The organism is Candidatus Pelagibacter sp. PS_44 (assembly GCF_059417735.1).
Genome location: NZ_CM182063.1, coordinates 741,287 through 798,957, shown reverse-complemented (window position 1 = coordinate 798,957; position 57,671 = coordinate 741,287). Strand labels below are relative to the sequence as shown.

Below are 57,671 nucleotides of genomic sequence, written 5' to 3'. Positions count from 1 at the left end.
TTTTATTAGCATCATTTGGGTGAACTAATAATAAGTCTTCAGAAACTATATTGATGTTACTTGTACGTCTTGTCATCGTCGCAGCATTGTAATGTTGTAGAACTCTACTAGTTGTTAAAATTAATGGATATTCTTTTTTATTAGTTTCAATTTCTGTAGACTCTTTCCAGTCAAAATTTTTAAGACGTCCTTTTCCAAGTTTGAAAGTTTCTTGGTGTAAAATTTGAGTGTCTGTTCCATCTTCTTGAACTGGCCACTGTAATCCCATTTTGCCAAGTCTTTCTCTTGTTACACCTTTAAAGAAAGGAACGACACCAGCTATTTCTGCTAGAACTTGATCAGCGTCGTATTCAGGTTGGTCAAAGCCTAATTTTTGCATCATGTCTGTTACAATTGTTCCATCAGTTTTAGTACCAGGTAATGGAGGAACGGCTCGATTAACTCTTTGAATTCTTCTTTCGGTATTAGTAAAGGTTCCATTTTTTTCTAAGAAAGTTGTTCCAGGTAATACTACTGTTGCAAGTTTTGCAGTCTCACTCATAAAAATTTCTTGAACTACTAATAATTCTAATGAGTTCATTGCCTGAACCACATGTGCACTATTTGGATCTGTTTGAACAATGTCTTCTCCAATAATCCAGACCGCTTTAACTTCTTTATTAATAGCCCCATCAAACATTTCTGGAATTTTTAATCCTGCTTTGGTTGGGTGAACTACTCCATATTTTTCAGTGTAGAAATTTTGAACTTTTTCATCAGCTACTTCAAAGTAACCAGCTCCTTGATGAGGTTGACAACCCATGTCAGCTGCACCTTGGACATTATTTTGTCCTCTTAATGGGTTAACTCCAACACCTTTTCTACCAATATTTCCAGTAATCATTGCAAGATCAGCAATTAACATCACTGTCTTAGATCCTTGTTCTTGTTCAGTAACTCCTAAACCGTGGAATTCCATAGAGTTTTTAGCTGTCGCATAAGCAATTGCTGCTTCTTTAACTAACTGTTTATCAACACCAGCAACTTTCGCTAGATGATCCATATCTTGTCTTTCAATTTCTTTAATGAAATTTGCAAAACCTTCAGTTCTATCTCTAACAAAATCTTTATCATGAAGGTTTGCTTTTAATATAAAATGTAACATCATATTTAAAACAGCCACATTTGTTCCTGGTCTAAGTTTAATATGATAATCAGCAAGTTTTGCTAATTCAGTAGTAATAGGATCTAAAACTATTAGTTTTTTTCCTTTCATTACTTGTTGTTTAATTTTTGCTCCAGTAACTGGGTGAGCATTTGTAGGATTTGCTCCTATAACCATAAATAAATCTGCGTGATAAATATCTTCTGTAGAATTAGTTGCAGCACCAGTTCCAAAAGTTTGTTGCATTCCCCAAGCTGTTGGTGAATGACAAATTCTTGCACAACAATCAATATTATTAGTTCCAATTGCAGCTCTAATCATTTTTTGAAATACATAATTTTCTTCATTAGTACATCTTGCAGAAGAAATTCCAGCTACAGCATCAGGACCACTTTCTTTTGTAATTCTATTTAATTCTTTTTTAATAAAGTCATATGCTTCATCCCATGAAGCTTCTTCAAATTTTCCATTTCTTTTAATTAAAGGAGTTTTTAACCTATCTGGATGATCGTAAAATCCAAATGCATATCTTCCTTTAATACAAGTGTGACCTGCGTTAACTTCAGATTCTTTAGGGGTAGAAATTGCAACAACTTTATTATCTTTAATTGATGCTTCTAAATTACATCCAACGCCACAGTAAGAACAAGTAGTTCTAACTTTTTCATCTACAGCAACAGATTTTGATTGGAAAACATCAGAGATAGCATCTGTTGGACAAGTGTGCGCACAAGCACCACAAGATACACAAGACGAATCTCCAAACAAAGCATCGTTATCAGTTGTAATTTTAGATTCAAATCCTCTGCCACTCATTGTTAAAACAAAAGATCCTTGAATTTCGTCACAAGCACGAACACATCTTCCACAATTAATACAATTGTCTAAATTCATTCTCATATAATCGTGAGATGTATCTTTAGTAATACCCTTGTGTTGCTTTGGACTGTTATATCTATGATCTGATATACCTAAGTCATTTGCAACATCTTGAAGTTCGCAATTATTATTTACTTCACAAGTTCCACATTCCATTGGGTGATCAGTTAAAACTAGTTCGACAATATTTTTTCTAAGGCTTGTTAACGCTTCATTAGAAGTAAAGATATGTTGATTTTCAACTACTGGCGTATGACAAGAGGCTACAATTTTAGTTGGACCATCTTTTTCTAACGCAACTTCAACCGAACAAACACGACAAGCACCATATGGAGCTAAATTAGGATCATCGCATAAAGTAGGAACTTTTTTTTCACCAAAGTAGCTTTTAACAAATTTTAAAATAGAAGTGTGATTTGCACTTATTTCATGCGGTTTTCCATCTATATAGGCTATTTTTCTTTTTTCAGAGCTCATTAATTATCCTTAACTATATCATTTTTCATTTCATCACCAAAGTATTTAAGAATATTCATTATTGGGGTAGGAATTGCTCCACAAAGTGCACACAAACAACCTTTTTGCATAGTTACTAGTAATTCATTGAGTAATTTAAGGGGTATTTTAGCGGTACCACTTTTAGCTTGGTCAAACATTTCTTTTCCTCGGTAAGAACCAAGTCTGCCGGGGAAACATTTTCCACAAGATTCTTCTGCTGAAAATTCAAATAAATGATGAATATACTCAACCATTGGAAAATCCTTTGGAATACTAACAACACTAGCATGTCCAAGCATAAAACCTTTTGCTGTAAACTCTTGAAAATCTAAATTTAAATTATCAATCTCACCTAAAGGGATCACACCACCTAAAGGTCCACCAATTTGAAAGGCCTTAACAGGTTTTGTATAACCACCTCCAATTTCATTAAATATTTTACTCATTGGTGTTCCCATATCAATTTCATAAACACCGGGGTTGTTAAAAAAACTATCAAGGCAAACAAGTTTTGTTCCAGCAGATTTTTTATTACCTATTGAAGAAAATTTTTCAGGTCCATTTATTAAAATACCAGCTGCAGCGGCTAATGTTTCAACATTGTTAACTACTGTTGGTTTTTTATATAAACCCTCTGTTACTGGAAAAGGAGGTCGAACATCTACTTCTGCTCTTCTACCTTCAATTGAAGCAATGAGTGCAGTTTCTTCACCACAAATATATGCACCTTGACCAATACAAATACCAAGATCAAATGAAAAATCTGTTCCTAATATATTTTCACCTAATAAATTTAATTTTTTTAATTCGTTAATACATCCATTGATCGCCTCAATAGATTTTGGATACTCGCCTCTTATATATAAAACTCCTTCATCACTACCAATAACCATTCCACAAATGACCATTCCAAAAATAACTTTTAAAGGTTGATCTTCTAATAAATATCTATCTGAGAATGCACCTGAGTCACCTTCGTCAGCATTACAAATGACATATTTTTTATCACCCTTTGCTTTGCTGCAAAAATCCCATTTCATACCTGTTGGAAATCCTGCTCCACCTCTGCCAGTTAAATTAGAATCCAAAAGAGATTTAATTATTTCTTTTTTGTCAGTTTTTAAAAAGTTATTTAACTGATCTTTAAATTGACCAAATGAAGAAATTTTTTCATCCATTAAGAAGCTTGTCGTTGCATAACTTTTTGAAAAAAATTTCTCTTGTTTAATCTCTTCCCCATTTAAAATTTGATCTATTTTTTCAATGTCATTACCAGCGTAGTTTTCACCATCATAATGAAAAGCTTTATTTTCATAACAATGTCCTAAACAAAACATTTCGCCAACTTTATCATCACCCAACTTTTCTTTAAGTGTTTTCTTTAATTGATCTTGAGTGCCAGCACACATACAAGCACTACCATTGCATACAAATGCCTTCTTTTCTCTGTGGGAAGGTCTTAAAAATTCATAAAAACTCTCAGCACCATGAAGAGTTGAAACACCTAAATTGTGTTGTTTTGCTATATCTTTTATATCTTTAGGATTGTCGCTTAAAAGGTTTTCAGAAAGTTGCTTAAATAAATTATTTTTTAAACCAATTCTACCTGATAAATTACTAATATTCTTTGACACAATTTCCTTTTTTTAAGTTAGCCCACAATAACTTTTTTGGTATTGGTGTAAATATTAAAACTATCACTTTTTACGAAACCAATCAGAGTTATGTTAAATTTATTAGCTAAATCGATTGCAAGACTTGTTGGCGCACCCACCCCAATCATTATACCAATATCATTCATTAAAACCTTCTGAACTAGCTCAAAATTAAGTCTCCCAGAGCAAGTGATGAATTGATCTAAGGGATTTATTTGGCCAGCGAGAAGGGTGCTGCCGATAAGTTTGTCCAAGGCATTATGACGACCCACATCTTCCTTAAGGTCGATTAATTCTCCACTAGCATTAAATAATCCACTCGCATGTATTCCACCAGTTTTACTAAATTCTGACTGATTTTTTCTTAATATTGAGGGCGATTGAATAATTATCTCTTTACTTATCTTTGGCAAATTTAGATCTGTTTTATTTGATTTAATAATTTCTAATGCATCTAAAGAAGATTTTCCACAAACCCCACATGATGAATTTGTTATAAAATCTCTTTTTATTTTTGTGATATCAATATTTTTTGAGTTATTCACAGTTGCTAAAATTTTATTTTGAATATTATATTGCCCAACTTTTTCACCATAACTCTCAATTGAATCAACATCTTTAATATTGGTGATTATTTGTTCATTAAATAAAAAACCTCGAACTAGATCTTCATCATTTCCAGGTGTTCGCATAGTGATTGATAAAATTTTAGTAATCCAATTATTTTTATCTTTATATTTTATAGAAATTTCTAAAGGTTCTTCTACTGAAACTAAATCATCAATATTTTCAAATTTGTTAAGATTATATTTCAAAACTTTATATTTAGAGCTCATAAATTATTTTAAAGGATAATTTTTTTTTAGAATAAATTTATTAATAATAATTGCTAATAATAAAATTATAATACAGCCTAAGATTATTGGATTAATTAAATATTCATAAGAAGCGCTGCCAATTATAATCATGATAGGATTACCACCTGCTGGAGGATGGACAACATTTAGTAATATCATTAAAAAAACTCCAAAACCAACTGCGAGTGAAATATTGATATAAATAGGTAACGAAATAAAGTTTACAAAAAATACCCCAACAGCTGCAGTTAACAGATGACCAAAAAAAACATTTTTGGGTTGAGCAAAAGGACTTTCTGGAAAGCCAAATAATAAAACCATTGAGGAACCAAATGATCCAGCTAGAAAATATCCCAATGTACTTTTATAAGTAAGTAACGTTAATACCCCAATTGTTAGTGTAGAAAAGAAACCAGCAATTATTGCTTTTTGTAAAAGAGGTTTGGTAATTTTTATCATTAAGAATTTAAAGCCTTTAAAACTGTTTTTAGGGGTAGCAACAAACATTCTTTTCTTGCTAAGTTTTTTTTATCTAAGATTTCTTTAAAATCTCTCCATTCTTTGCTTAATAAAGCTTTAGTACCCTCAAATAAATTGCCACTTAATGAGATAAAAGATTTTATGTCATCGATTTTCTTGTTCTTAATTAGTCTAGAGAGCAAGCTAACGGATGCTTGGCAGTAAACACAAGATTTACATTGATAACCCATATCTATCACAATATCATTTTTGACAATTAAACTGATTTCCATTTCATCTCCACATAAGGGGTTCTTATTTTTAGATTTATGAGTGTAATTACTAACTGCCTTATTATTTTCAGTATGTGCAGCAATTTCTAAAATTCTAAGGTCCATTATATTTCTTTAATTAAAGCTTTAATGTTTTATATTTTGTAAATGGATCATAGCAAGATTTTAGGCACAGTTCTAGCTGGAGGGAAATCGGTAAGGTTGGGCATGGATAAATCCCAAGTAAAATTGGCCGATAAGTTATTAATTGATTATATCCTCTCTGAAATCATTGAAGAATTTAAAGAAATTCTAATTGTCGCAAACAATTCAATAGATTTTCAAAAATCTAATAAGATTTCGGTTATTGAAGATTTTAAAAAAGATTTAGGTCCATTGGGAGGAGTTTTTACTGCAATGAAGTGGATTAAAGATAATAATAAAGATTATCAGTGGGTTTCAACTTTCCCAACAGATTCTCCATTCTTTAAAAATAAGATATTAAAAAGCTTTTTTAATGAAATTCACCCTGAAGAAAGTAAATTATTTTTTATCAAATCTAATAATACTAGGCATAATATATTTGGGTTATGGTCTTTAGAATTGATGAATATGTTAGAGGAAGATTTAAATAAAGGAGAACGTAAAGTAGAGGTTTGGGCAAATAGCGTTGGTGTTAAAGTAATTAATATGGACTTTGGAAAAGATGATCCTTTTTTTAATATTAATACAAAAGAAGATTTAGAAAAAGCTAAAGCAAAGATAGGCAATGATTAGTTATCAAAACTCAAGAAACATTTTAAAAAGAGGAATCATCAAAATAAAAGATGAAAAGATAAAAAGTATAAACTCTTTAAATAGAATATTATCAGAAAATATTTATTCTCCCATTCATTATCCAGCAGGCAACAATGCAGCGTTTGATGGTTTTGCAATTAATGCAAAAGAAACAAATAATATAAAAAAAGGCATTAAGCAAAAATTCAAAATTATTGGCTCTATTGCAGCAGGAAACAAACCTTTTAAGAAAAAGATTCATAAATATGAAACAGTAGAAATTATGACAGGAGGAATTATCCCAAAAGGTTTTAACTCAATCATTCCAATTGAGCAAATTATTTTTTACCCAAGCAATAGTAATAGAAAATATATTTTAGTTAATCAAAAAATAAAAAAATATAACCATGTTAGATTTCAAGGATCAGATTATAAAAAAAAAGAATTAGTGTTAAAGAAAAATAACATCATTAAACCTAATCATTTACTAGCATTTAAGACACTAGGTATTAAAAATATTACTGTAAAAAAGAAAATTAATATTGCATTTTTTTCAACTGGAAATGAAATATCAAATAAAGACAATGTTCCTTTTTGGCAAGTGAGAAATTCTAATGGTCCTTATTTAAATAATTTAAATAACAACTTTCTATTTAATTTTAAAAATGCTGGAATTTTAAGAGATAATCATCAAAAAATTTTTAAATCTAAAATAAATCAAATGTTGAAATCAGATACAGATGTTATGATTACTTCAGGAGCGGTGTCAGCAGGCAAATTTGATTTTATACCAAGTGTTATAAATTCATTTAAACTATCTAATTACTTTAAAAATGTCGCTATTAGACCAGGTAAACCGGTATTGTTTGCAAAAATTAAAGGTAAAGAAAAGGTAATTTTTGGGTTACCTGGAAATCCAATTTCATCTGCAGCTTGTTTTAGATTTTTTGTTTATCCCTTTATTGAATATATTTTAAAGCTCGATGCAGAAAAACCATTAAAGGCAATTTTGAAAAATAGCTTTGACAAAAAGAAGAATTTTACCAGATTTGTAAAAAGTAAATTAAGCACAACCAAAAATGGAAAAATTGAAGTTGAGGTACTTCAGGGCCAAGAATCTTTTAGAATAAAATCATTTGTTAAGTCAAATAGCTGGTCTTTAATGCCAGCAGGTAAATCTAGATTTAAAAAAGGCGATATTATTGATTGTTTTTTTATTAACACCCCTAATCAAAATATAAGTTAGTTGAAAGCTATTTTGTTGTAGTCCTAATTAATACCTATTAAATAATCTGAACATGGATGAATTAAAAAATGAAAAAATAGCCATACCTGTTGTCTTATTGGCTGGGCTTATTTGGTCTTTTGGACCTTTAGTTGTCAGATACATGGATCAACCCAATCTAGTTCCATGGCAATATATCTTTACAAGAGGATTAACTATTTTTTTAGTCTTAAATCTTTATCTTTTTTTTGAAGAGGGCAAAGATTTTTATAAAAATTATTTCAAAATTGGTATTTCAGGAGTTGTAGGTGGCACAGGACTTGGTATTGCAATGATTACCTTTATCTATTCAATCACGAATACAAGTGCTGCAGTAACTTTACTTTGTTTAGCGGCAATGCCATTTTTTACAGCTTTATTGGGTTTTTTATTCTTAAAAGAGAAAATTTCTTTAAATGTTTGGATAGCAATTATAATTGCAACTATCGGCATTATAATTATTGCATTTGGAAACACTGAACCAAGTTCTTTGCTGGGGCTTATTTTTGGTATGACTTCTTCTATAGGCTTTTCAGTTTTCTCAGTAAGTCTTAGATGGAAAAAAGAAACACCAAAATTTACAACTGTAGCTTTTTCAGGTTTTTTCTGTTTTACCGTTGCAACAATCGTAATCCTAAGTAATGACATGCAATTTTTATCTTCAAGCTATAATGGTGCTTTGTTTTCTTTGCATGGAACTTTAGTTTGTATGGGATTAATTTTATATTCAATAGGCTCTAAAGCTATACCAGCAGCAGAACTTACCTTACTATCGTTAACTGAAGTTATAGGTGGAATTTTTTGGGTTTGGATACCAATTTTAGGTATTAATGAGATACCATCAACCAATACTATAATAGGTGGCTTCTTTCTTTTTATGTCTATCATCTATTATAGTTTAACAATTAAATCCAACCGAAGATTTATAGCTTTAAATTAGAAACTTTAGATGGAAAGACCAGATTTTTTTACATTACACAATGGTGATAAAGTAAAACTACCATTCACTGATAAGGAGTATCAAAATAGAGTTAATGGATTAAGAGAAGCAATGAGTAAAAATAATCTTGATATGATTATTTTAACCTCAATGCATAATATTGCTTATTACACAGGGTTTATTTATTGTTCATTTGGCAGACCTTATGGCTGCATTGTAACAGAAAATAAAATCTCAACTATTTCTGCCAATATTGATGCTAGTCAACCTTGGAGAAGGTCTCACTGTGATAATGTAATTTATACTGACTGGAAAAGAGATAATTTTCTAAAAGCAATAGTTTCTATAATTGGTAGAGACGAACCGCCAAAAAGTATTGGTATAGAAAATGATCATGTAACTATTGATATTAGAGAAAAACTTAACTCTATTTTTACTTTTTCAACTTTTAGTGATGTTTCACAAGACTTAATGAAGCTTAGAATGATTAAATCCAAAGAAGAAATTGAAGTGATTAAAAATGGAGCAAGAATTGCTGATCTTGGAGGAGAAGAAATTGTTAAACATATTAAAGTTGGAGAAAGTGAACTTGAAATAGCAATTGCAGGCCGAGATAGAATGGAGCGAGAAATTGCCAAAACATATCCAGATGCTGAATACATGGATACTTGGGTTTGGTTTCAGTCTGGCTTAAATACTGACGGAGCACACAATCCAAAAACTAATCGAAAATTAAAATCAGGTGATATTTTATCTTTAAATACTTTCCCAATGATTTCAGGTTATTACACAGCACTTGAGAGAACTTTATTTGTAAATGAAATAGACGATGCATCATTGAAAGCCTGGGAAGCTAATATAAAAGTACACAAAAGAGGTTTAGAGTTAATCAAACCAGGAGTTAAATGTTCTGACATCTGTCATGAATTAAATGAATTATTTGCAGAATTAGGTTATCTACAATACCGAACATTTGGCTACGGACATTCTTTTGGAGTTTTATCTCATTTCTATGGAAGAGAGGCAGGACTAGAACTTAGAGAAGATATTGATACGGTATTAGAAGAAAATATGGTGGTTTCAATGGAACCAATGATCATGATACCAGAAGGTAATCCTGGTGTAGGAGGATACAGAGAACACGATATTTTAGTTATAGGAAAAGATAGTGCTGAAAATATTACTAAGTTTCCTTTTGGACCAGAACATAATATTATTAAATCCTAAATTATGAGTGATAAGACTATAGTTAGCAGTTGGAACGAATGGGATCCTTTAAAACATGTAATTGTTGGTAAGGCTGATGGCACTTGTATTCCAGCACCAGAACCTGCATTAGATGCAAAGGTTCCAGAAGACAGTGATATGCGAGGTCAGTTTGGACCAAGAACTAAAGATACAGTCGATAAAGCCAATCAATTATTAGATGATTTTTCGAGCATGCTTGAAAAAAGAGGAATTAAAGTTGATAGACCAGACCCAATAGATTTTAATCAAAAAATTTCAACACCAGATTGGCAAGCAGAAACAATGTTTGGCTGTATGCCTCCACGAGACGTTTTGTTAACTGTAGGCAGTGAAATTTTAGAGGCGACAATGAGTTATCGATGCAGATGGTTTGAGTACCTATGTTACCGACCATTATTACAAAAATATTATAATGACGATCCAAATATGAGGCACGAGTCTGCGCCTAAACCAAGGTTAACAGATGCAGATTACAGAAAAGATTATTTATCAGATAAAATTGGTATTCAAAAAAGATTAGAATGGACTGAAGACAAGTTTTTTGTAACAACTGAAGAAGAACCATTATTTGATGCAGCAGATGTTTTAAGATTTGGTAAAGATTTAGTGGTACAGCATGGATTTACTACTAATCTTAAAGGCATAGATTGGCTTAAAAGGCATTTCAAAGATCACAGAGTACACGCTGTAAATTTTCCAGGTGATCCTTATCCAATTCATATTGATGCAACCTTTACTCCTATTAAAGAAGGATTAATCATTAATAATCCTCAAAGAAGATTGCCAAAAGAACAAAGAAAATTATTTGAAAATAATGGATGGAAAATAATTGATAGCGCTCAGCCGGCACATAATGAACCACCTCCATTATGTTATTCTTCTACTTGGTTATCAATGAATGTATTGGTGCTTGATCCTAAAACAGTGTGTGTTGAAAAAAGTGAAGTATATCAAGCAGAACAATTAGATAAATTAGGAATGGAAGTAATCCCTGTTGATTTAAGAGACGCATATGCATTTGGTGGAGGTCTCCATTGTTGTACAGCAGATGTTTACCGTGAAGGTGAACTTAAAGATTACTTTCCAAAACAATAATTATGGCAACAATTAAAACAAAAAGAGAGCGAGTTAAATTCGCCTCTGACAATGTCGCAGGAGCTTGCCCTGAAGTTTTAGATGCTTTAATGAAAGCTAACGAAGGAGATAGTGCACCCTATGGCAATGATGATTACTCTAAAGTTTTACAGGAAAAATTTTCTGAAATATTTGAAAAAGAAGTAATTGTTTATCCAACAGCATCAGGCACTGCCGCTAATGCTCTTGCATTATCAACTATGACACCTGTATTTGGTAATATTTATTGTCATAAACTAGCTCATATTAATACTGATGAATGTGGTGCTCCTGAGTTTTATACGGGTGGTGCTAAATTAATCCCTTTAACAGGCATTAATGGTAAAATTACTCCTGAAGAATTAGAAAAAAATATTAGTGGAACAGGTATTGTTCATCATACGCAACCCTCATCAGTAAGTGTTACACAAGTATGTGAAACAGGTGAGGTTTATGAATTAGATGAAATTAAAAAAATAACTGATGTAGCACACAAACATAAATTAAATACGCATATGGACGGCGCAAGATTTGCTAATGCGTTAGTTGCTCTTAATTGTACACCCGCAGAAATGACATGGAAGTCAGGAATAGATGTTCTATCTTTCGGTGCTACAAAAAATGGTTGTATCGCAGCAGAAGCAATTATTTTTTTCAAACCAAAGTTAGTGGGAAATATTTCTTTTTTAATGAAGCGAGCAGGGCACCTATTATCTAAAATGCGTTTTGTCTCTGCTCAGTTAGATGCATACATTTCAAATGATGTATGGTTAAAAAATGCCAAACAAGCAAATGAAATGGGTAAAAAGCTAAGTGACGGTTTAGTGAAACACAATAGTATAAAACTTGCTTACCCAACACAAGCCAATGAAGTATTTGCAAAATTTCCAAGAGAAATGATTGAACACTTAAATTCACTTGGGTATAAAATGAATGAAGATGAGCTAGATGGCCAAGCAGTTCGTTTAGTTGCTGCATGGAATACTCAAAATTCAGATGTTGAGAGTTTTCTTGAAAGTATAAATCAATCTAAATAAACCTTAGAGAATGAGTTTAACTATTTCATCTCTATATTTTTCTCCAATTAAATCACTGTCTTTTCAAAATATTAAAAAAGCAACTATTAAAAAGCAAATTGGAATTTTACACGATAGAATTTTAGCATTTTCTAGAGGAGTGAATCTGACAAAGGCAAAACAAATAGAGCAAGATCCAACACAAAGAGAACTAATTAATTTTATGACTTTAAAGAATACGCCTGTACTTAATAAATATAATTTTGAACTCAAAGATAATTGTATTTATTTATCAAAGGATACAAGAGAGATTATGTGCTCATCAATTGATAGTGATGAGCAAAGACAAGAGTTTGCTAATAAAATTATTGAGCTTGAAAAAGATTTATCTCAACCAAGTTATTTGCTTAAAAATGAGTCTTATCCCTTTTATGATACCACAAGTGGTGAAAGTGTGTCGAATAGCATCTCACTGATAAATTTAAACAGCATCAAAGATTTTGAGTTAAAGATTAATCAAAAAATTGAGTTTGAGCGTTTTAGGGGAAATATTTATATCAAAGGTTTAAAAGCTTGGAAAGAAAGACAATGGCTTGGAAAAACTATTACAATTAATAATACTCAATTTAAAGTCTTAAGACATATCCCGAGATGTTCAGCAACGAATTTGAAAATTAATTCAGATAAACAAGATATCAATCTACCTTTAACACTCAGAAGAAATTATAATCATATAGATATGGGGATTTATTTACTACCCTTAGAGGATGGAGAAATTTTTGAAGGAAATGAAGTTTTTTCATCTTAACTTGGATTGTCTTTTAAAAAATTGATATAATCTACAACTTCATCGTACTTAGTGTCTGGAATATCTTTATAACTTGCTTGAAATTTATTTTTTACACACAAGGCAACATGTGCGTAGGGGTTTCTCCCTTTAGGATGATTGGGATGACTGGGGAGCTGTCCTAGTAAATAATCGCCAGCTTCCTGTATCATTTTCCACAGTTTACTTGCGTTTTCTTTGTTCATAACCTAAAACCTTATTTTATCTCAAATAATTTAATTTATGTTCTAGTTATCAAATATTTTTTTAAAAAATGATCAAAATCTTTAAAAAATTAGTTTTTAACATAGAGTCTACAAAACTTCAAAAACATTCAATCCCAAATGTAATTAGTGATTTTGAGCTAGGAAAAAATAAAAATTTAGTTTTTTTAGCAAAAAAAAGGTTTGAATGGATGCAAGATTTTATTAAATCAAAAGATATAGGTTTAGAGGTAGGTGCAGGGGCAGCTTTTTCAAAAAAAGTGTTGAATTCAAAATTTATACAGACCAGTGATTTTTCGAATGATGCTCATTTGGATTTTAAGAATATTGATGCTGAAAAAACTAAATTTAAAAATTCTTCATATGATTTCGTTATTGCTTCAAATATGATTCATCATGTTCCACATCCAGTATTATTTTTAGAAGAAATGCATAGAATTTTAAAAAAAGGTGGAAGATTGATAATTTTTGAACCTCATGTTTCTATTTTTTATCAATTAATTACACTTATAACTAAACACGAAGGTTTTGATTTTACAGTTGATGTTTGGGATAAAAATAAATCAGTTAAAATTAATAATAATCCATGGAATTCTAATCAAGCAGTAGCCTATCTTTTATTTAAGAATAAAGATTTTTTTGAAAAAAAAATGGAAGGATCATTTAAAATCATCTATGAAAATTACTCAGAATTTTTTATATTTATTAATTCAGGTGGCATTTATTCAAAGTGTTTTTATGTACCATTAAATTATACACTACTTAGTGTTTTACACTTTATTGATAAATTACTAGTAAAATTTTTTCCGAATATTTTTGCCTTAGGAAGAAAAATAGTTTTAGAAAAAGTATAAAATAATGAAAATTTTTGTATTGAGAAAATCAGTCTTATTTTTTTTAATAAGTTTTTTTTACGTAAGTTTAAAATATTTTTTATCATTTATTGAATTTCCTGAAGAAGAGTTAATTTTAAAAATAATAAGATTTACCGACAAAGAATATGTTTATTTAGTAGAGAGCTTCTCTAGATTCGATTTTTCAACTGATTGGTCTAAATTCGAAATTTCAGATAAAATTATTGGCTTTCCAATATTTTCAATATTGATTCATGCAATATTTTTTAAATTTTTTGGTTATTATGCTTTTTTTATTCTTGAGATATTTTTTTTCTTTTTAATCATCTATATATTATTTTTAATACTAATAAAGTTTGATAATAATAAAACTAATTGTATTAGTGGTATATTGTTGCTTTTGATTATATGTCAAATTATAGAATTTGGAAAAATTTTTAAACCAGATGTTTTTGCGCAATTAAATCCTATCATAGAGTTTATTGGTTTGCGTTTCCCAAGACCATTAACTACCAGTATTTTTGCATTTTTGTTAATATTAAATTTGATTATTTTTTTCTCAAAGAATTTTTTAGAAAATAAAAAAAATATTTATATAGCCTCAGTGTGTTTGGCTTTATTAGCAAATAGTTTTTTTCATCTTTTTTTTGTTTTTTCTATGTTAACTTTTTTTGCTATTCTCTATAAGCTCTTATATGAGGGACCTCATGATCTAAAATTAAAGATTAAAATTTTGTTTATATCTTCATTAATAGTTTTATTTGGTGTAGGTATTTTTTTTGTTCAACAGTATTTTTCAGAGCCAGATTACGCTAACAGAATAGGAGTACATTACCTATCTATTAATGATAAATATGATAATGCACTTGAATTTTTAAGAATTTTTTCACAAATGGAATATTTGATACTATTATTAATTTGTTTTATGGCAAAATTATATGTAAAAATAAAATTTAATGACAGTGTAATAAATAATTATTTTTTAGTATTATTATTTTTTGTTATTTCAAGTTTTATCTCACCAATAATTTTTGTGATACTGAGTAATAAGATAATAGTTGCACATCATTTCTTAACAATTACAAAATTTGCTCTATTTTTATTTATTTTTGTATTCTTTTTCTTTTTAACCAAAAAACTTTTTAATAATAGGGCTATTGTATATTCTTTAATGTCTTTATTATCTATTTTTTTGATATTTAATTTTTATTACGGCATTAGTAATTTAGAAAAATCTAAAGAGGAAAAAAAAATTTATGAATTTTTAAATCAAAAAGATTATAAGAATAGTAACAAAGTTCTTTATGGTAATGATTTTTTTGATCATGTTTGGTTTAGTTTAGGAAATAAATATATCAGTATACCGTCAGGTTTTTCATCATCATTAAGAGATGATCAAATTGAAAATTTAGTTTTTTATTTGTTCAAAACATTCAATGTAACTGAAAAAAACTTTAATGAAAAAATTGAAAATAGAGACTGTATAAGAGAATGTTTTGCACCTACCTACTTTAACTACAAATACGTAGTTAATAAAATGAGACATTACAAACCTTTAGTAAATGAATATTTAAGTGAAGATATTGAAAAAATTAAAACTATATCTGAAATTGATTGGTGGTATTCTATTATTCCATTAAGTGAAAAAAAAAGATTAAAAGAAAGATTTAAAAAAATGAATTTTGATAAAGATTTTAGACCCGATTTAATTATCTTAAATTATAAAGAAAATTTATATTTTGAGAGGGAGTTATCAATTGATTATTTAAAAGTTTTTAATGGGAAAATTTATACTGTTTTTGAAAAAACTAATTCTCTATAATTTTAGATCATGATGGTGAGTGGATATAGTTTGAAACTACAAGTGCTAATAAATCTTAAAATTAAACTCTACTATTATCTATTTAATTAATCTCTACAGTTAACAAATTCTACAGGAAGACCAATATCAATTCCTCTAACTCCCCAAATAACCGCCAGCTTCCTGTATCATTTTCCACAGTTTACTTGCGTTTTCTTTATCTAAGTTTAGTTTTGAGAGTTTTTGTCAATTTTAAAATTTTCTAAAGCTGAAGTAGTTACCTCTGAGTCTTGATTGTTATCTATCTCTTTTTTTGCAAATTCTCTTTCTTTAAACTTTTGTTCTTTTATTAATTCTTCTTGTAATTTTAATTTTTGTTCTTGGTCAAACTTTTCTTCCCATTCTTTCAATTTAATATTTTCAATTTTTTTCTCTAATTCCTCTTGCTCTCTTAATTCTTTTAAAAATTTTTCTTTTTTTCTTCTTTCCTTTAATTCTTTGTTTTTTTGTTCTTCTTCTCTAACTCTTAAATCTAATTCTTTTCTATTTTGCTCTTCTTCTTTAAGCTTAAGCTCTTTTTCTTTTACTCTGAGATCTTTATCAATTTGACCCAAATCTTCATCTTTTTTAATTAGTCTTTTATTTTCTATTTTAATAGACTCTTCTTTAATTTTTAATTCTTTATCTTTTAAATTTAATTTATTATTTTCTTTTTCAAGTTTTTCTTTCAAAATTTTTAATTCTTTTTGTTCTTTTAAAATCTCATTTTTTTCTTGAAGTTTTTTTAACTTAATTTCTTTGATTTTTTTCTTTTCTAAGTTTTGTTTATATTTTGAATATGCATTACTTAAAGTATTGGTGGTAATAGAAGCTAGTTTTATTAAGCTAGACTTATTTTTTGAAGATTTAATTTTCTTTTTTTTTTATTTTTTAAAGGCATATTTTAAAAAAATTATTTGATCAAAGAAATTATTAATATTCAACTAGATTTATATTAATTTTTTTAAATACTGTCTAAAATGAGTTCAACCTATGATTGCTATTTTATGATTTTTAGTCTCTAAAGTTTACAAATTCTATAGGAAGACCAATATCAATTCCTCTAATGGCCGAAATAGCTTCTTGAAGGTCGTCCCTTTTTTTTCCTTCAACTCGTAGTTCTTCCCCTTGAATTTTGATTTGAATTTTAAGCTTTAGTTTTTTTATATCAGCTATAATTTTCTTAGCATTTTCTTGGTTAATACCCTCTTTAAGTTCACTAACCTGTCTAATAGATGAACCTGCTGCATTTTCTGAATTTTTTACAACAATTACTCTTGGATCTACTTTTCTTCTAATTAGATGAACTTGCAGCAATTCGTTAACTTGTTTTAACTTCAATTCGTCTGGAGCTAAAGTTGTGATTACTTGGTCCTTTCGCTCAATTGAGATATTAAGCCCTTTAAAATCAAACCGATTACCAATTTCTCTCAAGCAATTTGCTAAAGCATTATCAAATTCCTGGTGATTAATTTTACTGATTACATCAAATGAAGGCATAACTTTTTAATTGCTTATACAATAATGTATTTTTTAATTAGGGCAATCTCAATTAGCTCTATTTTAATGAAAGACAAATTATATCAATCAAAAAAGATCCAATTCTTGTTTTATCTCAAAAGTCACATAAATTAAAATTATATGGAAAATTTAGTTAAAAAATTAGAAGAACAAATTAGCTTTCTTCAACACGAAATATCACAAATGAGTGAGGAGCTATACTCCCAGCAAAAAGAAATTAAAACTTTAAAACAGGAAATCTTAAATTTAAATAAAAGAATTAATGAGCTTAATGACGGATCAGAGGCAAATATTATCACTGATAATAAAAAACCTCCTCATTACTAATTGAAAAAATAATGAATACAGAAGCCTATGACGTAATTATAGTTGGTGCAGGCGCTGCTGGCATGATGAGTGCTATAGAGGCTGGTAAAAGAGGTCGAAAAGTTCTTTTAGTGGATCACTCAAAGAAAATAGGAGAAAAAATTAGAATATCAGGAGGAGGGCGATGTAATTTTACCAACATTCATACAAAGCCTAATAAATTTATTTCTCAAAATCCAAAGTTTGTCATATCGGCATTAAATCAATATACACAAAATGATTTCATCAATTTAATTAAAAAACACAATATAAAATTTCATGAAAAGAAATTAGGACAATTGTTTTGCGATGAAAGTGCACAGCAAATTATTGATATGCTGTTGTTAGAATGTGAAAAAGCGAATGTAGTACTTAAAAAAGAAGTAATTGTTGACGATGTTGGAAAAAAAGATGAAGGGTATTTTATAACTACAAACTCCAATCAATACATTGCAAATTCCTTGATCATAGCAACGGGCGGTTTATCTATCCCCAAGATTGGTGCTAGTAACTTTGGTTATAAAGTGGCTAAGAAATTTGATCTAGATATTGTTGAGACATTACCAGCGCTAGTTCCTTTAACGTTCAGTGAAAAAATTCTTGCTAAATGTAAAGAGCTTGCAGGCTTATCAGTTGAAGCTGTGGTTTCGTTTAAAAAGACATTTTTTGAAGAGGGCATGTTATTTACTCATAGAGGTTTAAGTGGACCCTCTGTATTGCAAATCTCTTCATATTGGAAATTAGGAGATAATATTAATATAAATTTAGCCCCAAAACTAAATCTATTTCAATCATTAGAGAGCAAGAAAAAATTGGAACCAAAAAAAGATATAAATTTAATCATTTCTGAAATTTTACCAAAACGTCTTGCACAAATAATATGTAAAGAGAATGAAGTTAGTGGTAATATTTGTGAATTGTCTTCAAAAAAAATTAAACAATTAAGTGATGCTATAAATTCATGGGCAATTAATCCCACTGGTTCAGAAGGATACAGAACAGCAGAAGTTACCTTGGGAGGTGTAAATACTAATGAATTATCTTCAAAGACAATGATGGTTAAGAAACATTCAGGTTTATTCTTTATTGGAGAAGTGGTTGATGTTACTGGTCATTTAGGAGGTTATAATTTTCAATGGGCTTGGTCATCTGGATTTGTTGCTGGGCAATACGCCTAAATAATCTTATTTAAAAATTAGTAACTTGTGTATCTTCAGTTTTTTTAGGTTCATCTATATCTTCTGTACTAGGACTTAATTCTATTCCAACTGGTGTAATAGTTGATGGCATTGCAACGAACTGAGAGTCAGGATTCTCAATAACTTTTCTTATTGTGTTTCTATACAAGCCAAATAAACCAATAAGTATATGAAAAAATATTATAAAAACAAAAAATCCATTTAATCCAACAATATTCATAAAAATTGAACATAAAAACGGACCACTCATAGCGCCCATACCAAACGTAAATTGTAAACTAGCACCCGCTGCAACAAATTGTTCTTTAGGGATAAAGTCATTGGTGTGAGCGAGAATTAAAGAAAACATTGGCAAACTACAAAATGAAAATAAAATTAAGGATAAATAAAACCAAGTTTTATTAGTCGCTAATTCTCCAGGTAAATACATTTGTCTTGAAGCTAGAATTGCACAAAGCGCAAAAAAAGCTGCTCCAAAAGTTGAATAGATGATTACCTTTCTTCTATCAAACATGTCAGAAATTTTACCTATGGGCCATTGAGATACGGCACCAGAAATAGCTAATAAAAAAGTTACAACAGAAATTTGAAAAATTGTAAAATTCATTGATGCTGCGTACACTGCAAGTAATGTAAATAAAGCTGATTGAATGGTTCCATAAAAAAATGAACTAACCATTCCAAAGGGAGATGCAGCATAAACATCTTTTAAACTCATTCCTTTAACTTTTTTAAAGGTGGGTGGCTTCTTTTTAGTTAGTAAAATTGGTACCAGTGCAGCTGATGTAAGTACAGAAATTAAAATAAATGGCTCAAATTTAATTGGATCACTAAAATTTAAAAGAAACATACCAATTCCCATGGCACCATATAAAATAACCATATAGATAGAGAGAATACTACCTCTATTTTTATTAGTCGCTCTATCGTTTAACCAACTTTCAGTTACAGTATAAATTGAGACCATGCTTATTCCAGTGAGTACTCTTAAAATAAACCAGATATAGGGATTAACAAAAATTGAATGCATTAAAACAATAAGTGATGCAATAGATGCAAATGCTGCAAATACTCTAATGTGTCCTACGCTTGCTACAATATTAGGTATAATTTTTGCACCAATGAAATATCCAACAAAATAGCCTGACATCATAAAGCCAGTTGCCATTAAACTAAATTCTTCCGCAACCGCTCTAACGCCTAGCAGAGAGCCTTGAAACCCATAGGCCATCATTAGAAAACCCATGCCCGTAAAAAGTGCCCAAGAATTCTTTAATACTTTATTCATAAATTTGACCGTACATATTTCCCATGTACTTTTAAATCAAGTCTTAAATGTGATTTTATTATGAGTTTTTTAGCTTGATAAATGAGTGAATAGCTATGGCTGTTATGATCACAACTCCACCTTGGATCGTCTCAAGGCTTGGTTGCTCTTTAATAATCAGCCATACCCAAATAGGGCCTATAATGGTCTCAAGTAAGAAAAATAAATTAACCTCAGCCGCAGGTATAAATCTTGGAGCAATCGTAACCAGCACAAAAGGGATTGCCACACATAAAATACACATTAAAGGTACTATAATTTGATCATTGCCAACTAGAGCAAAGGTTTCGATAAACATTAGAGCAAATAAAGCCACAATTAACTTACCAACTACTGCCGCAGGTATTAAATTTTTATCTTTTGCAGCTCTAATAGTAACTGCGCCAACAGCCAATCCAAGAGCAGTTATAAGACCTAAAATATCGCCAAAAATATTACCCAACTGAATAGAGTCGTAAAATATATAAATTGCAGCCATAAAGGTTACAAAAATTGCAATCCAAGTTTTACGATCAGGCATTTCTTTTAAAAAAATACCTCCTAAGACTGCAGATAACATCGGTGCCATTGCAATCATGACTAAAGTGTTAGCAACATTAGTATTTTGTATAGAGACCACAAAAGTAATATTGGTAACGGAGAATGTCGCTATGTAAAGTAAACCATAATAACCACTAGCAAAAAGCATTTTAAAAAAGTTAATTCTATAAATTATTAACATTCCTAAAAAAACAGTAACAAAAGGAATTAAACCTCGATAAAATACTAAGCCCCAAGTATCAACATTAGAAAGCCGAATAAATAGGCTATCGGGGGTGATAAACATTACTGCAACAAACGCAAGTAGTGAACCTTTTTGTTGATCGGTTAAACTTTTCAAGCTTTTAATCCTTTCCAAAAAACTTTAGCAAGATTTATATTGGTCAGGTCATAATAAGTTTTTAAACCTGTCGGAGAAGTTATATTAATATCTCCATTTAATTTTTGATCGATAAAATCAATACCAGAAAAATAGACATTATTTTTCTTAAGGTCTTTTGCAATTATAGTTGAAATTTTCTTTTCAATCTGTGTTAGTTTAATTGGAATAGGAACTGCACCTTTGCTCATATTACTCAAGAACGAGCCTTTTTTAGGAACTCTAGAAATGGCACCAGAAATTTTACCATTGATAATAAAAACTCTTTTGTCACCAAACTTAATTTTAGATAAAAATTTTTGACACATAATATGCCCGTGTTTTTTTATAAAATTTTCAACCAATTTTTTATTAAGCTTACCCTTGATAAGATGAATATCATTTCCACTAAAACTATGTATGGGTTTGATAATCATTTCTTTATATTTTTTAAAAAATTTATAAACTTTCTGAAGATCTCTAGTAAAAATAGTTGCTGGCATAAATTTTTGAAATTTTGCTGAATATAATTTTTCAGAAACATTTCTAACTGACGTTGGATTATTAATAACCTTAACTTTATTTTTTATTTTATCCAAGATGTAGGTTGTAGAGATGTATTCCAAATTAAAAGGAGGATCTTGACGTATTAAGATATATTTACATTTTGAAAGATCTAAAGTTTGTTTACTTTTAATTTTAAAAAAATTTTTATTTGTATAATTAAATTTTATAAAAAAACCCTTAGCTAAAACTTTATCATTGATAATAGATAGATCCTTAGGGTCATAATGAAATATTTTATAATTTAATCTTTGGGCCTCTACCGCTAAAAATACACTTGTATCACTTTTTGGATTTAATTTTGAAGGATGGTTAGCTTGAATACCAACTATTTTACTTGTCATATAAGTCATTTAAATTTTCATTTTTAGAAAATTTATTTATCATATGATCTGCGTTTGTTGTCTTATTATCAATTAATTTATCTAGGTGATTTAAAAATTTTACCTCACTTTCTCCAGATTTACTTAAAACATCTCTTGTTTTAAGACCTTTTTTAGAAATCCCAAGTAAAATTGAAGACCAGTAAAGTAAATTTTTACCCATTAATTCAGTATTAAAACCTTTTTTTGGAGCCTCAAGGTAGGCATTAATAATTTTGTTTTTATCCCACTTAGAAATTAAATCATATGCTTCATCTAAATTACCATACAGAATTCCAGTGTTAAAAGCTGGACCTGAACATAAGCAGTCCCACCCACAAGTATCCATTGATCTTAATTCAATGTATTTTTTTAATCTATTTTCAGTAAAGATTGTACTCAAGTGTGTTGTTAGATCATCTTCAGTAGGAACCCTGTTATTGATCTCTTTAATTTTACCATCCATAAAATCTTGAAAGGAATAATTATTTCCAGATAAGTACTCTTTATTGTCTTGAATAAATAGAAGAGGAAAATTTATTGCAAAGTCAGCATATTTTTCAAAGTCCATGTTATCAAAAAAAACTTTAGGCAATCCACCTCTAGAGGTCTCTTGCCAAACTTTTGATCTATAAGACATGTAACCACTATTTTTTTTTTCAACAATGGATGAGTTTGCAAAAAGGGCAATAGATATAGGAACTATTGAATTTATAACCTTAAATTTTTTAATAAAATCTTTTTCTGAATCATAATCTAGATTTAACTGAGTACCACAAGTTCTATACATCATATCTAAACTTAAGGGCCCACCATTTGGCATATCATTAGTCATTACTATATATCTTTGTTTTGGATTGTTTGGCACTTCTGCTCGTGTTGATATTGGATCAAAACCTGAGCTTACAATTTTTAAATCAAATTTTTTAGTAACCTGTTGTAATTCAAATAAATAGTCATGAGATTCTGCACAAGCCTCATGAATATTATTAAGTTTATCACCTGATAGCTCAATTTGATTTCCAGGCTCAAGAGTAATACTTTTTCCTTGTTTTTGAAGTCCAATAATATTTTGCTTTTCCATAATAGGCTGCCAGCCAAATTCAGTTAAAGCTGAAAACATTTTAAGTATAGTGGGGTAGTCGATACGTTTATTTTTTTTTTGATCAAATAAAAATTTCTCATGTTCAATTCCGATTTTAAAGTTCTTAACCTCTTTAATACCGGACTTGAAATAATTAATGATATTTTCTTTATGAGTGATCATATTTTATATATAGAAATTTAATTATTTGATGCTGTGCTTAAAAGAGATAGTTGTGTAATTTTATCATCACCTAAGATATCAATTGGTTTAACAGGATATTCACCTGTAAAATAATGATCTGTAAGTTGTGGATAAATTTTGTCTCTTTTTTCAAATCCCATTGCTCTATACAAACCTTCAATTGATAAAAAGTCTAAAGATTTAGCACCAATGAATTCACAAATTTCATCATTGGTTTTATTAGCCGCTAATAATTCTTTTTTAGTTGGGGTATCGACCCCATAAAAATCAGGATATTTAATTTCTGGGCAAGCAATTTTTACATGAACTTCTTTAGCTCCTGCATCATATAACATCTTAACAATTTTGTGAGAGGTCGTTCCTCTTACTAACGAGTCGTCTATTAAAATAATTCTTTTGTCTTTAATCGTAGATTGATTAGCATTTAATTTTAATTTAACCCCAAGACTTCTAATTTTTTGACTAGGTTCAATAAAAGTTCTACCAACATAATGATTTCTAATTAAGCCTAATTCAAAATTTATCCCTAAATGTTGAGCAAACCCAAGAGCTGCTGAATTTCCAGAATCTGGAACAGGCACCACTATATCTGCTTCAATTTTATTTTCTTTTGCAAGTTCAATACCAAACTTTTTTCTATACTCATAAGCCGATTTACCATTTAGTAAACTATCTGGCCTTGCAAAATAAATATATTCAAAAACACAAGGGCGAACTTTTCTAGGAGGAAAAGGCTTAATACTTTTTAATTCGTTTTCTTCAACATAAACCACTTCACCATTTTCAACATCTCTAATATATTTTGCGCCTATAATATCTAGCGCACAAGTTTCAGATGCAAATACAAAACTATTCTTAATTTTACCAATCACTAATGGTCTTATTCCATGAGGATCCCTAACACCAATTAAAATATTTTGGGTAAGCATAACTAAAGCATAACCACCTTGAATTTGAAAAATTGCGTCAATAATTTTATCAATAGTTTTATTGCGCTTTGATTTTGCAATGAGTTGAACAATAGTTTCAGTATCAGATGTCGTATGGAAAATTGCACCATCTTCAACCAATTTATTTCTTAGGGTAATGGAGTTGGTTAAATTTCCATTATGCGCAACACCTATGCCTCCTGCATTAGTGTCAGCAAAGAAAGGCTGAATATTTCTTAAAGTGTTTTCACCAGTTGTACTGTATCGATTATGACCAATAGCATAGTTACCCGGTAGACTATTTAATACTTTTTCTTTATTGAAATTATCACCCACCAAACCAAATCTTTTTTCAGAATGATATTTTTTGCCATCAAAAGTTACAATTCCACAACCTTCTTGACCTCTGTGCTGTAGAGCATGTAAGCCTAAGGCAGTAAGTGCAGCGGAATCTTCACTATTGCTAACACCAAAAACTCCACACTCTTCTTTTAATTTTGGATTATATATCTTCAATTTTTTCTTTAGAATTTTGGTAACTTTTTTCATTTGGAAATTCTTTTACTAGATAATTACTACCTTTTTCAATGTATGGAAAGGTGTATGATTTATCGATGTTAATTGGCCATTTGTTATAATTATAAACAATATCTATCGCTGTGAATAAGCAAACACAGATTATATAGCTTCTAATAAAACCAAAAAATAAACCAAAAATAGAATCGAGTCTTCCTAGTCCAACAAACTTAATAGATTTACTGATTGCTCTATTGGCAATTAAGATAATAAATATAACCAAAACAAAAATAACAACTCCAAGGGCTACATCAAGCACATACTCACTATCAATTATGTTTTTAAAATAGGGTTTAATTCTTGGAAATAAGATTAAAGTGACCACATAAGCCAATAACCATTTTGAAGCTGACAACAAACTTAAAACAAAACCCTTACCGTAACATTTGATGACAGACATTATTGTTATAATCAAATAGATGAGATCAATTAAAGAGATTGCTTCATAAAAATCTTTTAAAAAATCCACCATAACTGTTTTATTTTCCGAAAGGTTTACTAATTAGCAGAAGAGAAGGAAGTAGGGTTAAAACAGAAATCATTGCTAGCAACATGGCTATGCCAGTGAATACACCAAAATAAATTGTAGGTATAAATTTAGAGAAAACTAAAATTGAAAAACCAAATACTATTGTAATTGAAGTATTGAGTATTGCAACGCCGACAGTTGAGTGACAAGTTTTAAGTGTTTTATTGTAATCGTTAGTTTTAGTAAACTCTTCCTTAAATCTGTAGATATAATGAATACTATTATCGACTGCAATGCCTATGGTAATGGCTGCGATAGTGATAGTCATCATATCAAGAGGTATTCCAAGCAACCCTATAATTCCTAAGATAAAAAAAGCTGCAATAAAGTTTGGCACAACTCCAATTAAAGATAATTTAACATTTTTAAACAAGATTAAAAACATTATAAAAATTCCAGTCATTACCAATCCCAGAGTTAGTATTTGAGATTTAAATAAACTTTGTAATAAATTGTTAAATAAAATTAACACACCACCTAGTTTAAATTCCTCTTTACTTAATTTTAATTCATTTTCTAAATCATAATTAATTTTATTTATTAAATCATTTCGTCTTAATCCTTCTTGAGAGTCGATAATTCTTAAGCTTATTCTTGCTTCATTATCTTTAATTGAAATATATGGATCTATAATCTCTTTTTTAATACCTTCTGGGATCTTAGAATATAAAACACCCATCTCTAAAGTTCCTAATGGTTTATTATTATTAAGCTGGGTTGCAACTTCGATAATGGAACTAAAAGACAAAACCTTACCGATTGCGGGTAAATTATCTAAATAATTATGAACAGACTGAATTTTATCGATTTTATCTTTAGTAAACCAATATTTTTCATCATCTTGACTTTCTTCATCGTCCCAACTTTCAAATTCATCATCCTCACTTGAATTTTCTTCTAGTGGTTTAGGAAATTTTAAGATTACCTCCAAGGGTGTGGTGCCACCTAATTTTTCATCAATTAGTTTCATGCCCTTATAAATTTCAGTGTTCTTATTAAAATAATTTATAAAACTATTTTCAACCTCAAGACGGCTTATACCAAGGACACTTGCAATTAAAATAAAACCAGTAATTACAAAAATAATACTTTTATTATTAATAGATATTTTTCCAAGAAAGGCAGTAATTTTTGAACCTTCATCTTCTTTAATACTAATATTATTATCAGACATGAAGTTAAGAAGTGTTGGCAGCAACGTAAAGGTTATAATAAATGAAGTGATCAAACCAAAGGTCATCATCCATCCAAAATCTATAATAGGTTTTATGCCACTAAATATTAATGAAAGGAAAGCACATATTGTAGTTAATACGGTATAGATAATTGGCCAAAACATTTTGCCAGTGGTCATTGAGATAATCTTAAAATTATCTAAATTTGGAAAATCATTCTTTAGCTGTAGAAAACGAGTACTCATATGAATATTCATTGCCATAGTTAAGATCAACATCAGTGCAATAAAGTTTGATGATATAACAGTTACTTTCCAACCAAGTAGACCGAGCAATCCAGTCATAATTAATACAGAAAAGAAACAGCTACTAATTGGAACAATGATCCAAATTAATTTTCTAAAAACAAACCAGAGTGTTGCGATGATAAACAATAGAACTCCTAGGCCAAATACAATAATATCACTTTTGATAAATGACATCATGTCATCGGCAATCATAGGGATACCACCTAAGTAGATCTTACCTATATCTTCATAGCTTTTGATAATCTCTCTTATTTCAGTAATGTTTTCATGATTTTTCTTCTTTAAAGTATCTTTATAAATTTCTATTTCTTCATCAGTTTTATTTTCTAAATCTTTTAAATCATTCTTTTTAATATAAACAATTATTCCACTAGTATTACCATCTTCACTGATAACAAAATTTCTAAAGACAGGGCTGTTTAATATTTCTTTAAATCCCCGCTCAGTATCAACACCCTCATCTTTTAGGGTTGTAAAACTTTCTAATCTTTCTTGTAGAGGTGCTTCTGAATTATTTAATAAAGGAATATCTAGTAAGGTTACTACACTATGTACCCAGTCTAGGCTTTGAATTTTATATTTAAGACTTAAAAGATTATTAATTGAAGACTCTGCAACCATTCCTTCATTAGGAGAGTAGGTTAGAACTAAAAATTCTTTAGAGCCATATCGTTCAGTAATTTCTTGTAAATATTTAAGATCAGGATCTCCTTCAATTAAAAGGGTTTCAGATGAAGCATCTAATCTAAAATCTTTTGAAAAATAACCAAAACTTAGCAACGTTATTATAAGCAATACAAAAATTGATTTTGGATTCTTTAATATAGTGTTTTGGTATAAATGAGATAGCATTTAAGACTAATATATTTGATATTAGTTACTTTGAGTATCTTTAAATTTAGTAAACATTGCCTCAAATTCTACCATGATATTACCTGTGGGCCCGTGTCTTTGTTTTCCAATAATAAGTTCAGCTAAATTTGATACTTCATTCATTTTAGCTTGCCATTCTGCATGCTCAACGGTTGCTGGTCTTGGCTCTTTTCTTTCTAGATAATAAGCTTCTCTATAGACAAACATTACGACATCTGCATCTTGTTCAATTGATCCTGATTCTCTTAAATCTGACAATTGAGGTTTGTGATCGTCTCTTTGTTCAACAGCTCTTGAAAGCTGTGATAGGGCAATAACTGGAAGTTTAAGTTCTTTTGCCATTGCCTTAAGCCCTTGGGTAATTTCAGAAATCTCTTGAACTCTACCGTCTCTATTTCCAGAAGATCCTCTCATTAACTGTATGTAATCGACTACAATTAAATCTAGACCAAATAATCTTTTAATTCGTCTTGCTCTATTACTCATTGCAGCAATACTAATTGCTGGAGTTTCATCTATATAAAGAGGTAACTCAGCTATGTTTTTTGATGTTTCAATAAATTTATCAAACTGTTCATCTGATATTCTTCCACGTCTTATATCATTTGATTTGATTCTTGATTGCTCTGCTAGAATTCTAGTTGATAATTGTTCTGAAGACATCTCTAGAGAAAAAAATGCTACTGATGATTTTTTTCCAGCTTCTTGCAATTTTTGAGCAGCATTGAAAGCTATATTGGTTGCAAGTGCAGTTTTACCCATTGAAGGTCTTCCAGCAATAATAATTAAATCAGAATTATGTAATCCACCCAATCTATCATCTAAATCTCGAAGACCTGTTGGCACTCCAACAATTCCTTCATCATTTTTATAAGCAGCAGAGGCCATTTCAATGGTTTGTTTCATTGCTTCATCAAATTTAATTAAAGATGAGTTGAACGAACCTTTTTCAGCTAAATCAAACAATAATCTTTCTGAGTTTTCAATTATGTTTTGACCATTAGTATTAAGGTCATTTATTTTTGCAGCATCAATTGTATTTTCAGAAATTTTAATTAATTCACGCCTGACGAACATGTCATAAATAATTCTTGAATACTCAATCGCTTGTCTTGATGATGTTGAAAATTTTGTAACTTTAACTAAGTATTCAGGTACATTAATTTCATCTTTTTCATTTTCAAAATAATTCTTTAAGGTGATAGGGTTTGCGAGCATCCCTTTGTAAATAAGGCTTTCGATTGCAGAAAATATTTTATGATGCATTGGATCATAAAAATTAATACTTGAAACTACTGTATTAATTTCATCAAATATTTCATTCGACACCAAAATAGATCCGATAACTGATTGCTCAGCTTCGATGTTGTTTGGTAGCTCTTTGAAGGTATCTTTGACGATGCTTAGATTATTTTCCATGGATAAATCTTATCTGAAAAACGATTTTAACAAATAACAAATATATGCTGGGGAAAAAATTGTATAATTACTGAATATTTTCTGCTGTAACTACATTAATTGTAATTTCAGAATCCACTTGTGAGTGCAAAATAATTTTCACCTTAAATTTACCAAGTGATTTAATTTCAGTTACGGGTTGTATCATTGATGGTTTAATATCTAATTTGTCGCTCTCTAATAATATTTTAGAAATTTCAGTTGGTTTAACTGAACCATAAAGCTCTTTGTTTTCTGTACTCAATTTCTTAATTTCATACTCTTTACCATTTATTTGTTCTGAAATTTTTTGAGCTTCTTTCTTTTTCTCAGTATCTTTTTTACCTAGCTCAGTTTTAATTTTTTCAACTTCAGCAATGTTTTCTTTTGAAGCGTATAAAGCTTTTTTATTTGAGATAAGAAAATTTCTAGCAAAACCTCTTTTAACATCTATGATTTCACCAATAGATCCAATTCTTCTAAGATTTTCTAAAAGAATAACTTTCATCTAAATTAACGCTAAATTTCTAGCTCTCTTGATAGACAGTGAAAGCTCTCTCTGTTTTTTTTGAGAAACGTTGGTAATTCTTGATGGTAAAATTTTGCCATTTTCAGACATGTATTTTTTTAATAACCTTATGTTCTTATAATCAACCACTGGAGCACCTTTTACCGATAGTGGGCAAGATTTTTTAAATTTATATTTGTTTGGCTGAAAAATACTTAGTTTTGCAAAGTTACTTTGACTTCCTTTTTTTTTATTTCCAGCTCTTTTTTTTGATGGCATAATTAGTTCTTATTAAAATCTTTTTTGTATTCTTTTTTTTCGTATTCATCTTTTTTTGAGAAATATTTAGCTTCTAAGTCAAATTTTTTAACTTTAACTGTCATATATCTTAAAAGGTTTTTATCAATTGCTTCATTCTTCTCTAATTCTTCTATAATTTTACCAGCACCTTTAATTTTAAAGTGCATGTAGATACCTTTTTTATTTTTTTTGATCTCATATGCTAGGTTTAGCAATCCCCAATCTTCAGTTTGTACAATCTCACCCTCATTTTTTTCAATTATTTTAGAGTATTTCTCAGTTAATGACTTAACTTGAGCAGGGCTAGTGTCTTGTCTTGCTACTATAGTGTGTTCGTATAAATTCATATTTGTTCTTTAATAAAAAGTGAGGATATACTATTATAATTATTGAATTACAACACTTAAAACCATAATAAACTTTAGATATTTAAATGTTTTCTGTTATATTTCCAGGCCAAGGCTCTCAATTAGTAGGAATGGGCAAAGACTTACATAATAAGCATAGTCTAGTTCAAGATTTATTTAAAGAAGCAGATGACACCCTTGGATTTTCCATATCAAAACTTGTTTTAGAGGGTCCAAAGGAAGATTTGGATCTAACAGAGAATACTCAACCAGCAATATTTCTTGTTAGCTATTCTATATTTAAACTTATTAAGGAAGAATTTAAAATAGACTTAAATAAAGCAAGTTTTTTTGCAGGACATTCATTAGGAGAGTATTCAGCCTTAACTTCTGCTGGATCATTATCATTTTCAGACACATTAAGAATATTAAAGATCAGAGGAAATGCTATGCAAGGCTCTGTACCAAAAGGTGTGGGCGGAATGGTTGCAGTTTTAGGCTCTGAAATTGAGACAATAGAAAAAATTATTACAGATAACAAAGATAAGTATGAGTGTTACATAGCAAATGACAATTCTATGGGGCAGATAGTACTAAGTGGTAAGATAGATGATTTAGAAAAAATAATGGGTGATTTAAAAGCTGCAAATATAAAAAATATAAAACTTCCAGTTAGTGCCCCATTTCATTGTAAATTAATGAGCAAAGCAACTTTGGTAATGAATGAGGAAATAGCAAAATTGAATTTTAAAGAACCAGAAAATAAACTGATTTCAAATGTAACTGGTAAAGAAATTTCAGATTCTATTGAATTAAAAGATTTATTGGTAAAACAAATTGAAAGTAGAGTTAGATGGCGTGAAAGTGTTTTATTGATGATTGAAAAAGGAGTTACTCAATTTATAGAGATAGGCCCAGGTAAAGTTTTGTCAGGTTTAGTAAAAAGAATTGATAAAAATGTTAAAGTTAGTGCAATAAATAGTGAAGAAGATATAAAGTTAATAAATATAAATGAGTAGTTTAAAAGATAAAAATTTTATAGTCACAGGTGCCTCAGGTGGAATAGGAAATTCCATTGCTGAAAAACTACATGAACAAGGTGCAAATGTTTTAGCAACAGGAACAAGAATTGAAAAATTAGAAGAACTTGCAAAAAAATTTAATGGCATTAAAACTCTCAAGTTTGATATTTCTCAACACGAAAAAATTGAAGAATTTATTAATGAAGCTACTGAAAAATTAGGTGGTTCACTTGATGGTATTATAAATAATGCTGGAATTACAAAAGATAATTTAACAATAAGAATGAGCTTGGAAGAGTGGACAAAAGTAATAGATATAAATTTAACTTCTACTTTTTTAATGTGCAAATATTCTATTAAAAAAATGCTTAAGAATAAGTCTGGAAAAATTGTTAACATAACATCTGTTGTGGGTCACACAGGAAACGTAGGTCAGGCTAATTACACAGCATCTAAAGCAGGAATTGTTGCAATGTCTAAAAGCTTAGCAATTGAGTATGCTAAAAAAAATATTAATATTAATTGTATCTCTCCTGGCTTTATAAGCACTGCCATGACAGATCAGATAGATGAGAAACATAAAGAAGCAATTATTGCTAAAATTCCATCAAATAAACTAGGTAAGCCCGAAGATATTGCTAATGCTGTAATATTCTTAAGTTCAGATCAATCTGACTATATTAATGGAGAAACTATACATGTAAACGGGGGCATGTATTTGGGTTGACAAAATCCCTTTTTAAACTATTAACGAAATATAACAAAAAGGATCAATATGTCAGAAGATATTTCAAGCAAAGTTAAAAAAATTGTGGCAGACCATTTAGGAATAGATGAAGCAAAAGTTCAAGACGACTCCAGCTTTATCGATGACCTTGGAGCTGATAGCTTAGATACAGTTGAATTAGTTATGGCTTTCGAAGAAGAATTTGGTTCAGAAATTTCAGATAGTGAAGCTGAAAAAATTCTAACTGTTGGTGATGCTGTTAAATTTATTGAAGGCAAAGCTAACTAAAAATTTAAATGTCCAAAAAAAAAGATGGGATAATGGTGATTTTATCATCCCCATCTGGGGCAGGCAAAACCACATTAGTAAAACTTCTCTCTCAAAATAAAAACTTTCATATATCGGTATCTCATACCACTAGAAAACCAAGAACTAATGAAATTGCAGATAAAGATTATTATTTCGTTAATTATGAAAAGTTTGAAACCTTAATTAAAAATGAAGAATTCTTAGAATACGCAAAAGTATTCAATCACCTTTACGGGACCACAAGAACACCTGTAATTGAAAAGTTAGAAAAAAGTGAAAATGTAATATTTGATATTGATTGGCAGGGTGCTGATCAAATTAAGAATAAAAAGCTAAACTATAAATTAATTACCTTCTTTATTTTACCTCCTAGCAAGGAGGTTTTATTTGAAAGACTATCTAATAGGCACACCCAAGATAAATTAATTGTAGAAGAAAGAATGAAGGAGTTTACTAGAGACGTTTTACATTGGATTAATTATGATTATGTGATCATCAATGATAATCTTGAAGAATGTTATTCAAAAATCAGTAATTTAATTGACGCTGAAATTAACAATGGCTCAAAAGATTACGATAAAGAGTACATTAGAAAACACGTAGAAAAATTAACATTTTAGATCCTCATATTCTTTTGTCAGCTTAAAGTAGATTTCAGGCTCAAGGTTTTGAGGTCTTAGATTAAGATCAATATTGAATTTACTAGCAACTTCCTTAGCATTATTAAATATTTGGTTAAAAGGTTTTTTTAACATTTTTCTTCTTTGACTAAAAAAAACTCTAGTAATCATTTCAAGATTTTTAGCATCTTTTAATTCAAAAGAATTTTCTTTGGGAGTAAACAATAAAAGAGAGCTATCTATTTTTGGACGAGGAGAAAAACTTTGAGGTTTTATATCTATTATTTTTTTAACATTTAGTTTCCAATTAGTTAGAATCGAAAGACGTCCATATTTTGAATTATTAGACCCAGCAACAATTCTATCAGCTACTTCTTTTTGAAACATAAGCACCAAGCTTTCAAACCAAAACTCTTTATGAATATTTACTATCCACTTAGAAAGTATCTCTGTAGAAATGTTGTAAGGCAGATTACCAAATACTACTAATTTTTGTTCTGAAATTTCATTTTCTGAAACTTTTAGAACATCTTCATTAATAATTTCTATCTGATTATTAAACTTTTCTTTTAAAACCAAAGAGAGCTTGTCATCTTTTTCTACAACAAAAACTTTCTTAGGATTATTTTTTAAAATATAACTTGTTAAATTTCCACTTCCAGGTCCTATCTCTAAAATTTCTTTATTAGCGATTTCGACTGTAGAGACAATTTTTTCAAGCACCTCTCTATCTATTAGAAAATTTTGACCAAGACTTTTTTTAGCTCTAATATGCACTTAATTATCTAAGAATTTTAATGCTTCAATTAAACTTTGAGGGTTAGATTTGTTTTTGCCTAACATTGAAGTGTTTGGTCCATGATCTGGAGACACTCGAATAAATGGCAAACCTAAGGAAATATTAATTGCATCAAAATTAAATAAAGTTTTCATAGGAGTAAGTACTTGATCATGGTACATCCCAATAATTACATCGTACTTTTTTATATAGTCTTTAATAAATATAGTGTCAGCAGGATAGGGTCCATCAACATTAAATTTTCTTTGTTTTAGTATCTTAATAGCAGGGATTATGATCTTATCTTCTTCAGAATTATTAAAATTACTTTCACAATGAGGGTTTAAACCAGTAATTGCTATTTTTGGTTTTTTATTAAAGTTAGTTTTATAAAAATCATTAATAAGTTTTACATGAATTTGTAATTTCTTTTTTGAGATTTTTCGGGGAACATCTTTTAGTGCAAGATGAGTGGTTAGCGGACTCACAGATAGGTTCTTATTATGTATAAGCATTGCTACCTTATGATCTTTATTAGTTTTTTTGGCTAAATATTCTGTGATACCAAGAGTTTTACCTTTTAAAAAATGTTTTTTTGAAATTGGTCCATTAATAAATTTTGTAAGTTTATTTCTTTTTAAAATCTCTAAGGCAATATCAAAACAATTCTTTATATAATCATTTGATTTATTTGAAATTTTTTCAAAACATCTTTTAAAATTATAATTAACATCAACTAGGTTTATTTGTTTGTTGTTTAAAGTATCTAACTTAGTAATATCTTTATCAACGGTATTAATCTTAAAATTAAATCTTAATTTTTTCATTTGTTCTTGAAGTAGTTTTTTTGAACAAACAATTATTAGTGGACTTTTATATTTTTTAAATTTTAGACTTTTGAAAAAAATTTCTAAAAAAATACTATTGGGTTCTCCAGCTACAATTATTATAGGCTTACAACTCATCAATAGTATTATTTATCTTAATTTTTTTGTAAAATATTTTTGAAAATTGATCTAATTGTTTACTAGTCTCAAATTGTAGCATTTTATTTAATTCTTCTTCTTCATTAATCTTAACTTTTTCATACTTAATTTCCTCAATTTTTAAAATCAAAAATAAGCCACCGGTTTGAATGGGGCCTGTGTATTGACCTGCCTCAAGTGTTTGTAATTCTTCTATAATTTTTTTTGATAATTTTTGTTCTTCAACCCATCCTATTTTACCACCAAATTTTGCACTATCTGAAACACTATATAGATTTGCAGTATTGTTAAAACCTACTTCGTTAATACTCTGAGTTATGTCTTTAAGTTTTTTATCAAAATCTGTACTGATTTCATTTTCAAACAAAATTTCCGAAAGAGAGTATACTTTTAGATCTAAATTATTATATGTTTCTTGTAATTTTTTTTTTAATTCATTTTTATCGATATTAATTAGTGAAATATACTGGTCATATACTAATTGATTCCATAAAACTTCAATTTGAATCTTATCTTTAATATAATTTAACGATACATTGTTTTTTTTTAAATACTGCTCAAATTCATTCTTATTATTAATATTTAAGGTTTTATAAAAATTCTCTAAATAAATATCGACATTAAGTTCTAATGTCTCAAAGTTAAAATATTTTTCTAGTTCTATTTTTTTAATCTTTTCTCTTAAAGCAGACTCTTTTGATACCTCTAGCATTCTAGCTTCATCAAGCTCTTTCAATCGGTTATTTAATGAAATTAGATACCGCTGTTCTTTTTCTACATCTTTATTTGTAATAATTTGATTATTAACTTTGTAGACAATATATACACTTTCATCAGAAAATAATTTTGTGTTAAGCATTATTAGAGACAAAATAATTAGAATATAAATAAACTTTATTTTATTCATTTTTTATTTATTAAGATTGGGTGATTTTGTTTGACCAAAAGGAATTATAGTTAAGCTTAAATAAATGCTTTCATTTGGTTTTAAATCTCTATCAGTATAATAATCTTTATTATATTTTATCGATGCAACCAGACAATCATTTCTATATTGATACATTAGATTATAAAATTCAGTTGCGTTAGTTTCCTTATTTTCCCTTGCTTCAAATGAAAAGCTATTTGATTGATCAAAATTATAGGTAGTTTTGTTTGAAAGATAACTTTCCTTATTCAGACTATTATTTTGATTAAGGTATTCAATGGTAGTAACAAAGTTATTAACTTTAAATTCATTTTTTAATAATTGATAATTTGTATCTTTTAAATTTTCATCTTGTGAAAATTCATACTCAATATCGTAAAAATTATTTGGGTTGTAATTTAAATATCCCATTATATCAGAGGTTTTATTTCCAAGTGAACTGTTGATAGGTAAATTTTTATCTTCTTCATATTTAAAAACATTAGCAATTTTACCAGTAAAAACATCTCTACCAGTTAAATCAGTTTTATTGTATTCAGTTCCAAAACTTAATGAGCCACCTCCTTCTACAGAGTCATTTGACCCGAGTCGATTTAGACTAAACACATTATTAACATTAACTCTTCTATCATCATCCCTGGCTTTTTTTGAATTATTGGGACTATACCTTGCTGATATAATTGGTTTAATTATATTTACGTAGCTGTCTGTTTTTTTTTCTAATGGAAAAGATGAACTATATTCAATTAGAGAAGCTATTTTTGTATCTAATTTTTCTTTATAGTTTTTTGAATTTTCACTATCAGTATTTATATTTTTAAACAGTAAATTAAAATTATTTTTTAAACCTTTGTCAGTAAATTTTGGATAAGATCTATATAAAAAGTCATTTATAACAACTTTTTCAAAAACATTTGTGTCATAATTTTTGAAATGGCCATTCGAGCTAAGACTCAAACTGCCAGAAGTTAATAAATCAGTATATAAATCTTTTTTAAGATTATATGAAGGATAAACATATTCATATTTATCTGAATCTGGAATATCACTTAATTTTTCATACATTATGAATTCTGTCTCTAGGCTTAAATCTTCTTTTAAAGCATTAAAACTTAATGTGGAAGTTAATGTTCCAGTATCATTATTTATTAGAGGAGACTGTAATTTATATTGCTTTAAATAAGTGTCACTGGAAGAATACTGCAAATCAAGAGACATTTTAGCATCATCAAAATAGTTTGTATTAAGTTCCTTTTGGCTATTTGAAAAAAAATGATTTTTGGATGAATGATTTTTTTCATTCAATAAACTAAAGTCTACTATATGTTTTGATTTTTCATTAACAGACCTGTATTCAGATTGCGCTAGAATTTTATTTTTTGAATAAAGTCTAGGACTTAAAGTTAAATCTTTGTTAGTAGAAATTACGTGAAAATAAGGCAATGTAAAAGCTGAACCAGCTGAATTAGAGCTTGCAAAAGTGGGCATTAAAAAACCAGATTGTCTTTTTACAGTCGGATCAGGGTGAAAAAATTTTGGAAAATAAAAAACAGGTTTATCATAAATTTTTAACCAAGCGTTTTCATAATTAATAGTTTTTTTTTTCTTATCGTGGGTAATTTTTTTTGCTAAAAATTCCCAAGGAGGACAGTCGTCGTTTCTTTTACAAGTTGTAAAAACACCTTTTTCTATTATAGTTTTGTCTTTGTCACTACTAATAGTTTTACCAGACATTCTTGGCTCATTATTTTCGGCCAAGCTATTAAAATCAATTAATATATCTTTACCAATTAATCTATTTGTTATTGGGTTTAAAAAAGCATTTTCAATATGATAAACATTATTTTGTATATCTGTAATTTTTGATTTAAATATTTTTATTAAATTATCATCAAATGTATAAATGAATTGCTCAGTAATAAAATTATTACCAGGCTTATCAGACAAAGAAGATTTAGTATTTGATATGATGGTTCTTTTATTTTTGTTATAAATAGCTTCTTCAGATTTAAATTTAATGTTATTTAATAAATCATTAATCTCAACATTTCCCAATGCTTTAATGGTAGAGACTTTTTGATCATAAATTAATTTGTCAGCAATAAGTTCTATATTTTTTTCAAATAAAATAGTTCTTGCATTGTTAGCAATCAATATAGAATTATTTTTATCAAATTTAAAACTTTCACCATCAATCTTTATATTGTCAACCTCAGAGTAAGCAGAGCCTGATCCAGTATTAGTTATATTGCCATTGTCAGTAATCAGTATTTCTGATGTACTAAAAGAAATTTCATTAGCGTTAATTTTATTGTGAAAAAATAGAATAACAAAAAGAAATAAACAAATTATATAACTTAAATTATTTTTCATTTAACCTAACTATTCCAATTGATATAATCAGTATGAATATCATAAACGGAAGATATATTGAAAATAAAATTGGTATTTTTCCATTTTCACCCATTAAAGAAAATACAAACGTTAAGTAATAGATAATTACGGATGATAATATTCCAATAAGTAGGTGAAAAATCTTAGAAGTATTGCGTTTATTATTAAACATTAGAATTGCAGCCAAAACCGTCATAATAGATAAGAATAATGGAAAAGAATAAAGCTTGTTTAAATGAATAACAACTTCTCGAGTTGAATTTCCTAATGAAGCATAGTCATTTTTTAATTTGATTAGTTGAAAATAATCTAATGATGACAAATTTCTAAATAAACTATTAATTTTTTCAATATTAAAATGTGTTTCTATTAAGTATTCCTTATCTGATTTAACTGAACTGTTGTTATTAAAAATTAATGGTTCAGCTACAATCCATTCATGTTTAGAAATATCAACTTTTTTAGATTGAATTAAATTTATTAATTGAAAATTATTATCAAACTCATGAATTGAAACATTGGTTAAAAAATTTTTATCAATTTTTTCTGAATTAATAATCAATATTTTATTATCTATTTCATCTTTAATCCATAAACCACTTTCTTTAATAACTGCTAAATATTTATTATCATTCGAATAAGAGTTTTTTAAGTCAAAGTAAATAAATCTTAATTTAGATGAGAAGGTATAAAATAAAGTCACTAATATAAATCCACAAATAAATGAGGTTAAAAATAAGGTACGTAAAATTCTAAGATTACTTAATCCATTAACCTTTAAAAGCTCTAGCTCATTTTTATCAATTATATCTAGAAAAAAAAATTGAGTACTAATTAAAAAAATGAAAGGTAAAATTTCAAAAATAGTTGCAGGTGAATTTAATACACTAAGCATTACTGTAAAAAAAGGACTAATTTCTAAATCCTTAAAAAAATTTATCTCTTCAAGTAAATTAAGTATAAAAATTAATGCAAAAAAAATTAAAAAAATATTTAAAATTTTTTTTAAAAAAAGTGTAACAAGATAAAATTCAAAAGTTTTAATCATTAAAAATTTGTTTTTGATTTGATAAATGAAAAAATATATAAGCTTAAAATTGAAAATAATGGAAAAGTTATAAAAAAATAAAATCCGATAATATTATTTGAGGCATATCTTAATGAAAGTTCAGATAAGATAATGACAACAATACCAAAAAAAAATATTATATATTTATATAAACTAAATTTTTTGTTTTCTTTTGAGTTAAAAAATAACAAACAAGCAATCATTGAAAGTAATAGCAAATATACAGGCTTGTAAAATCTTTTAAAAACTTCTTCTTTCACATTCTTAATTGTTCTTTTGTCACAACTAAAGATTTCACTCTTTAAATCTTTAGCTTTGCCTTTGGCATTATAAGTCAAACATTTTATTAAAAGTTTACTATTTAATTCTTGTATTTTTGGAAATGTTGTACTTTTAGAAGTATATTCACTTAAATCAAAATTAATTTTATCAAATGAAAAATTATTAGTTTTATTGCTATTTACATTAACTATATCTCCATTAAACAACTCTAGATATTTTTTCTCATTTGAATTTTTTAAATAACCTTTCTTTGCATAAATAACTCTAGAAGAAGTATCTAAACCCTTATTCGTTTCTTTCAAATAAATATTATTATAAGTTCCACTTGGTTTTTCAGACTCAATAAAAATAGTTAAGTTTTCAACCACATCAATAAATTTACCTTCTTGAAATAATGATGGAAAAAAATCTACATTAGAATTCCTAATGAAATTTCTAGCTTTATCCTGACCTTTTGGTGAAATATATGAGCCCATGATTATTTGAAAAATCATAAAAAATAACGAGAAGCTTAAAATTACTTTAATGAATTGTAATTTACTTACACCAGCAGTCCAATAAACAATCAATTCATTCTTTAATTCATACCTATTAATTTGGTAAAAAAGCGAGACAAAAAATATGAAAGGTAAAATTCTATGAATAACTTTAGGAAAATTGAAGAAGGTATAAGAAAAATATACAAAAAAACCATGACCATCTTCTGTGATAAAGTCTAGATAGTTAACTGCTTGAATGACCCACACAATCAAACCAAGAGTTAAAGTCATTAATATAAAAAAAAAGAAGGTATCCTTTAAAAAATGAGCAAATAATAATTTTTTCATTGTAATATAATAAATTTATTCATATATAGCACTCATCTATCTCAGATTGTATTTAAAAATTTATGTCTATTGCAATTAATTACTCTACTAAATTTGTAAATAAAACATCTTCAAATCTTGTTTTATTTGTGGATGAAAAATTTAATATTATTCAACTTAAAAAGAATATTTCAATTTGTGATTATTCTTACATATCTGATCTATTAAAAAATAGTGATTTAAAAAAAGATATTCTTGTATTTAATATTAATTCAAAAAAAACAATATATTTGGTGTCTGTCAAGAAAGATTTGAAAACATCTGATATAGAAAGCTTAGGTGCTAAATTTCATAGTCATATTAATTATGATAAAAGTGATAATTATTTTATAAATGTAGATACTATCAATAGTAAAACTGAAAATCTCGCAGCTTACTTCCTGCACGGATTAAAATTAAAATCATATGAGTTTAATTTTTACAAATCCAAAAAGAATAGAAAATCAATTTCTATTAATGTGATTGACAATAAAAAAAAGATTTCTTCACAACAACAAAAACGCTTTAAAGCTCTAGAAGAAGGAACTTTTTTTGCAAGAGATCTTGTCTCAGAACCTGGAAATATTTTGCACCCTGATGAGTATGCAAAAAGAATAAGTAGACTTAAAAAGGATGGTTTAAAAATAAATATTTATGACGAAACAAAATTAAAGAAATTAGGTATGAATGCACTACTTGGTGTTGGACAAGGCAGCATTAGAGGATCCTATTTAGTAACAATGGAATGGAATGGTTTAAAAGATAACTCTAAACCGGTGGCATTTGTTGGTAAAGGGGTTTGTTTTGATACTGGGGGTATTTCTTTAAAACCTGCAAAATTTATGGAGGACATGACTTATGATATGGCTGGTTCAGCTACAGTTGTGGGTTTAATGAAAAATTTAGCTTTAAGAAAAGCAAAAGTTAATGCTGTTGGTGTTGTAGGACTTGTTGAAAATATGCCTGGTGGAAACGCTCAAAGACCAGGGGATATAGTCAAATCTTATAGTGGTAAAACAATTGAAATATTAAATACAGATGCTGAAGGAAGATTAGTTTTAGCTGATGCTCTAACTTTTACAGAAAAAAAATTTAAACCAAAATTTATGATTGATTTAGCAACCTTAACAGGTGCTATAATAGTTTCTTTAGGATCTGAATTTGCAGGGCTATTTTCAAATGATGATAAATTATCAAAACAGTTATTAGAAGCTGGTGAAAAAGTTGATGAAAAATTATGGAGAATGCCTCTTCATAAAAATTTTGATAAATTAATTGATTCAAAAAATGCAGATATGCAAAATATTAACTATGTTGGTGGTGCTGGATCAACAACAGCTGCACAATTTTTACAAAGATTTATTTTAAACAAAACACCCTGGGCTCATTTAGATATAGCAGGTATGGCTTTTTCAAAATATGGTGGTGCTTTAAATTCAGGTGGAGCAACAGGATATGGGGTAAGATTATTAAACCAACTAATAGAGGATCATTATGAGTAGTTTAGAGCAAACATTATCAATAATTAAACCAGATGCCGTAGAAAGAAATTTAGAGACAGAAATTAAGGAGATGTTTCAACATAAAGGTTTTAAAATTGTAAAAGACAAAAAAATTCAAATAACAAAAAGTGAAGCAGAGCAGTTTTATAAAGTTCATGAAACAAAGCCATTTTACAATGATTTATGCACATATCTTTCATCTGGTCCAATAGTTGTTATGGTTCTTGAAAAAGAAAATGCAGTATTAGGTAATAGAGAGTTAATGGGAGCCACAAACCCAAAAGATGCTGAAGAGGGCACCATTAGAAAAAAATATGGAATTTCAATTGATAAAAATTCTGTACATGGTTCAGACAGTGTTGAAAATGCAAAAATAGAAATTAATTTCTTTTTCAAAGACTAATTAAAAATTTTTAAAATTGCTTTAGGATAAAGTTTGTGTTCTTGCTTAAGAACTTTTTTAGCAAGAGACTTTGGTGTATCTTTTTTTAAAATTTTAATTTTTTTTTGCATTATAATTTTTCCAGAGTCCAGTTTTTCTGTAACATAATGTACACTACAGCCTGTAAATTTATCTTTATTTTGAATTGCTCTACTATGAGTATTTAAACCTTTATATCTAGGGAGTAGAGAAGGGTGAATATTAATTATTTTGCCATTAAATTGTTTAATAAATTTACTAGATAGAATTTTCATAAATCCAGCTAAACAAATAAATTGTATTTTATTTTGTTTTAATAAATTTAATAATTTTTTTTCAGCTATTTTGATATTTTTGAAATTCAATATTTTCTTTTTGATTTTATATTGATTACCATATCTCAAACCTTTTGCTTTAATTATATTTGAAATTATCAAATCTATAGAAATTGGACTTTTTTTAGTTTTTGAAAAATTAATTAAGTTTTTAAGATTGCTACCAGTCCCTGAAATAAAAACCGCAGTTTTTATTTTATTAAGACCAATCAATTTTGCCATTAAGTTTAACTTTATTTTTCCCTGAAGTTATTTTGCCAATAACGTAAGGTTTAAATTCTTTGCTAAAAAACTTATTAATTTTTTTTAAGTTTTGTGGTTTTATTATTAAACAAAAACCAACACCACAATTAAATGTCTTTAACATCTCTTTATCATTAATATTATTTTGTTTTAGCCATTTAAAAATTTTTTTAGTTTTTACTTTATCCAAATCAATATCAGCAGAAAAACCATCTGGTATAACTCTTTTAATATTATCCTCAAGGCCACCTCCAGTAATATTGGCACATGAATTTAAGAGTTTACTTTTAATCAAATTTAAAATCTCATTAACATAAATTTTGGTTGGTTTGATAAGTTCTTTTTTTAAAAATTTATTATTTTTAAAATTTATATTATTTTTTTTTAAGACATATCGTACTAATGAATATCCATTTGAATGTATACCATTTGAGGGGACTGCTAAAATTAAATCATCTTTTTTAATGTTTCTTTTATCTAAAACTTTATTGCCATCAACTATGCCCACTGCAAATCCAGCAATATCAAATTTACCTTTTGCATAAGTACCTGGCATTTCAGCAGTTTCTCCCCCAACAAGTTCACAATTTGAAATCTTACATCCTTTTACAATGCCCTTAAGGATTGATTTCAATTTCTTTAAATCAATTTTATTAATAGAGATATAATCTAGAAATAATAAAGGTTTTGCTCCTTGAACGATTAAGTCATTTACGCTCATTGCAACTAAATCAATACCAATTGTATCAAATTTATTGAGTGTATTAGCTATTTCAACTTTCGTACCCACACCATCAGTGCAGGCTACAATTTTTGGTTTTTTTATATCTTTTGGAATGCTAGATATTGATCCAAAACCACCAATATTTTGAAACTTTTTTTTGCCTTTATTCTTTGTTGAAATTGAAGATATAAATTTAACAAAGTTATCTGCAGCATTTATGTTCACTCCACTTTTTTCATAGGTAAATTTTTCTTTTTTCATTAGTATAAAATATGCAAATTTTTAATAAATTTTTAAGATTTTCAAAACTATATATAATTTTTAGCTATATCGTTCTATTTTTAATAATTTTTTCCACAAGCTATTTGCATGCCAATGCATTTAAAGTATCAAATATTGAAATTTCTTCATCATTTGAGTTAAATTTCCAAAAAAATACTGTAATTGATGATGGTTTTAAAACTTCTTTCATTAATCTTTTGTCAATGATCACAACTACTACCGATAAAAAAAAGATTAAAAATACTCCAATTATTAAAATTAAAGAAATGATAGATTCATTTACAATCTCCAAGGAGAAATTTGTCGCCAATGAGTACTTTGCTACTCTTGAAACAACTTTTAATAAAAAAAAAGTTTTAAAGTTTCTTGAAAATAAAAATATTTTTCCATCAGCACCTATAAAAAATAAAGTTTTATTGATACCTGTTTTATTCGACACTGAAAAAGAAAGAGTCGATCTTTACGATGATAACCCGTTTTATAATAAGTGGAATAATGAAAAAAATAACTTTCAATTATTAGAATATTTCTTACCAAGTGAAGATTTAGATGATCTAAATAATATCCAAGAAGAAATTAACAATATTGAAGTATATGATTTTAATAGATTGGTAAAAAAATATGACATCAAAGATCATATAATATTAATAATTTATAAAACAAAAAATAAAGTAAAAATTTTATCTAAAATAAATTTAGACAATTCAACTAAACTTGTAAATAAAACATATAGTGAAATTAATTTACAAAATGAAACCAATATAGAAAAATTAATTATAGATTTAAAAAATGACTATGAAAATCAATGGAAAAAAAATAATGAAATTAATACATCAATTAAACTTCCAATTACCATTTCTTTAGATTCAAAAGATTATAAAAAAATTTCTAAAATAAAAAATGTTTTAGCAAATATGGACCTTATATCAGAATTTTATACATTAAAATTTGATAATCAAAATTTTCAAATTAGAATAGTTTATAATGGCTCTCCAAAACTATTTTTAAGCGATATGAGGAAACAAAATTTTGATTTAGTCATGACTGACAATGTATGGGTAGTTAAATGAAAAGTCTGAACCAATTATTACTAGATTTTAATTATGAGCAAAATTTTAAAGATGATGATTTTTATGTTGGAAAAAGCAACTATTACACTTTTGAAATTATAAATAAATGGCCAAAATGGGAAAAAAATATTTTAAATATAAGTGGTGAAAAGTTCTCTGGCAAAACTCATCTTGTTAATATTTTTTTAAAAAAATTTAATGGAATTAAGATTGAGTCAAACTTATTAAATAATGAAGATCTTAAAACCATTAAATCCTTTCAATGTATTGTATTAGAGGATTTGACCTTAGAAATTGATGAAAACCTCATTTACACACTTTTCAATATAATTGACCAGGATAATAAATTTTTAATTGTTACATCAAATAAACCGATTGTAGAAATTGATTTTAAGTTACAAGATCTAAGATCTAGAACAAAAAATTGTCTTTTAGCAAAAATTGAAAATCCAGATGATGAGTTAATGTTTGCTATAATACTGAAAAATTTATCAGATAGACAAATTACATTAGATAAAAAGTTGATTGATTATATTATTAAAAGAATAGACAGATCGTATAGCAAAATATTTGAATTCATATATAAAATTGATGAAATTAGTTTAAAAAAGAAAAAATCAATCGATTTTAAAATTATTAATGAGGCTTTAGAAAATTAAGTGAATAAGTATAGAACACATAATTGTAACGAATTATCAATATCCAACAATGGAGAAGAGATTATATTATCCGGATGGATCAACAAAAAAAGAGATCATGGTAATTTGTTATTTATTGATTTGCGCGATAATTATGGAATTACACAATGTATTATAGATAAAAGTAATGAAAGTTTTAAATCTCTTGAAAAAATACAGTTGGAAAGTGTAATAAAAGTTAATGGCAAAGTAATAAAAAGGAGTAATGAAACTATTAATTCAGATTTGCAGTCTGGTGAAATTGAAGTCAATATAAACTCTTTTGAAGTGCTGGGTTCATGCAAAGAACTCCCAATGCCTGTTTTTAGTGATCAGGAATATGCTGAAGAAATAAGACTTAAATATAGATTTTTAGATCTTAGAAGAAAAAAAATTCATGATAATATTCTTTTAAGATCAAAAGTTATTTCTTTCATAAGAAACGAAATGTTTAAATTGGGTTTCTTAGAGTTTCAAACTCCAATTTTAACTTCTTCGAGTCCTGAGGGAGCTAGAGACTTTTTGGTTCCAAGTAGACTAAATCCTGGAAAATTTTATGCCTTACCCCAAGCGCCTCAACAATTTAAACAATTAATAATGGTCTCTGGATTTGATAAATACTTTCAAATTGCACCTTGCTTTAGAGATGAGGATGCTAGAGCAGACAGAAGTCCAGGAGAATTTTATCAGCTTGACCTTGAAATGTCTTTTGTAGAACAGGAAGATGTCTTTAGAGTGGTTGAGCAATTAATAGTAAATGTTTTTAAAGAATTTTCATCCAAGAAATTAATGCATGAAAGCTTTCCAAGAATTTCTTATGAAGAATCTATGCTTAAATATGGTTCTGATAAACCTGATTTAAGAAATCCATTAGTAATATCAGATTTAACAGAAATATTTTCAAGAAAGGATGTAACTTTTGAAATATTTAAAAAACTTGTAAAATCTGGATCAAAAGTAAGATGTATTGTCACAAAAAATACAAAGGATAAACCTAGAAGTTTTTTTGATAACATTGACAAATGGGCTAAAGAGCAGGGAGCATCTGGGTTAGCTTATTTTACAATTGAAAAAGATGATAATGTTTCTGCTAAAGGACCTGTGGGTAAATTTTTCTCAGAAGAATCACTTAAAGAAATAATGAAAATAACTGGTGCTGACATAGGAGACAGTGTATTTTTTGCTTGTGGTAAAATTAATGAAGTTGAAAAGATTACTGCTCTTGCAAGAGATAGGATTGCAAGGGACTTAGACTTAATAGATGAGAATATTTTTGCTTTCTGTTGGATTGTTGATTACCCCATGTTTGAAAAAAATGAGATAACTAATAAAATTGAGTTTAGCCACAATCCATTTTCAATGCCTCAAGGAGATATTAAAGATATAGATTTTGGTAATCCGTTAAAGATTAAAGCTTATCAGTATGATATTGTTTGTAATGGAATAGAACTATCTTCTGGTGCAATAAGAAACCATGTGCCTGAATTAATGTATAAACTATTTTCAATTGCAGGATATCAAAAAAAGCATGTTGATGAAAAATTTAGTGGAATGATTAATGCTCTAAGTTATGGTGCTCCTCCACACGGTGGAATTGCACCTGGTATTGATAGAATTGTAATGCTCTTAGCTAATGAAAAAAATATTAGAGAAGTTACAATGTTTCCAATGAATCAGAATGCTCAAGATCTAATGATGAATGCCCCTTCTGATGTTAGTGAAAATCAACTTAAAGAACTTGGTTTAGCAATAAAGTTGAAAAAGTAATTTACTTTTTACCCTTTAAACTGATCTTAACATCAGATAAATCAACCAAATTTTTCTTATAATTGTTTCTTACAAATCCTTTGCTGGTAATGTCTTTAACAATTTTAAGTAATTGATTTTGATCTTCAGTATTTTCTTCTTCAGGTGATGATCGATCAGATCCTCCGATTGCAGGAGTATGAGCTAGATCCTCTCTATTTTGATAAGAGATAGCGAGCTCCCTAAATATATAATCAAGTATAGACGAAGCACTCATAATTCTATCATTTCCATAAACTTTTCCTGATGGTTCAAACTTTGTATCAACATAAGCACTAATAAATTCATCTAAAGGAACGCCGTATTGTAAGCCTAGTGAAATAGCTATTGCAAAATTATTCATTAAAGCTTTCACCAGCTCTCCTTCTTTACTCGTATCAATAAAGATTTCTCCAATTTTACCATCTTCATATTCTCCAGTGTGAAGATAAACTTTATGATCTCCAATAGTTGCTTTTTGAATATAGCCTTTTCTTCTATCAGGCATACTGAAACGTTTACTTACACCTTCATTAATTTTTTTGACAAAAGTAGTATTATTTTCTTTTGATATTGTTTTTGGCTGACTTTGTTCTGAAATAATATCTAATTTTTTTGTTTCAGTTACTTTATTGTTCGAGTCTAAACTCTTTGTTTTTCTAGTATCAAGCTTTACATCTAAAACTTCGAATTTTCCATCGTCTCTTTTTTCTAGATTAGCCAATTCTTTTTCATTGATGTCATCTAAGTAATGATTAACTTTAAAGCTACATGTATAATATGTTTCAACTAAATATTTTGCCATTTTTCCTTTAATTAATTTTTATTTTGAATCTTAAGATAATTAATTTATATACAAATCCTTACTTTAGTCTAATTTAAATTATACAATTTTAGATTGAAGAAAGAATTAAATTATATGTTGACACTTTTTAAAAAAATTTTTGTTTGGTGGAATCAGGAAACACTTGGAACAAAACTAAAGACTTTATTTTTTGGAAAACTTGTTGGGACTGATTCGACAGGAAACAAATATTACGAAAGTAAAGGTGGTAAAAGATGGGTTATTTATAGTGATGAAATTGATGCATCAAAAATACCTAACGAATGGTACTCGTGGATTCATTTTACAAAAAATAAAATAGAAAATAATCATGATTTAAAAAAATATGATTGGCAAAAACCTCATCAATCTAATCAAACCGGCACATCTAACGCTTATCACCCAAATAAAAATAATGAAGATATTAAAAAAAAGTATACTACCTGGAAAAGTTAGTTTTATATCTTTTTCATTACTAATATTTTTTATAATTTTGTCATCTTCATTGTCTGCTTTAGAAAGTATTCCAAATAGTTTTATTGAGTTAAAAATTTTAGATAAAGTAAGTTCTAAAACCAACTCTTTAAAATTAAATATTGGTGAAGAAGTTAAATTTCAAAATCTTTTAATAAAAAGCCTTAAATGTAAAAATTCAGAGTTTGATGATAATCCAGAAATTACTGCATACATTCAAGTTCAAGATTTAACTAACCGAGATAATAATGAAGTCTTTGTATTTAATGGTTGGACGTTCTCTTCTAGTCCTGCAATCAATCCATTCGATCACCCTGTATATGATATTTGGTTAACAAAATGTTATTAAAATACTTTTTCGTTATCTAACCAACTAACATTAAAATCAGACTCTATAAATTTTTTATGATTAAGAAGAATTTTATGAAGAGGTATTGTTGTTGTGATGCCTTCAATAACAAATTCATCAAGAGATCTATTCATACGTTGAATGGCTTCAGTTCTATTTCTTCCATGAGTAATCACTTTACATACCATACTGTCATAATAAGGAGTAACTTTGTAACCTTGGAATATAGCACCATCCACTCTAGTTCTAAAACCTGAAGGCTGGTGGCACATACCAATTGTACCGGGAGAGGGCTGAAAATTTTTACTAGCATCCTCAGCGTTTATTCTGCATTCTATAGCATGCCCCCTAGGGTTTATATCACTTTGTTTTAAAGCAGTATCTCCAGTGAAAGCAATCCAAATTTGTTCTTTAATAATATCAATACCAGTTACCATTTCAGTAACTGGGTGTTCAACTTGAACACGTGTATTCATTTCAAGAAAATAAAATTTTCCATCTTCATAAATAAATTCTACAGTTCCAGCACCTTCATAACCAATTTTACTTACCATATTGACTGTTCTTTCAAAAAGATCTTTTCTTATTTGATCAGTTAAAACAGGGCTTGGAGTTTCTTCGATTAATTTTTGATGTCGTCTTTGTACAGAACAATCTCTTTCATGCAAATGAACTGTTCTATTTTTACCAGATAAAACTTGAACTTCTATATGTCTTGGATTTTGAAAAAATTTTTCTATATATACTTCATCATTGCCAAAGTATTTTTGTGCTTCAGACTTGGCTGTTGAAAAAGAATTTTCAAATTCTTCTTCTTTATGAACTATCTTCATTCCTTTACCACCACCGCCACCAGAAGCTTTAATTAAAACAGGGAAGCCAATTTTTTTACATAGTTCTTTTGCTTGTTTAATATCTTTTACACCACCTTCGGATCCTTCAATAACAGGCAAACCATGTTCTTTTGCAATTCTTTTTGCTTGAATTTTATCACCCATCATTTCTATAAGTTTGGATGACGCTCCAATAAACTTAATATTATTCTCTTCTAGTACTCTAGCAAAGTTAGCATTTTCAGATAAAAAACCGTAGCCTGGATGAACAGCTTCAGCTTTTGTAAGTTCAATAGCTGACATTAATGCTGGAATATTTAAATAACTATTTGCAGGTTGATGTGAGCCTATACAAACACTTTCGTCTGCTAATCTTACATGCATACTATCTCTGTCAACGTCAGAGTGCACCGCAACTGTAGCAATTCCCCATTCTTTACAGGCCCTTATAACTCTAACTGCAATTTCACCTCTATTTGCAATTAAAATTTTTTTAAACATTACTCTACGATGATAATCGTTTGACCATACTCAACAGGTTGGCCATCTTCTACACAAATCTCTTTTACTATTCCTTCAGCTGTAGATGGTATGTGGTTCATAGTTTTCATTGCTTCAACAATCATAACTGTTTCACCTTTTTTAATTTTTTTTCCCACTTCAATGAACTTTTTAGCTCCAGGTTCCGGAGCATGGTAGGCAGTTCCAATAATAGGAGATTTTACTTCAGTTCCAGTAATAGCAGGTTTGGCTGTTTCTTTATTTAATGAAGGAGTGAGCTGAGTTGCAACACTCGAATTTGTAGAAACAGTATTGGTTGATTTTGATACTTTTATTTTTGTATCTTTTTCTGTGTACTCAATTTCAGTTAAATTAAACTCATTAAGATAATCAGTTAATTCTTTGATAATATTTTTATCTATTTTCATTTTTCTAACATGTCTTGCATAGAAATTATGGCTAAAATATATCCAAAATCTCCAAGGCCAAAAATACCTCCAGTAACAATATCGCTAATTAGAGATTTTTGTCTAAATTCTTCTCTTTTATATATATTTGAAATATGAAGTTCAATGATTGGTTTTTTAAAGATATCTAAAGCATCTCTTATAGCAACAGAAGTGTGTGTAAAACCGGCAGCGTTAATGATTATACCGTCATGTTCATTTTTTGATTTTTGTATACGAGTAACAATTTCACCTTCAATATTTGATTGATAAAATTCTAAATTAATATTTAATTCTTTAGCTTTAGCTTGGCAGTTTTCTTTTAGTTGTTCAAAAGTTATAGTACCATATTGTGATTGTTCTCTTTTACCCAATAGATTAAGATTGGGGCCGTTAATAACTATAATATTATTACTCATCAGAGACTTATATAGTATGAAAAAAATAAAAAAAATAAAAATTAAAGTTAATGGTAAATTTTCGACAATAAATGAAAATTTAAGTCTTTTTACCTTACTGAATCAGCTTAAAATTCCTTTAAAAAAAGTTGCAATTGAATTAAATCACGAAATAGTAGATAAAAAAAAACTAAATAATATCAAATTAAAAAAAGACGACAAGATAGAGATTGTTCACTTTATTGGAGGTGGTTAAAATTGATAAACGATAAATTAATTATTGCAAAAAAAAAATTTAATTCCAGATTAATTGTTGGCACTGGAAAGTATAAAACGATGTCTGAATGTGCAAAAGCAATTAAATTATCTGGTGCAGATATTGTTACTGTTGCGGTACGAAGAGTAAATATTTCTGATAAAAAAAAACCATTATTGATGGATTATATTGACCCAAAAAAAATTACCTATTTACCCAACACAGCTGGCTGCTTCACTTCAAAGGAAGCTCTTAGAACCTTAAGATTAGCAAGAGAAATTGGAGGATGGAAATTGGTCAAGTTAGAGGTTCTAGGTGATAAAAAAAATTTATTCCCTGATATGATAGAAACTTTAAGATCAACTGAAGTTCTAACCAAGGAAGGTTTTAAGGTTATGGTTTACTGTAATGATGACCCATTGATGGCTAAAAGATTAGAAAATGTGGGAGCGAGTGCAATAATGCCATTGGCAGCTCCTATTGGCTCAGGCCTTGGTATTTTGAATCCAACAAATATAAAGATAATAAGAAGTCAGACAAAACTTCCAGTAATAGTTGACGCAGGATTAGGACAGGCTTCAGATGCAACTATTGCTATGGAGTTGGGTTGCGATGGTGTTTTGGCTAACACTGCTATTGCAAAAGCTAAAAAACCTTTTTTAATGTCTTTAGCCTTTAAAGATGCAGTTATAGCTGGGAGACAATCATACTTAGCTGGTAGAATAGAAAAAACTATTTATGGCAGTGCTTCTTCGCCAACTACTGGAATTATTTAAGCAGCTGGATTTTTATAAAATTTCTTTTTAAAAAAAGGCTTTTTCTTTAATGGTTTTTTTTTATTAGAAATTTCATAAGTTTTAGCTTCTTTTTTTTGATCCTCTAGATTTTTTAATTTTTCAAAGTGCTCTACAATCTCAATAGTTTTTTTACTCTTATTTTGTAAATTAATTATATATTCAGGAATTATTAAAGTGTTATCTGCAATAATATCTATCTTTATAAGGTTTTTTTCTTCAAAAAATTTTAAATCTTCTATGAAATTTTCTTTCATAAAATCAGAAATTTTTTGACAAATCTTTAATTCAACAAACTTCGCTTTAGTTAAAACAGCTTTTACTTCTACCATTTTAAGTATTTTAAGTGAAAATGACTCATCAGTTAGCGTTACTTTCCATTTTATAGCACTTTCTCGCAATCTCTGCCTTGACATTTCTAGTAGACCAAATGTACTAATTCTACCTATTTGTATTCTTGCTCTATCAGTTCTACATTTTTCTTTCAGTCTTCTTTCGACCAATCTTCTATTACCAAAGCTTAACATGTCAATAAAATCTATAATTATTAAGCCAGATAAATCTCTAATCTTTATTTGTCTTGATATTTCATCAGCTGCTTCTAAATTTGTATCTAAAGCTGTACTTTCAACATTTTTTTGTTTTATCGAACTTCCAGAGTTTATATCAATAGAAACTAAAGCTTCTGTTGGATTGATAACCAAATAACCACCAGATTTTAATTTTATTTCTGTGTCATAAATTTGATTTAACTTTTCTTCAATATTTTCTTTAAAAAAAAGAGGAGTTTTCTCTCGATATTTTTTTATTTTTTTTACATGTGAGGGCATCATTAATTTCATAAACCCTTGCGCTTTTTTATATGCTTCATTTCCCTCTATAACAATACTGTTAGTATCTTCGTCATATATATCTCTTAAAGTTCTTTTTATAATATCACTTTCTTGATGAATTAAAGAAGGTGCAATTGAATTTAGAGCTGTTTCTTTTATTTCATTCCATGTTTTAATTAATGTTTGTAGATCATGATCTATATCGTTTTTAGTTTTATTAGATCCTGCTGTTCTAACTATAAGACCCATTTCTTTTGGTATAACTATCTCATTCAAAATTGTTCTAATTTTTTTTCTTTCCCCTGGATTAAATATTTTACGAGATATTCCACCTCCTTTTGGAGTATTAGGCATTAACACAATATATTTACCAGCAATTGAAATAAAAGTGCTTAAGGCAGCACCTTTTTGTCCTCTTTCATCTTTTAAGACTTGAACCAAAATTACTTGATTTGGTTTGATAACTTCTTGGATTTTATATCTCTTGGCTCTAAATCTTGATTGTGGTTTTTTAACATTTTCGATTTCAGGTATTTCTTTAACGCCTCCATCTATAATGGCTTCTTCTGATGCAACTAATTCTTCAGATGTATTTAATTCTAAATCCAATACAGGTTGAGCCTCAACTGGGTCGTTTATATCTAAATTACCCTCATTAATATTTTTTTGCTCTTCTTTTTCACTTTCCTTTAAAAGCTCTTCTCTTTCTCTTTCTTCCTCTTCTTTGATCTTAATTAAATCACTCTGAGGAATTTGATAGTAGTCAGATTGAATGTCGTTGAATGATAAAAATCCATGTCTTTCTCTGCCAAAATCTATAAATGCAGCCTGCAGAGAGGGCTCAACTCTACTGACTTTACCAAGATAGATATTGTTTTTAATTAGATTATTTTTTAAACCTTCGTATTCGTAGTCTTCGATATTATCGCCAGATTTAAGAACAACTCTAGTTTCGTTTGGATGCGAAGCATCAATGTATAAATTTTTTCCCATATATTTTTGATTAATTGTTTCATTATATTTAAATAATTTTAAATTTTGTTTTAACTTTGATGCCTTATCTTTAACAAATTCATATATATATTAAAGTTAATGCATCGATTAATTAAAAATATATTTATACTAATTTTAAGCTTTGGTCTATTGTCTGCATTATCAATAATAGCAGTTTTATGGGCTTTTTCTAATAATTTGCCTGATTATAAATTTCTAAAGAACTATAAACCTGCTGTTTCAAGCAAAGTTTACTCAGGAGATGGTGAATTAGTAAATGATTTCTCTTCAGAAAAAAGAATTTTTGTTCCCTATAAAGCAATATCTGAAAAAGTTATAAATTCTTTTCTATCAGCTGAAGATAAAAATTTTTTTTATCATCCTGGTGTAGATGCAAAAGGGGTACTTAGAGCTGTGGTCAATAATATATCTAATATTATTGCATCAAGAAGACTAGAAGGTGCATCAACTATAACACAACAAGTAGCTAAAAATTTTTTATTAACAAATGAAGTTAGTTTAAATAGAAAAATAAAAGAAGCAATTCTCGCATTTAGAATTGAGAGAGCACTTTCAAAAGAAAGAATATTAGAACTTTATTTAAATCAAATTTATCTTGGAGAAGGAACTTATGGTGTAGCATCTGCAAGTCTTGAGTATTTTGATAAGCCAATTAGTGAATTAAACTATGAAGAAGCAGCTATGTTGGCGGCATTACCCAAAGCTCCTAGCAGATATAATCCATATAAAAATATTAAATTAGCAAAGTTTAGAAGAGACCTAGTGTTAAAAAATCTTTTAGAAAATGGCTACATAAATGAAAGCGATTACAAGAAATTCACTAATAATAAAATCAGTTTAAAAAAAAGAAAAAAAACTTTTACAGAAGATACCAGTTATTACGTAGAAGATATTAGAAAAGATGTTGTTGAGAAATTAGGGTTTGATAAAGTCTATAAACAAGGATTGAATATAAGCACCCCAATTAATTTAGATTTACAAAAAATTGCAATAAAATCTTTAAGAGAAGGACTAATAAGTTATGATAAAAGAAGAGGGTGGAGAGGTCCAATAATTAATAGTAAAAAATTAGATAATTGGAACAAAGATATTAATTTAGATAAATTTAGATTAGAAAAATCAATTAACTGGGAGATTGCTATAGTAATAAAGATTGATAAGTTTTTTGTAGATGTTGAAACAGAAAATAAAGAAAATGGCATCATAAAATATGAAAATATTTCTTGGGTAAAAAAAGAGTTTGATCAAATACTAAAAGTTGGTGATATAATTTATGTTGAAAAATTAAAAGGTAATACTTTTGCTTTAAGACAGCTACCCGAAGTTAATGGGGGAATAGTTGTTATGGATCCATTTACAGGAAGAGTGCTAGCACTAAGTGGTGGTTTTAGTTTTAAAAAAAGTGAGTTTAATAGAGCAACTCAAGCATTAAGACAACCTGGATCAGCATTTAAACCATTCATATATGCGTTGGCACTTGAGAATGGATATACGCCATCAACTTTAATATTAGATGCTCCTCTCGTTTTAGAGCAGGGATCAGATCTTAAGATGTGGAAACCAGAAAATTATGGAAAAAAATTCTATGGTCCTTCAACTTTACGAATGGGATTAGAAAAATCTAGAAATTTGATGACTGTAAGAATAGCCCAAGATCTAGGTCTTAAGAAGATAGTTAATTTTTCAAAACAACTAAAAATTTACGAAGATCCAAGTGAACTATTATCAATCTCACTTGGTTCAGCTGAAACAACACTATTAAAATTAACATCAGCTTACTCATCTTTTGTTAACGGAGGAAAGCTTATAATGCCCATAATGATTGACAGAATTCAAGATAGTGAAGGAAATACGATATTCAATAATGAGAAACGAAAGTGTATTAACTGTGATCAGATTTCTTATTTAAGTGAAAATTACCCAAATATTAGAGACGAATTTTTACAAATTTTTTCTTCTGAAACTGCTTATCAAATGACATCAATACTAGAAGGTACCGTTCAAAATGGTACAGGAAAAAATTTAAAAGATTTAAACTTAGATATTGGTGGAAAAACTGGTACCACTAATAGCAATACCGATACATGGTTCATAGGCTTTACTTCAAAACTTGTAATTGGTGCCTATGTTGGGTTTGATAATCCCAAATCGTTAGGAAAATATGAAACTGGGGCAAAAACAGCATTACCAATTTTTAAAAATTTTGTAAAAAACGCAGTTAAAAAAGAAGAAGCTAGACCATTCAAAGTTGCAGATAATATTATCATGAAGGTAATAGATCCAATCACTGGAAAAAAACCAAGCTCATCAACTAAATCAACCATAATTGAGGCATATAAAAATTTACCTGATGATAATTTAGCAAATCAAGATATTAACAATAGATTAAAAAACAATAATATATTAAGGTTTTATTAATGGATAACGAATACATAAATCACAAATTAGAAATCGAAAAAATTAACCACAGAGTTAAGGAGTATCTTTGAAAAAAATGATATTCGTCAAAAATTAGAAAAAAATAATACAAAGATGTTAGAAAGTAATTTCTGGCAGAATAAATCTATCTCACAAAAAATAATTAAAGAAAAAAAGCTATATGAAGACTTAATAAATTCATATGAGAATACTTCTGTATCTCTTACCGATTTAGATGAATTAAATAATTTAGCCACAGAAGAAAAAAATCAATCAATAATTAAAGAAGTTTTAGAAAGTATTATAAAATTAAAAAAGACAGCCAAAGAGAATGAAACAAAATGTTTCCTGTCTAATGAAACCGATAGTTTAGATTGCTATGTAGAAATACATGCGGGCGCAGGAGGCACAGAAAGTCAAGATTGGGCAGAAATGCTAAGAAGAATGTATTTAAAATGGTCTGACATAAAAGGTTTTAACTCAGAATTAATTAGTGAGCATAAAGGAGACGAAGCAGGAATAAAATCTTCAACAATTAAAATTGAAGGTGACTATGTTTTTGGTTGGCTAAAGTCTGAGTCAGGTATTCATAGATTGGTTAGAATTTCTCCATTTGACTCAGGAGCAAGAAGACATACTAGCTTTGCTAGCGTATGGATGTATCCTATAGTAGACGAAAATATTGATATTGAAATTATTGAAAAAGATTTAAGAATAGATACTTACAGATCTAGTGGTGCAGGAGGACAACATGTTAATACAACAGACAGCGCTGTTAGAATTACGCACCTACCAACTAAAATAGTTGTTCAGTGTCAAAATGAAAGATCTCAACATAAAAATAAAGAAACCTGTATGAATATGCTTAAAGCGAGACTTTATGATTTTGAAATGAAGAAAAAAGAAAAAGATAGTCAAAATTTAGAGTCTTCAAAATCAGAAATAGGATGGGGTCACCAAATTAGATCTTATGTCTTACACCCATATAGAATGGTAAAAGATAACAGAACCAATTTTGAAAGCTCTAATCCTGATAAAGTGCTAGATGGAGAAATTGACGACTTTTTAGAGAGTTCCCTATATAAAGTAAAATGATTAAAGGAATAATTAAAACTCTATTAACTGTTATTTTAGTCTTAATCCTAGGAATATTATATCTAAGCATATTTGGTTTAAAAACA

59 protein-coding genes (2 of these 59 running past the window's edge) are annotated in these 57,671 nt (G+C 28.4%); 27 read left to right on the top strand and 32 right to left on the bottom strand.

What is annotated here, in order from left to right:
• The 5 genes in view from fdhF to AC5SLO_RS04420 are tightly spaced (at most 17 nt apart) and all read right to left on the bottom strand, a layout consistent with a single transcriptional unit that may run on beyond the window.
• Positions 1-2,500, bottom strand: the 5' portion of a protein-coding gene (gene fdhF, locus AC5SLO_RS04440; protein ID WP_494572780.1) for a formate dehydrogenase subunit alpha. It extends 269 nt beyond the left edge of the window; 2,500 of the gene's 2,769 nt are visible here — the first part of the coding sequence; it begins with the start codon at positions 2,498-2,500; the stop codon falls past the left edge of the window.
• Complete coding sequence (locus AC5SLO_RS04435) at positions 2,500-4,155, bottom strand: NADH-ubiquinone oxidoreductase-F iron-sulfur binding region domain-containing protein (RefSeq protein WP_494572779.1); 1,656 nt, start codon at positions 4,153-4,155, stop codon at positions 2,500-2,502. Before AC5SLO_RS04435 ends, fdhF begins: the two co-directional genes overlap by 1 nt.
• Before the next feature lie 17 nt (positions 4,156-4,172).
• Complete coding sequence (fdhD, locus tag AC5SLO_RS04430; RefSeq protein WP_494572778.1) at positions 4,173-5,012, bottom strand: formate dehydrogenase accessory sulfurtransferase FdhD; 840 nt, start codon at positions 5,010-5,012, stop codon at positions 4,173-4,175.
• A 3-nt stretch (positions 5,013-5,015) separates the two neighbouring features.
• On the bottom strand, positions 5,016-5,492 hold the full coding sequence (locus AC5SLO_RS04425; RefSeq protein ID WP_494572777.1) for an HPP family protein: 477 nt from the start codon (positions 5,490-5,492) through the stop codon (positions 5,016-5,018).
• Positions 5,492-5,890 (bottom strand): iron-sulfur cluster assembly scaffold protein, encoded by a 399-nt coding sequence (locus AC5SLO_RS04420; RefSeq protein WP_271517159.1) that lies wholly within the window; start codon positions 5,888-5,890, stop codon positions 5,492-5,494. The genes AC5SLO_RS04425 and AC5SLO_RS04420 overlap by 1 nt, the downstream gene beginning before the upstream one ends.
• A gap of 42 nt (positions 5,891-5,932) precedes the next feature.
• Between AC5SLO_RS04420 and AC5SLO_RS04415 the strand changes: the two genes are divergently transcribed.
• The 7 genes from AC5SLO_RS04415 to AC5SLO_RS04385 are packed head-to-tail and all read left to right on the top strand — an operon-like array spanning position 5,933 to position 12,930.
• A complete protein-coding gene (locus AC5SLO_RS04415; RefSeq protein ID WP_494572776.1) occupies positions 5,933-6,541 on the top strand; it encodes a molybdenum cofactor guanylyltransferase in 609 nt (202 codons plus the stop codon).
• Entirely contained in the window at positions 6,534-7,787 is a 1,254-nt protein-coding gene (locus AC5SLO_RS04410; RefSeq protein WP_494572775.1) for a molybdopterin molybdotransferase MoeA, read from the top strand. The genes AC5SLO_RS04415 and AC5SLO_RS04410 overlap by 8 nt, the downstream gene beginning before the upstream one ends.
• Before the next feature lie 52 nt (positions 7,788-7,839).
• Positions 7,840-8,745 (top strand): DMT family transporter, encoded by a 906-nt coding sequence (locus AC5SLO_RS04405; protein WP_494572774.1) that lies wholly within the window; start codon positions 7,840-7,842, stop codon positions 8,743-8,745.
• A gap of 9 nt (positions 8,746-8,754) precedes the next feature.
• Positions 8,755-9,972, top strand: coding sequence for an aminopeptidase P family protein (locus AC5SLO_RS04400; RefSeq protein ID WP_494572773.1), 1,218 nt, complete (start codon positions 8,755-8,757; stop codon positions 9,970-9,972).
• A 3-nt stretch (positions 9,973-9,975) separates the two neighbouring features.
• The gene (locus tag AC5SLO_RS04395) at positions 9,976-11,088 is read left to right on the top strand and encodes a serine/threonine protein kinase (RefSeq protein ID WP_494572772.1); all 1,113 of its coding nucleotides are present in this window, start codon (positions 9,976-9,978) and stop codon (positions 11,086-11,088) included.
• A 2-nt stretch (positions 11,089-11,090) separates the two neighbouring features.
• Positions 11,091-12,143, top strand: coding sequence for a threonine aldolase family protein (locus AC5SLO_RS04390; protein WP_494572771.1), 1,053 nt, complete (start codon positions 11,091-11,093; stop codon positions 12,141-12,143).
• Positions 12,144-12,153: 10 nt separating this feature from the next.
• Entirely contained in the window at positions 12,154-12,930 is a 777-nt protein-coding gene (locus AC5SLO_RS04385; protein ID WP_494572770.1) for an MOSC domain-containing protein, read from the top strand.
• Here AC5SLO_RS04385 and AC5SLO_RS04380 read toward each other — a convergent pair.
• The gene (locus AC5SLO_RS04380) at positions 12,927-13,154 is read right to left on the bottom strand and encodes a hypothetical protein (protein WP_494572769.1); all 228 of its coding nucleotides are present in this window, start codon (positions 13,152-13,154) and stop codon (positions 12,927-12,929) included. The two genes, AC5SLO_RS04385 and AC5SLO_RS04380, sit on opposite strands and share 4 nt — an antisense overlap.
• Positions 13,155-13,222: 68 nt before the next feature.
• Between AC5SLO_RS04380 and AC5SLO_RS04375 the strand changes: the two genes are divergently transcribed.
• Positions 13,223-14,026 carry a class I SAM-dependent methyltransferase gene (locus AC5SLO_RS04375; protein WP_494572768.1) on the top strand — a complete coding sequence of 268 codons (804 nt, stop codon included), beginning with the start codon at positions 13,223-13,225 and terminating at the stop codon, positions 14,024-14,026.
• A gap of 4 nt (positions 14,027-14,030) precedes the next feature.
• Positions 14,031-15,848, top strand: coding sequence for a hypothetical protein (locus AC5SLO_RS04370; protein WP_494572767.1), 1,818 nt, complete (start codon positions 14,031-14,033; stop codon positions 15,846-15,848).
• Between the two features lie 206 nt (positions 15,849-16,054).
• Here AC5SLO_RS04370 and AC5SLO_RS04365 read toward each other — a convergent pair whose 3' ends face one another.
• Together AC5SLO_RS04365 and AC5SLO_RS04360 are read right to left on the bottom strand one after the other, a co-directional pair.
• Positions 16,055-16,558, bottom strand: a complete 504-nt coding sequence (locus tag AC5SLO_RS04365; RefSeq protein ID WP_494572766.1) for a hypothetical protein — start codon at positions 16,556-16,558, stop codon at positions 16,055-16,057.
• A gap of 322 nt (positions 16,559-16,880) precedes the next feature.
• Positions 16,881-17,366: a YajQ family cyclic di-GMP-binding protein gene (locus AC5SLO_RS04360; protein WP_494572765.1), complete on the bottom strand. Its 486-nt coding sequence runs from the start codon at positions 17,364-17,366 to the stop codon at positions 16,881-16,883.
• A 141-nt stretch (positions 17,367-17,507) separates the two neighbouring features.
• Between AC5SLO_RS04360 and AC5SLO_RS04355 the strand changes: the two genes are divergently transcribed.
• Both AC5SLO_RS04355 and AC5SLO_RS04350 read left to right on the top strand, forming a co-directional pair.
• Entirely contained in the window at positions 17,508-17,714 is a 207-nt protein-coding gene (locus AC5SLO_RS04355; RefSeq protein WP_494572764.1) for a SlyX family protein, read from the top strand.
• A gap of 11 nt (positions 17,715-17,725) precedes the next feature.
• Positions 17,726-18,910, top strand: coding sequence for a BaiN/RdsA family NAD(P)/FAD-dependent oxidoreductase (locus AC5SLO_RS04350; protein WP_494572763.1), 1,185 nt, complete (start codon positions 17,726-17,728; stop codon positions 18,908-18,910).
• Between the two features lie 10 nt (positions 18,911-18,920).
• Here AC5SLO_RS04350 and AC5SLO_RS04345 read toward each other — a convergent pair whose 3' ends face one another.
• The 11 genes from AC5SLO_RS04345 to rpsF all read right to left on the bottom strand — a co-directional run bounded on the left by AC5SLO_RS04345 (position 18,921) and on the right by rpsF (position 30,352).
• A complete protein-coding gene (locus AC5SLO_RS04345) occupies positions 18,921-20,219 on the bottom strand; it encodes an MFS transporter (RefSeq protein ID WP_494572762.1) in 1,299 nt (432 codons plus the stop codon).
• Between the two features lie 58 nt (positions 20,220-20,277).
• Positions 20,278-21,138, bottom strand: a complete 861-nt coding sequence (locus tag AC5SLO_RS04340; protein WP_494572761.1) for a DMT family transporter — start codon at positions 21,136-21,138, stop codon at positions 20,278-20,280.
• Entirely contained in the window at positions 21,135-22,064 is a 930-nt protein-coding gene (gene gshB / locus AC5SLO_RS04335) for a glutathione synthase (protein ID WP_494572760.1), read from the bottom strand. Before gshB ends, AC5SLO_RS04340 begins: the two co-directional genes overlap by 4 nt.
• Positions 22,054-23,349 (bottom strand): glutamate--cysteine ligase, encoded by a 1,296-nt coding sequence (locus AC5SLO_RS04330; protein ID WP_494572759.1) that lies wholly within the window; start codon positions 23,347-23,349, stop codon positions 22,054-22,056. The genes gshB and AC5SLO_RS04330 overlap by 11 nt, the downstream gene beginning before the upstream one ends.
• A gap of 17 nt (positions 23,350-23,366) precedes the next feature.
• Positions 23,367-24,848, bottom strand: coding sequence for an amidophosphoribosyltransferase (gene purF, locus AC5SLO_RS04325; RefSeq protein WP_494572758.1), 1,482 nt, complete (start codon positions 24,846-24,848; stop codon positions 23,367-23,369).
• Positions 24,802-25,347, bottom strand: a complete 546-nt coding sequence (locus AC5SLO_RS04320) for a CvpA family protein (protein ID WP_494572757.1) — start codon at positions 25,345-25,347, stop codon at positions 24,802-24,804. Before AC5SLO_RS04320 ends, purF begins: the two co-directional genes overlap by 47 nt.
• Before the next feature lie 7 nt (positions 25,348-25,354).
• The gene (locus tag AC5SLO_RS04315) at positions 25,355-27,739 is read right to left on the bottom strand and encodes an efflux RND transporter permease subunit (protein ID WP_494572756.1); all 2,385 of its coding nucleotides are present in this window, start codon (positions 27,737-27,739) and stop codon (positions 25,355-25,357) included.
• Between the two features lie 21 nt (positions 27,740-27,760).
• Complete coding sequence (locus AC5SLO_RS04310) at positions 27,761-29,179, bottom strand: replicative DNA helicase (protein ID WP_494572755.1); 1,419 nt, start codon at positions 29,177-29,179, stop codon at positions 27,761-27,763.
• 67 nt (positions 29,180-29,246) lie between these two features.
• Positions 29,247-29,705 carry a 50S ribosomal protein L9 gene (gene rplI / locus AC5SLO_RS04305; RefSeq protein ID WP_494572754.1) on the bottom strand — a complete coding sequence of 153 codons (459 nt, stop codon included), beginning with the start codon at positions 29,703-29,705 and terminating at the stop codon, positions 29,247-29,249.
• On the bottom strand, positions 29,706-29,984 hold the full coding sequence (gene rpsR / locus AC5SLO_RS04300; RefSeq protein WP_494572753.1) for a 30S ribosomal protein S18: 279 nt from the start codon (positions 29,982-29,984) through the stop codon (positions 29,706-29,708).
• A gap of 2 nt (positions 29,985-29,986) precedes the next feature.
• On the bottom strand, positions 29,987-30,352 hold the full coding sequence (gene rpsF, locus AC5SLO_RS04295; RefSeq protein WP_494572752.1) for a 30S ribosomal protein S6: 366 nt from the start codon (positions 30,350-30,352) through the stop codon (positions 29,987-29,989).
• A gap of 86 nt (positions 30,353-30,438) precedes the next feature.
• Here rpsF and fabD point away from each other — a divergent pair, with 86 nt between their 5' ends.
• Genes fabD through gmk form a run of 4 tightly spaced genes read left to right on the top strand, consistent with a single transcriptional unit; the run spans position 30,439 to position 33,030 of the window.
• The gene (gene fabD, locus AC5SLO_RS04290) at positions 30,439-31,371 is read left to right on the top strand and encodes an ACP S-malonyltransferase (RefSeq protein ID WP_494572751.1); all 933 of its coding nucleotides are present in this window, start codon (positions 30,439-30,441) and stop codon (positions 31,369-31,371) included.
• Positions 31,364-32,101, top strand: a complete 738-nt coding sequence (gene fabG, locus AC5SLO_RS04285; RefSeq protein WP_494572750.1) for a 3-oxoacyl-[acyl-carrier-protein] reductase — start codon at positions 31,364-31,366, stop codon at positions 32,099-32,101. Before fabD ends, fabG begins: the two co-directional genes overlap by 8 nt.
• Before the next feature lie 48 nt (positions 32,102-32,149).
• Positions 32,150-32,389 carry an acyl carrier protein gene (locus tag AC5SLO_RS04280; protein ID WP_415284196.1) on the top strand — a complete coding sequence of 80 codons (240 nt, stop codon included), beginning with the start codon at positions 32,150-32,152 and terminating at the stop codon, positions 32,387-32,389.
• 8 nt (positions 32,390-32,397) lie between these two features.
• Positions 32,398-33,030, top strand: coding sequence for a guanylate kinase (gene gmk, locus AC5SLO_RS04275; RefSeq protein ID WP_494572749.1), 633 nt, complete (start codon positions 32,398-32,400; stop codon positions 33,028-33,030).
• Here gmk and rsmA read toward each other — a convergent pair.
• From rsmA to AC5SLO_RS04245, 6 genes are read right to left on the bottom strand one after another with little or no spacing between them, the layout of a single operon-like run.
• Positions 33,019-33,807 (bottom strand): 16S rRNA (adenine(1518)-N(6)/adenine(1519)-N(6))-dimethyltransferase RsmA, encoded by a 789-nt coding sequence (rsmA, locus tag AC5SLO_RS04270; RefSeq protein ID WP_494572748.1) that lies wholly within the window; start codon positions 33,805-33,807, stop codon positions 33,019-33,021. The two genes, gmk and rsmA, sit on opposite strands and share 12 nt — an antisense overlap.
• Positions 33,808-34,773 (bottom strand): 4-hydroxythreonine-4-phosphate dehydrogenase PdxA, encoded by a 966-nt coding sequence (locus AC5SLO_RS04265; protein WP_494572747.1) that lies wholly within the window; start codon positions 34,771-34,773, stop codon positions 33,808-33,810.
• The gene (locus AC5SLO_RS04260; protein ID WP_494572746.1) at positions 34,763-35,653 is read right to left on the bottom strand and encodes a peptidylprolyl isomerase; all 891 of its coding nucleotides are present in this window, start codon (positions 35,651-35,653) and stop codon (positions 34,763-34,765) included. The genes AC5SLO_RS04265 and AC5SLO_RS04260 overlap by 11 nt, the downstream gene beginning before the upstream one ends.
• Before the next feature lie 51 nt (positions 35,654-35,704).
• Positions 35,705-38,095, bottom strand: a complete 2,391-nt coding sequence (locus tag AC5SLO_RS04255; protein ID WP_494572745.1) for an LPS-assembly protein LptD — start codon at positions 38,093-38,095, stop codon at positions 35,705-35,707.
• The gene (locus AC5SLO_RS04250; RefSeq protein ID WP_494572744.1) at positions 38,085-39,164 is read right to left on the bottom strand and encodes an LptF/LptG family permease; all 1,080 of its coding nucleotides are present in this window, start codon (positions 39,162-39,164) and stop codon (positions 38,085-38,087) included. Before AC5SLO_RS04250 ends, AC5SLO_RS04255 begins: the two co-directional genes overlap by 11 nt.
• Entirely contained in the window at positions 39,164-40,294 is a 1,131-nt protein-coding gene (locus AC5SLO_RS04245) for an LptF/LptG family permease (protein ID WP_494572743.1), read from the bottom strand. The genes AC5SLO_RS04250 and AC5SLO_RS04245 overlap by 1 nt, the downstream gene beginning before the upstream one ends.
• A gap of 62 nt (positions 40,295-40,356) precedes the next feature.
• Here AC5SLO_RS04245 and AC5SLO_RS04240 point away from each other — a divergent pair, with 62 nt between their 5' ends.
• On the top strand, positions 40,357-41,814 hold the full coding sequence (locus AC5SLO_RS04240) for a leucyl aminopeptidase (RefSeq protein WP_494572742.1): 1,458 nt from the start codon (positions 40,357-40,359) through the stop codon (positions 41,812-41,814).
• A complete protein-coding gene (gene ndk, locus AC5SLO_RS04235; RefSeq protein ID WP_494572741.1) occupies positions 41,807-42,217 on the top strand; it encodes a nucleoside-diphosphate kinase in 411 nt (136 codons plus the stop codon). Before AC5SLO_RS04240 ends, ndk begins: the two co-directional genes overlap by 8 nt.
• Here the strand turns inward: ndk and purN are convergent.
• Both purN and purM read right to left on the bottom strand, forming a co-directional pair.
• Positions 42,214-42,792: a phosphoribosylglycinamide formyltransferase gene (gene purN / locus AC5SLO_RS04230; protein ID WP_494572740.1), complete on the bottom strand. Its 579-nt coding sequence runs from the start codon at positions 42,790-42,792 to the stop codon at positions 42,214-42,216. The genes ndk and purN overlap by 4 nt on opposite strands.
• Positions 42,770-43,798, bottom strand: a complete 1,029-nt coding sequence (gene purM, locus AC5SLO_RS04225) for a phosphoribosylformylglycinamidine cyclo-ligase (protein WP_494572739.1) — start codon at positions 43,796-43,798, stop codon at positions 42,770-42,772. Before purM ends, purN begins: the two co-directional genes overlap by 23 nt.
• Positions 43,799-43,809: 11 nt before the next feature.
• Here purM and AC5SLO_RS04220 point away from each other — a divergent pair, with 11 nt between their 5' ends.
• Genes AC5SLO_RS04220 through aspS form a run of 3 tightly spaced genes read left to right on the top strand, consistent with a single transcriptional unit; the run spans position 43,810 to position 47,333 of the window.
• Positions 43,810-44,889, top strand: coding sequence for a hypothetical protein (locus AC5SLO_RS04220; protein ID WP_494572738.1), 1,080 nt, complete (start codon positions 43,810-43,812; stop codon positions 44,887-44,889).
• Positions 44,886-45,548 carry a P-loop NTPase family protein gene (locus AC5SLO_RS04215; RefSeq protein WP_494572737.1) on the top strand — a complete coding sequence of 221 codons (663 nt, stop codon included), beginning with the start codon at positions 44,886-44,888 and terminating at the stop codon, positions 45,546-45,548. The genes AC5SLO_RS04220 and AC5SLO_RS04215 overlap by 4 nt, the downstream gene beginning before the upstream one ends.
• Positions 45,549-47,333, top strand: a complete 1,785-nt coding sequence (gene aspS / locus AC5SLO_RS04210; RefSeq protein WP_494572736.1) for an aspartate--tRNA ligase — start codon at positions 45,549-45,551, stop codon at positions 47,331-47,333. It abuts the gene before it with no gap.
• 1 nt (position 47,334) lies between these two features.
• On the opposite strand, the gene AC5SLO_RS04205 is transcribed toward aspS, so the two are convergent.
• Positions 47,335-48,156, bottom strand: a complete 822-nt coding sequence (locus AC5SLO_RS04205) for a TSCPD domain-containing protein (RefSeq protein ID WP_494572735.1) — start codon at positions 48,154-48,156, stop codon at positions 47,335-47,337.
• A gap of 114 nt (positions 48,157-48,270) precedes the next feature.
• Between AC5SLO_RS04205 and AC5SLO_RS04200 the strand changes: the two genes are divergently transcribed.
• Together AC5SLO_RS04200 and AC5SLO_RS04195 are read left to right on the top strand one after the other, a co-directional pair.
• Positions 48,271-48,630 carry an NADH-ubiquinone oxidoreductase subunit NDUFA12 family protein gene (locus AC5SLO_RS04200; protein WP_494572734.1) on the top strand — a complete coding sequence of 120 codons (360 nt, stop codon included), beginning with the start codon at positions 48,271-48,273 and terminating at the stop codon, positions 48,628-48,630.
• The gene (locus AC5SLO_RS04195; RefSeq protein ID WP_494572733.1) at positions 48,590-48,997 is read left to right on the top strand and encodes a DUF2155 domain-containing protein; all 408 of its coding nucleotides are present in this window, start codon (positions 48,590-48,592) and stop codon (positions 48,995-48,997) included. The genes AC5SLO_RS04200 and AC5SLO_RS04195 overlap by 41 nt, the downstream gene beginning before the upstream one ends.
• On the opposite strand, the gene accC is transcribed toward AC5SLO_RS04195, so the two are convergent.
• Genes accC through aroQ form a run of 3 tightly spaced genes read right to left on the bottom strand, consistent with a single transcriptional unit; the run spans position 48,994 to position 51,196 of the window.
• The gene (gene accC / locus AC5SLO_RS04190) at positions 48,994-50,331 is read right to left on the bottom strand and encodes an acetyl-CoA carboxylase biotin carboxylase subunit (protein WP_494572732.1); all 1,338 of its coding nucleotides are present in this window, start codon (positions 50,329-50,331) and stop codon (positions 48,994-48,996) included. The two genes, AC5SLO_RS04195 and accC, sit on opposite strands and share 4 nt — an antisense overlap.
• Entirely contained in the window at positions 50,331-50,759 is a 429-nt protein-coding gene (locus tag AC5SLO_RS04185) for an acetyl-CoA carboxylase biotin carboxyl carrier protein (protein ID WP_494572731.1), read from the bottom strand. The genes accC and AC5SLO_RS04185 overlap by 1 nt, the downstream gene beginning before the upstream one ends.
• Complete coding sequence (aroQ, locus tag AC5SLO_RS04180; protein ID WP_494572730.1) at positions 50,756-51,196, bottom strand: type II 3-dehydroquinate dehydratase; 441 nt, start codon at positions 51,194-51,196, stop codon at positions 50,756-50,758. Before aroQ ends, AC5SLO_RS04185 begins: the two co-directional genes overlap by 4 nt.
• 16 nt (positions 51,197-51,212) lie before the next feature.
• On the opposite strand from aroQ, the gene thiS reads away from it, so the two are divergent.
• Together thiS and AC5SLO_RS04170 are read left to right on the top strand one after the other, a co-directional pair.
• Complete coding sequence (gene thiS, locus AC5SLO_RS04175; RefSeq protein ID WP_494572729.1) at positions 51,213-51,431, top strand: sulfur carrier protein ThiS; 219 nt, start codon at positions 51,213-51,215, stop codon at positions 51,429-51,431.
• A 2-nt stretch (positions 51,432-51,433) separates the two neighbouring features.
• Positions 51,434-52,207 carry a thiazole synthase gene (locus AC5SLO_RS04170; RefSeq protein WP_494572728.1) on the top strand — a complete coding sequence of 258 codons (774 nt, stop codon included), beginning with the start codon at positions 51,434-51,436 and terminating at the stop codon, positions 52,205-52,207.
• Here AC5SLO_RS04170 and AC5SLO_RS04165 read toward each other — a convergent pair.
• Complete coding sequence (locus AC5SLO_RS04165) at positions 52,204-54,051, bottom strand: Rne/Rng family ribonuclease (RefSeq protein ID WP_494572727.1); 1,848 nt, start codon at positions 54,049-54,051, stop codon at positions 52,204-52,206. The genes AC5SLO_RS04170 and AC5SLO_RS04165 overlap by 4 nt on opposite strands.
• Positions 54,052-54,150: 99 nt before the next feature.
• Between AC5SLO_RS04165 and AC5SLO_RS04160 the strand changes: the two genes are divergently transcribed.
• The 3 genes from AC5SLO_RS04160 to AC5SLO_RS04150 all read left to right on the top strand — a co-directional run.
• On the top strand, positions 54,151-56,490 hold the full coding sequence (locus AC5SLO_RS04160) for a penicillin-binding protein 1A (RefSeq protein WP_494572726.1): 2,340 nt from the start codon (positions 54,151-54,153) through the stop codon (positions 56,488-56,490).
• A gap of 63 nt (positions 56,491-56,553) precedes the next feature.
• On the top strand, positions 56,554-57,585 hold the full coding sequence (gene prfB / locus AC5SLO_RS04155; protein ID WP_494573784.1) for a peptide chain release factor 2: 1,032 nt from the start codon (positions 56,554-56,556) through the stop codon (positions 57,583-57,585).
• Positions 57,582-57,671 carry the start of a hypothetical protein gene (locus AC5SLO_RS04150; protein WP_494572725.1) on the top strand. It continues 579 nt past the right edge of the window, so only the first 90 of its 669 coding nucleotides appear in the window; its start codon is at positions 57,582-57,584; its stop codon lies beyond the right edge, outside the window. The genes prfB and AC5SLO_RS04150 overlap by 4 nt, the downstream gene beginning before the upstream one ends.

Coding starts and splice junctions, on each gene's coding strand:
- fdhD (WP_494572778.1), bottom strand. CDS start 5,012: ATGAGCTCTAAATATAAAGTTTTGAAATATAATCTTAACAAATTTGAA.
- AC5SLO_RS04425 (WP_494572777.1), bottom strand. CDS start 5,492: ATGATAAAAATTACCAAACCTCTTTTACAAAAAGCAATAATTGCTGGT.
- AC5SLO_RS04420 (WP_271517159.1), bottom strand. CDS start 5,890: ATGGACCTTAGAATTTTAGAAATTGCTGCACATACTGAAAATAATAAG.
- AC5SLO_RS04415 (WP_494572776.1), top strand. CDS start 5,933: ATGGATCATAGCAAGATTTTAGGCACAGTTCTAGCTGGAGGGAAATCG.
- AC5SLO_RS04410 (WP_494572775.1), top strand. CDS start 6,534: ATGATTAGTTATCAAAACTCAAGAAACATTTTAAAAAGAGGAATCATC.
- AC5SLO_RS04405 (WP_494572774.1), top strand. CDS start 7,840: ATGGATGAATTAAAAAATGAAAAAATAGCCATACCTGTTGTCTTATTG.
- AC5SLO_RS04400 (WP_494572773.1), top strand. CDS start 8,755: ATGGAAAGACCAGATTTTTTTACATTACACAATGGTGATAAAGTAAAA.
- AC5SLO_RS04395 (WP_494572772.1), top strand. CDS start 9,976: ATGAGTGATAAGACTATAGTTAGCAGTTGGAACGAATGGGATCCTTTA.
- AC5SLO_RS04390 (WP_494572771.1), top strand. CDS start 11,091: ATGGCAACAATTAAAACAAAAAGAGAGCGAGTTAAATTCGCCTCTGAC.
- AC5SLO_RS04385 (WP_494572770.1), top strand. CDS start 12,154: ATGAGTTTAACTATTTCATCTCTATATTTTTCTCCAATTAAATCACTG.
- AC5SLO_RS04380 (WP_494572769.1), bottom strand. CDS start 13,154: ATGAACAAAGAAAACGCAAGTAAACTGTGGAAAATGATACAGGAAGCT.
- AC5SLO_RS04375 (WP_494572768.1), top strand. CDS start 13,223: ATGATCAAAATCTTTAAAAAATTAGTTTTTAACATAGAGTCTACAAAA.
- AC5SLO_RS04370 (WP_494572767.1), top strand. CDS start 14,031: ATGAAAATTTTTGTATTGAGAAAATCAGTCTTATTTTTTTTAATAAGT.
- AC5SLO_RS04360 (WP_494572765.1), bottom strand. CDS start 17,366: ATGCCTTCATTTGATGTAATCAGTAAAATTAATCACCAGGAATTTGAT.
- AC5SLO_RS04355 (WP_494572764.1), top strand. CDS start 17,508: ATGGAAAATTTAGTTAAAAAATTAGAAGAACAAATTAGCTTTCTTCAA.
- AC5SLO_RS04350 (WP_494572763.1), top strand. CDS start 17,726: ATGAATACAGAAGCCTATGACGTAATTATAGTTGGTGCAGGCGCTGCT.
- AC5SLO_RS04345 (WP_494572762.1), bottom strand. CDS start 20,219: ATGAATAAAGTATTAAAGAATTCTTGGGCACTTTTTACGGGCATGGGT.
- gshB (WP_494572760.1), bottom strand. CDS start 22,064: ATGACAAGTAAAATAGTTGGTATTCAAGCTAACCATCCTTCAAAATTA.
- AC5SLO_RS04330 (WP_494572759.1), bottom strand. CDS start 23,349: ATGATCACTCATAAAGAAAATATCATTAATTATTTCAAGTCCGGTATT.
- purF (WP_494572758.1), bottom strand. CDS start 24,848: ATGAAAAAAGTTACCAAAATTCTAAAGAAAAAATTGAAGATATATAAT.
- AC5SLO_RS04320 (WP_494572757.1), bottom strand. CDS start 25,347: ATGGTGGATTTTTTAAAAGATTTTTATGAAGCAATCTCTTTAATTGAT.
- AC5SLO_RS04315 (WP_494572756.1), bottom strand. CDS start 27,739: ATGCTATCTCATTTATACCAAAACACTATATTAAAGAATCCAAAATCA.
- AC5SLO_RS04310 (WP_494572755.1), bottom strand. CDS start 29,179: ATGGAAAATAATCTAAGCATCGTCAAAGATACCTTCAAAGAGCTACCA.
- rplI (WP_494572754.1), bottom strand. CDS start 29,705: ATGAAAGTTATTCTTTTAGAAAATCTTAGAAGAATTGGATCTATTGGT.
- rpsR (WP_494572753.1), bottom strand. CDS start 29,984: ATGCCATCAAAAAAAAGAGCTGGAAATAAAAAAAAAGGAAGTCAAAGT.
- rpsF (WP_494572752.1), bottom strand. CDS start 30,352: ATGAATTTATACGAACACACTATAGTAGCAAGACAAGACACTAGCCCT.
- fabD (WP_494572751.1), top strand. CDS start 30,439: ATGTTTTCTGTTATATTTCCAGGCCAAGGCTCTCAATTAGTAGGAATG.
- fabG (WP_494572750.1), top strand. CDS start 31,364: ATGAGTAGTTTAAAAGATAAAAATTTTATAGTCACAGGTGCCTCAGGT.
- AC5SLO_RS04280 (WP_415284196.1), top strand. CDS start 32,150: ATGTCAGAAGATATTTCAAGCAAAGTTAAAAAAATTGTGGCAGACCAT.
- gmk (WP_494572749.1), top strand. CDS start 32,398: ATGTCCAAAAAAAAAGATGGGATAATGGTGATTTTATCATCCCCATCT.
- AC5SLO_RS04265 (WP_494572747.1), bottom strand. CDS start 34,773: ATGAGTTGTAAGCCTATAATAATTGTAGCTGGAGAACCCAATAGTATT.
- AC5SLO_RS04260 (WP_494572746.1), bottom strand. CDS start 35,653: ATGCTTAACACAAAATTATTTTCTGATGAAAGTGTATATATTGTCTAC.
- AC5SLO_RS04255 (WP_494572745.1), bottom strand. CDS start 38,095: ATGAAAAATAATTTAAGTTATATAATTTGTTTATTTCTTTTTGTTATT.
- AC5SLO_RS04250 (WP_494572744.1), bottom strand. CDS start 39,164: ATGATTAAAACTTTTGAATTTTATCTTGTTACACTTTTTTTAAAAAAA.
- AC5SLO_RS04245 (WP_494572743.1), bottom strand. CDS start 40,294: ATGAAAAAATTATTATTTGCTCATTTTTTAAAGGATACCTTCTTTTTT.
- AC5SLO_RS04240 (WP_494572742.1), top strand. CDS start 40,357: ATGTCTATTGCAATTAATTACTCTACTAAATTTGTAAATAAAACATCT.
- ndk (WP_494572741.1), top strand. CDS start 41,807: ATGAGTAGTTTAGAGCAAACATTATCAATAATTAAACCAGATGCCGTA.
- purN (WP_494572740.1), bottom strand. CDS start 42,792: ATGGCAAAATTGATTGGTCTTAATAAAATAAAAACTGCGGTTTTTATT.
- purM (WP_494572739.1), bottom strand. CDS start 43,798: ATGAAAAAAGAAAAATTTACCTATGAAAAAAGTGGAGTGAACATAAAT.
- AC5SLO_RS04220 (WP_494572738.1), top strand. CDS start 43,810: ATGCAAATTTTTAATAAATTTTTAAGATTTTCAAAACTATATATAATT.
- AC5SLO_RS04215 (WP_494572737.1), top strand. CDS start 44,886: ATGAAAAGTCTGAACCAATTATTACTAGATTTTAATTATGAGCAAAAT.
- AC5SLO_RS04205 (WP_494572735.1), bottom strand. CDS start 48,156: ATGGCAAAATATTTAGTTGAAACATATTATACATGTAGCTTTAAAGTT.
- AC5SLO_RS04200 (WP_494572734.1), top strand. CDS start 48,271: ATGTTGACACTTTTTAAAAAAATTTTTGTTTGGTGGAATCAGGAAACA.
- AC5SLO_RS04195 (WP_494572733.1), top strand. CDS start 48,590: ATGAAGATATTAAAAAAAAGTATACTACCTGGAAAAGTTAGTTTTATA.
- accC (WP_494572732.1), bottom strand. CDS start 50,331: ATGTTTAAAAAAATTTTAATTGCAAATAGAGGTGAAATTGCAGTTAGA.
- AC5SLO_RS04185 (WP_494572731.1), bottom strand. CDS start 50,759: ATGAAAATAGATAAAAATATTATCAAAGAATTAACTGATTATCTTAAT.
- aroQ (WP_494572730.1), bottom strand. CDS start 51,196: ATGAGTAATAATATTATAGTTATTAACGGCCCCAATCTTAATCTATTG.
- thiS (WP_494572729.1), top strand. CDS start 51,213: ATGAAAAAAATAAAAAAAATAAAAATTAAAGTTAATGGTAAATTTTCG.
- AC5SLO_RS04165 (WP_494572727.1), bottom strand. CDS start 54,051: ATGGGAAAAAATTTATACATTGATGCTTCGCATCCAAACGAAACTAGA.
- AC5SLO_RS04160 (WP_494572726.1), top strand. CDS start 54,151: ATGCATCGATTAATTAAAAATATATTTATACTAATTTTAAGCTTTGGT.